Origin of the sequence: Arthrobacter sp. AG258, from assembly GCF_004364695.1 — a bacterium.
Taxonomy (GTDB): domain Bacteria; phylum Actinomycetota; class Actinomycetes; order Actinomycetales; family Micrococcaceae; genus Arthrobacter.
This window is the reverse complement of sequence record NZ_SOBI01000007.1, coordinates 114,952-172,622: the sequence shown is the minus strand read 5'-3', so window position 1 is coordinate 172,622 and position 57,671 is coordinate 114,952. Positions and strand designations below refer to the sequence as shown.

47 protein-coding genes and 2 pseudogenes (2 of these 49 only partly in view) are annotated in these 57,671 nt (G+C 67.8%); 19 read left to right on the top strand and 30 right to left on the bottom strand.

Features of this window, described 5'->3' with window-relative positions; genetic code table 11:
• The 3 genes and pseudogenes from DFO47_RS15830 to DFO47_RS15820 all read right to left on the bottom strand — a co-directional run.
• Nucleotides 1-8 (bottom strand): annotated as a pseudogene (locus tag DFO47_RS15830) (SDR family NAD(P)-dependent oxidoreductase) (its annotated part extends 727 nt beyond the left edge of the window); the annotation flags it as partial.
• A 53-nt stretch (nucleotides 9-61) separates the two neighbouring features.
• Nucleotides 62-1,624: pseudogene (locus DFO47_RS15825) on the bottom strand (succinic semialdehyde dehydrogenase); the annotation flags it as partial.
• Nucleotides 1,515-2,768, bottom strand: coding sequence for an alpha/beta fold hydrolase (locus DFO47_RS15820; RefSeq protein WP_133832323.1), 1,254 nt, complete (start codon nucleotides 2,766-2,768; stop codon nucleotides 1,515-1,517). The pseudogene DFO47_RS15825 and the gene DFO47_RS15820, both read right to left, overlap by 110 nt.
• Before the next feature lie 157 nt (nucleotides 2,769-2,925).
• On the opposite strand from DFO47_RS15820, the gene DFO47_RS15815 reads away from it, so the two are divergent.
• From DFO47_RS15815 to DFO47_RS15775, 9 genes are all read left to right on the top strand, one after another.
• Nucleotides 2,926-3,417 carry a hypothetical protein gene (locus DFO47_RS15815; RefSeq protein WP_133832259.1) on the top strand — a complete coding sequence of 164 codons (492 nt, stop codon included), beginning with the start codon at nucleotides 2,926-2,928 and terminating at the stop codon, nucleotides 3,415-3,417.
• A gap of 59 nt (nucleotides 3,418-3,476) precedes the next feature.
• Complete coding sequence (gene msrB, locus DFO47_RS15810) at nucleotides 3,477-3,950, top strand: peptide-methionine (R)-S-oxide reductase MsrB (protein ID WP_133832322.1); 474 nt, start codon at nucleotides 3,477-3,479, stop codon at nucleotides 3,948-3,950.
• Between the two features lie 165 nt (nucleotides 3,951-4,115).
• Nucleotides 4,116-5,483 carry a DUF6421 family protein gene (locus DFO47_RS15805; RefSeq protein ID WP_133832258.1) on the top strand — a complete coding sequence of 456 codons (1,368 nt, stop codon included), beginning with the start codon at nucleotides 4,116-4,118 and terminating at the stop codon, nucleotides 5,481-5,483.
• Nucleotides 5,480-6,208, top strand: coding sequence for an SDR family NAD(P)-dependent oxidoreductase (locus tag DFO47_RS15800; protein WP_133832257.1), 729 nt, complete (start codon nucleotides 5,480-5,482; stop codon nucleotides 6,206-6,208). The genes DFO47_RS15805 and DFO47_RS15800 overlap by 4 nt, the downstream gene beginning before the upstream one ends.
• Nucleotides 6,209-6,248: 40 nt before the next feature.
• Entirely contained in the window at nucleotides 6,249-7,346 is a 1,098-nt protein-coding gene (locus DFO47_RS15795; RefSeq protein WP_018761125.1) for a low specificity L-threonine aldolase, read from the top strand.
• A 66-nt stretch (nucleotides 7,347-7,412) separates the two neighbouring features.
• Nucleotides 7,413-8,063 carry a DUF3000 domain-containing protein gene (locus DFO47_RS15790; protein WP_109864024.1) on the top strand — a complete coding sequence of 217 codons (651 nt, stop codon included), beginning with the start codon at nucleotides 7,413-7,415 and terminating at the stop codon, nucleotides 8,061-8,063.
• 39 nt (nucleotides 8,064-8,102) lie between these two features.
• Nucleotides 8,103-9,437: an HRDC domain-containing protein gene (locus tag DFO47_RS15785; protein WP_133832256.1), complete on the top strand. Its 1,335-nt coding sequence runs from the start codon at nucleotides 8,103-8,105 to the stop codon at nucleotides 9,435-9,437.
• Between the two features lie 118 nt (nucleotides 9,438-9,555).
• Entirely contained in the window at nucleotides 9,556-10,836 is a 1,281-nt protein-coding gene (locus DFO47_RS15780; RefSeq protein WP_208294420.1) for an acetyl-CoA C-acyltransferase, read from the top strand.
• The gene (locus DFO47_RS15775) at nucleotides 10,833-12,992 is read left to right on the top strand and encodes a 3-hydroxyacyl-CoA dehydrogenase NAD-binding domain-containing protein (protein ID WP_133832255.1); all 2,160 of its coding nucleotides are present in this window, start codon (nucleotides 10,833-10,835) and stop codon (nucleotides 12,990-12,992) included. The genes DFO47_RS15780 and DFO47_RS15775 overlap by 4 nt, the downstream gene beginning before the upstream one ends.
• Nucleotides 12,993-13,043: 51 nt before the next feature.
• Here DFO47_RS15775 and DFO47_RS15770 read toward each other — a convergent pair whose 3' ends face one another.
• From DFO47_RS15770 to DFO47_RS15720, 11 genes are all read right to left on the bottom strand, one after another.
• Nucleotides 13,044-14,615: an ABC transporter ATP-binding protein gene (locus DFO47_RS15770; RefSeq protein ID WP_133832254.1), complete on the bottom strand. Its 1,572-nt coding sequence runs from the start codon at nucleotides 14,613-14,615 to the stop codon at nucleotides 13,044-13,046.
• Nucleotides 14,608-15,396 (bottom strand): energy-coupling factor transporter transmembrane component T, encoded by a 789-nt coding sequence (locus DFO47_RS15765; protein WP_133832253.1) that lies wholly within the window; start codon nucleotides 15,394-15,396, stop codon nucleotides 14,608-14,610. The genes DFO47_RS15770 and DFO47_RS15765 overlap by 8 nt, the downstream gene beginning before the upstream one ends.
• Before the next feature lie 10 nt (nucleotides 15,397-15,406).
• On the bottom strand, nucleotides 15,407-16,258 hold the full coding sequence (locus DFO47_RS15760) for a hypothetical protein (protein WP_018761118.1): 852 nt from the start codon (nucleotides 16,256-16,258) through the stop codon (nucleotides 15,407-15,409).
• Nucleotides 16,259-16,452: 194 nt separating this feature from the next.
• The gene (locus DFO47_RS15755; protein ID WP_109864030.1) at nucleotides 16,453-17,490 is read right to left on the bottom strand and encodes a nucleoside hydrolase; all 1,038 of its coding nucleotides are present in this window, start codon (nucleotides 17,488-17,490) and stop codon (nucleotides 16,453-16,455) included.
• Between the two features lie 34 nt (nucleotides 17,491-17,524).
• Nucleotides 17,525-18,502 carry an aldo/keto reductase gene (locus DFO47_RS15750; protein ID WP_133832252.1) on the bottom strand — a complete coding sequence of 326 codons (978 nt, stop codon included), beginning with the start codon at nucleotides 18,500-18,502 and terminating at the stop codon, nucleotides 17,525-17,527.
• Between the two features lie 9 nt (nucleotides 18,503-18,511).
• On the bottom strand, nucleotides 18,512-19,072 hold the full coding sequence (locus DFO47_RS15745; RefSeq protein ID WP_018761115.1) for a hypothetical protein: 561 nt from the start codon (nucleotides 19,070-19,072) through the stop codon (nucleotides 18,512-18,514).
• Nucleotides 19,069-19,686 (bottom strand): DUF402 domain-containing protein, encoded by a 618-nt coding sequence (locus DFO47_RS15740; protein WP_018761114.1) that lies wholly within the window; start codon nucleotides 19,684-19,686, stop codon nucleotides 19,069-19,071. Before DFO47_RS15740 ends, DFO47_RS15745 begins: the two co-directional genes overlap by 4 nt.
• Nucleotides 19,683-21,656, bottom strand: coding sequence for a 1-deoxy-D-xylulose-5-phosphate synthase (gene dxs / locus DFO47_RS15735; RefSeq protein ID WP_133832251.1), 1,974 nt, complete (start codon nucleotides 21,654-21,656; stop codon nucleotides 19,683-19,685). The genes DFO47_RS15740 and dxs overlap by 4 nt, the downstream gene beginning before the upstream one ends.
• A 129-nt stretch (nucleotides 21,657-21,785) precedes the next feature.
• Nucleotides 21,786-24,599: an aconitate hydratase gene (locus DFO47_RS15730; RefSeq protein ID WP_133832250.1), complete on the bottom strand. Its 2,814-nt coding sequence runs from the start codon at nucleotides 24,597-24,599 to the stop codon at nucleotides 21,786-21,788.
• 165 nt (nucleotides 24,600-24,764) lie between these two features.
• Nucleotides 24,765-26,153, bottom strand: a complete 1,389-nt coding sequence (locus tag DFO47_RS15725; RefSeq protein ID WP_133832249.1) for a TRAM domain-containing protein — start codon at nucleotides 26,151-26,153, stop codon at nucleotides 24,765-24,767.
• Nucleotides 26,150-28,126 (bottom strand): APC family permease, encoded by a 1,977-nt coding sequence (locus tag DFO47_RS15720; RefSeq protein WP_043423783.1) that lies wholly within the window; start codon nucleotides 28,124-28,126, stop codon nucleotides 26,150-26,152. Before DFO47_RS15720 ends, DFO47_RS15725 begins: the two co-directional genes overlap by 4 nt.
• Nucleotides 28,127-28,244: 118 nt before the next feature.
• Here DFO47_RS15720 and DFO47_RS15715 point away from each other — a divergent pair, with 118 nt between their 5' ends.
• Both DFO47_RS15715 and DFO47_RS15710 read left to right on the top strand, forming a co-directional pair.
• Entirely contained in the window at nucleotides 28,245-28,919 is a 675-nt protein-coding gene (locus tag DFO47_RS15715) for a TrkA family potassium uptake protein (RefSeq protein ID WP_018761109.1), read from the top strand.
• A complete protein-coding gene (locus tag DFO47_RS15710) occupies nucleotides 28,916-29,677 on the top strand; it encodes an NAD-binding protein (RefSeq protein ID WP_018761108.1) in 762 nt (253 codons plus the stop codon). Before DFO47_RS15715 ends, DFO47_RS15710 begins: the two co-directional genes overlap by 4 nt.
• Nucleotides 29,678-29,714: 37 nt before the next feature.
• Here the strand turns inward: DFO47_RS15710 and DFO47_RS15705 are convergent, their stop codons facing one another.
• From DFO47_RS15705 to dut, 4 genes are all read right to left on the bottom strand, one after another.
• Nucleotides 29,715-30,491 carry a DUF3159 domain-containing protein gene (locus DFO47_RS15705; protein WP_133832248.1) on the bottom strand — a complete coding sequence of 259 codons (777 nt, stop codon included), beginning with the start codon at nucleotides 30,489-30,491 and terminating at the stop codon, nucleotides 29,715-29,717.
• Complete coding sequence (locus DFO47_RS15700; protein ID WP_347876406.1) at nucleotides 30,488-30,742, bottom strand: hypothetical protein; 255 nt, start codon at nucleotides 30,740-30,742, stop codon at nucleotides 30,488-30,490. Before DFO47_RS15700 ends, DFO47_RS15705 begins: the two co-directional genes overlap by 4 nt.
• A gap of 100 nt (nucleotides 30,743-30,842) precedes the next feature.
• Nucleotides 30,843-31,556: a DUF3710 domain-containing protein gene (locus DFO47_RS15695; protein WP_133832247.1), complete on the bottom strand. Its 714-nt coding sequence runs from the start codon at nucleotides 31,554-31,556 to the stop codon at nucleotides 30,843-30,845.
• A 106-nt stretch (nucleotides 31,557-31,662) separates the two neighbouring features.
• Entirely contained in the window at nucleotides 31,663-32,175 is a 513-nt protein-coding gene (gene dut / locus DFO47_RS15690; RefSeq protein WP_133832246.1) for a dUTP diphosphatase, read from the bottom strand.
• A gap of 104 nt (nucleotides 32,176-32,279) precedes the next feature.
• Here dut and DFO47_RS15685 point away from each other — a divergent pair, with 104 nt between their 5' ends.
• From DFO47_RS15685 to DFO47_RS15675, 3 genes are all read left to right on the top strand, one after another.
• Complete coding sequence (locus tag DFO47_RS15685) at nucleotides 32,280-32,768, top strand: DUF3093 domain-containing protein (protein ID WP_018761103.1); 489 nt, start codon at nucleotides 32,280-32,282, stop codon at nucleotides 32,766-32,768.
• Nucleotides 32,769-32,950: 182 nt separating this feature from the next.
• The gene (gene sepH / locus DFO47_RS15680) at nucleotides 32,951-34,258 is read left to right on the top strand and encodes a septation protein SepH (protein WP_133832245.1); all 1,308 of its coding nucleotides are present in this window, start codon (nucleotides 32,951-32,953) and stop codon (nucleotides 34,256-34,258) included.
• A gap of 92 nt (nucleotides 34,259-34,350) precedes the next feature.
• Nucleotides 34,351-34,956 carry a dihydrofolate reductase family protein gene (locus tag DFO47_RS15675; protein WP_133832244.1) on the top strand — a complete coding sequence of 202 codons (606 nt, stop codon included), beginning with the start codon at nucleotides 34,351-34,353 and terminating at the stop codon, nucleotides 34,954-34,956.
• Here DFO47_RS15675 and DFO47_RS15670 read toward each other — a convergent pair.
• The 5 genes from DFO47_RS15670 to DFO47_RS15650 all read right to left on the bottom strand — a co-directional run bounded on the left by DFO47_RS15670 (nucleotide 34,938) and on the right by DFO47_RS15650 (nucleotide 41,991).
• Nucleotides 34,938-36,416: an HNH endonuclease signature motif containing protein gene (locus DFO47_RS15670; RefSeq protein WP_243835503.1), complete on the bottom strand. Its 1,479-nt coding sequence runs from the start codon at nucleotides 36,414-36,416 to the stop codon at nucleotides 34,938-34,940. The genes DFO47_RS15675 and DFO47_RS15670 overlap by 19 nt on opposite strands.
• A 147-nt stretch (nucleotides 36,417-36,563) precedes the next feature.
• Nucleotides 36,564-37,295 (bottom strand): thymidine kinase, encoded by a 732-nt coding sequence (locus DFO47_RS15665; protein WP_018761100.1) that lies wholly within the window; start codon nucleotides 37,293-37,295, stop codon nucleotides 36,564-36,566.
• The gene (locus DFO47_RS15660; RefSeq protein WP_109864042.1) at nucleotides 37,288-38,520 is read right to left on the bottom strand and encodes a nucleotide pyrophosphatase/phosphodiesterase family protein; all 1,233 of its coding nucleotides are present in this window, start codon (nucleotides 38,518-38,520) and stop codon (nucleotides 37,288-37,290) included. Before DFO47_RS15660 ends, DFO47_RS15665 begins: the two co-directional genes overlap by 8 nt.
• A 1-nt stretch (nucleotide 38,521) precedes the next feature.
• Entirely contained in the window at nucleotides 38,522-39,265 is a 744-nt protein-coding gene (locus tag DFO47_RS15655) for a DUF5998 family protein (protein ID WP_018761098.1), read from the bottom strand.
• Nucleotides 39,266-39,306: 41 nt separating this feature from the next.
• Entirely contained in the window at nucleotides 39,307-41,991 is a 2,685-nt protein-coding gene (locus tag DFO47_RS15650; protein WP_133832243.1) for a bifunctional GNAT family N-acetyltransferase/acetate--CoA ligase family protein, read from the bottom strand.
• 76 nt (nucleotides 41,992-42,067) lie between these two features.
• Here DFO47_RS15650 and DFO47_RS15645 point away from each other — a divergent pair, with 76 nt between their 5' ends.
• Nucleotides 42,068-44,581 (top strand): DNA topoisomerase IV subunit A, encoded by a 2,514-nt coding sequence (locus tag DFO47_RS15645; RefSeq protein WP_133832242.1) that lies wholly within the window; start codon nucleotides 42,068-42,070, stop codon nucleotides 44,579-44,581.
• A gap of 40 nt (nucleotides 44,582-44,621) precedes the next feature.
• Here the strand turns inward: DFO47_RS15645 and DFO47_RS15640 are convergent, their stop codons facing one another.
• Together DFO47_RS15640 and DFO47_RS15635 are read right to left on the bottom strand one after the other, a co-directional pair.
• Entirely contained in the window at nucleotides 44,622-45,422 is an 801-nt protein-coding gene (locus tag DFO47_RS15640; RefSeq protein WP_018761095.1) for an ABC transporter permease subunit, read from the bottom strand.
• Nucleotides 45,412-46,398: an ABC transporter ATP-binding protein gene (locus DFO47_RS15635; RefSeq protein WP_243835501.1), complete on the bottom strand. Its 987-nt coding sequence runs from the start codon at nucleotides 46,396-46,398 to the stop codon at nucleotides 45,412-45,414. The genes DFO47_RS15640 and DFO47_RS15635 overlap by 11 nt, the downstream gene beginning before the upstream one ends.
• 69 nt (nucleotides 46,399-46,467) lie before the next feature.
• On the opposite strand from DFO47_RS15635, the gene DFO47_RS15630 reads away from it, so the two are divergent.
• Complete coding sequence (locus DFO47_RS15630; protein ID WP_018761093.1) at nucleotides 46,468-46,986, top strand: DinB family protein; 519 nt, start codon at nucleotides 46,468-46,470, stop codon at nucleotides 46,984-46,986.
• A 41-nt stretch (nucleotides 46,987-47,027) separates the two neighbouring features.
• Here the strand turns inward: DFO47_RS15630 and cydD are convergent, their stop codons facing one another.
• The 3 genes from cydD to DFO47_RS15615 are packed head-to-tail and all read right to left on the bottom strand — an operon-like array spanning nucleotide 47,028 to nucleotide 53,183.
• Nucleotides 47,028-50,483, bottom strand: a complete 3,456-nt coding sequence (cydD, locus tag DFO47_RS15625; protein WP_133832241.1) for a thiol reductant ABC exporter subunit CydD — start codon at nucleotides 50,481-50,483, stop codon at nucleotides 47,028-47,030.
• A 1-nt stretch (nucleotide 50,484) separates the two neighbouring features.
• Complete coding sequence (gene cydB, locus DFO47_RS15620; RefSeq protein WP_133832240.1) at nucleotides 50,485-51,534, bottom strand: cytochrome d ubiquinol oxidase subunit II; 1,050 nt, start codon at nucleotides 51,532-51,534, stop codon at nucleotides 50,485-50,487.
• Between the two features lie 44 nt (nucleotides 51,535-51,578).
• On the bottom strand, nucleotides 51,579-53,183 hold the full coding sequence (locus DFO47_RS15615) for a cytochrome ubiquinol oxidase subunit I (protein WP_133832239.1): 1,605 nt from the start codon (nucleotides 53,181-53,183) through the stop codon (nucleotides 51,579-51,581).
• A 262-nt stretch (nucleotides 53,184-53,445) separates the two neighbouring features.
• Here DFO47_RS15615 and DFO47_RS15610 point away from each other — a divergent pair, with 262 nt between their 5' ends.
• Together DFO47_RS15610 and DFO47_RS15605 are read left to right on the top strand one after the other, a co-directional pair.
• Nucleotides 53,446-53,829, top strand: coding sequence for a BlaI/MecI/CopY family transcriptional regulator (locus DFO47_RS15610; protein WP_018761089.1), 384 nt, complete (start codon nucleotides 53,446-53,448; stop codon nucleotides 53,827-53,829).
• Nucleotides 53,830-53,835: 6 nt separating this feature from the next.
• On the top strand, nucleotides 53,836-54,828 hold the full coding sequence (locus tag DFO47_RS15605) for a M56 family metallopeptidase (protein WP_018761088.1): 993 nt from the start codon (nucleotides 53,836-53,838) through the stop codon (nucleotides 54,826-54,828).
• Between the two features lie 43 nt (nucleotides 54,829-54,871).
• Here the strand turns inward: DFO47_RS15605 and DFO47_RS15600 are convergent, their stop codons facing one another.
• Entirely contained in the window at nucleotides 54,872-56,980 is a 2,109-nt protein-coding gene (locus DFO47_RS15600) for a DNA topoisomerase IV subunit B (RefSeq protein ID WP_133832238.1), read from the bottom strand.
• Between the two features lie 255 nt (nucleotides 56,981-57,235).
• Between DFO47_RS15600 and DFO47_RS15595 the strand changes: the two genes are divergently transcribed.
• Nucleotides 57,236-57,457, top strand: coding sequence for a hypothetical protein (locus DFO47_RS15595; RefSeq protein WP_018761086.1), 222 nt, complete (start codon nucleotides 57,236-57,238; stop codon nucleotides 57,455-57,457).
• A 164-nt stretch (nucleotides 57,458-57,621) separates the two neighbouring features.
• Here DFO47_RS15595 and DFO47_RS15590 read toward each other — a convergent pair whose 3' ends face one another.
• On the bottom strand, nucleotides 57,622-57,671 hold the 3' end of the coding sequence (locus DFO47_RS15590) for an RNA polymerase sigma factor (protein WP_018761085.1). 1,264 nt of this gene lie beyond the right edge of the window; the window shows 50 of its 1,314 coding nt (coding positions 1,265-1,314); the start codon falls outside the window, past its right edge — the gene reads right to left on this strand; the stop codon is at nucleotides 57,622-57,624.

The following is a 57,671-nucleotide window of genomic DNA, read 5'->3' as shown; positions in this document are numbered from 1 at the left end:
TCGCGGACTGCTGCACCCCGTTCGGCGTTGCCACCCGCAGCAGCCGCTGCACCGCAATGGTCTGCGGCTCGGTGTACTTCAGCATGCCTTCCCGGCCGTGGCGGCGCCCGGCCCCGGAATCCTTCATGCCGCCGATCGGTGCGTCATGGGAGGCCCAGGTGGCGGCATAGCCTTCGTTGACGTTGACCGTGCCCGTCATCAGCCGGCGGCCAACCTCTTCGCCGTGGCGGGCTGACCAGACGCTGGCGTTCAGGCCGAAGTCGGAGTCGTTGGCCTGGGCGACTGCTTCGTCGTCGTCGGCAGCCCGGTAGATGGCAACCACCGGACCGAAGGTTTCTTCGCGGGCCATAAGCATGTCGTCGGTCACGCCTGCCAGGACGGTGGGTTCGTAGAAGAGCGGTCCAAGGTCAGGCCGCCGGCGTCCACCGGCCAGAAGTTCAGCGCCCTTTGCGAGCGCGTCCTGGACGTGGCGGTCCACCCGATCGACCTGTGCCTGGCTGATAAGCGAGCCCATGCCGATGTCCCAGTCGGGGCCCGGCCCCAGGCGGATGGCCTTCACCCGGGCGGTAAAGGCGGCCACGAAGGGGGCGTGGACTGCCGCGTGCACATAGATCCGTTCAATGCTGACGCACAGTTGGCCGGAGTTTGAAAAGCAGGCGTGCACCGCACCCGCGGCCGCCCGGCCAACGTCTGCATCTGAGAGCACGAGCATGGGATTCTTGCCGCCGAGTTCGGCGGAGAAGCCGATGAGCCGGGCGCTGCACTGCCGGGCGACGGTCTTGCCGGTTTCCGACGATCCGGTAAACATCAGGAAATCGACCTGCCCGATCATCGCGGGGCCAATCTCCGTGCCGGGCCCCGTCACCACCTGGAACAGGGCTGCCGGAAGTCCGGCATCCCGGAGCAGCCTGAGCATCAGGAGGGCCGTGAACGGCGTCTGCGAATCCGGTTTCAAGACGACGCTGTTTCCGGCCAGCAGCGCAGGAATGGCGTCCGAGACCGCGAGCGTCAACGGATAGTTCCACGGGCTGATGACGCCCACCACGCCCTTGGGCAACAGATATTCGGTGGTGCGGGTCAGGACCGGCAATGCTCCCTTCCGGCGGCGCGGCCGGAGGTACCTTTCCACGTTGCGTTGGTAGTAGTCCGCCGTCATCACGACGTCCGCAAACTCTTCGAAGGCGCTCAACCGCGATTTTCCGCTTTCGGCCTGGACCAGGTCCAGGACGTCCCGCTCCCGGTCCAGCAGGAGCTCCCGGAACCGCCGGATGACTGCCCGGCGTTCGGCAACCGGCATGGCCGCCCAGCTACGCTGTGCCTCGCGGGCCGTGCCGACGGCGGTTTCGACATCGGCGGTGCTGCATACCGGGACGTCCCCTACCGGCGAGCCGTCGAACGGTGCATTCGTGGCGTGCCGCGGGCGGCCCGGAGCCGCGGACACCAACCCTTGGAGTCCGGCAGCCAGGTCCCGGCCGCGGGCCGTCAAGGCGGCGACGCCGTCCGGCGCGCCCAACTCAGGCTCCGGCCGGGGTGACCCGGCCAACCGATCCCGGATTGAGCCGGGGTGCGAGTTGTTGCCGGAGCCACGCTTTGACCAGGCGCTCCCAGCGGTCCGGGTCAACATTCCATTCCTTGGTGTGCCGCGCGTGGTTGAACGTCTCGAACGTCACCATTTCGGGGTTGCGCTCGGCCAGCATGGCTGAAGGTCCATAGGGCACGTACTCATCATCCACGCTGTGGATCACGAGCGTGGGGGTCCGCAGCTCGACTGCACGGGACACCCAGTCCATGATTTTCAGGTCAACGGGAGCCGAGAGGCCGGTGAGCCGGCGTCCCAGCGGATGGCCCAGCATCAGTTGCCCGTACCGGCCCACCAGCGAGGGGATCCGGTTCAGCTGGGCGTGGTGGGCCAGCACCGTCACCCAGTCGATGACCGGCGCATCAAGCACCATGGCCCGGATCAGGTGCCGGTAGCGGGACAGGTCCGCAGTCTGCAGGCAGATGGCCCCGCCCATGGACCAGCCGAACAGGACCACTTCCTCTGCGCCGTTGGCCAGGGCGTACTCGATGGCGGCTTCGATGTCCTGCCATTCCGTTGAGCCCAGGCCGTAGCGCCCGTCATCGGCCGATGGCGCCAGGCCGTCGTTCCGGTAGGACACGAGCAGGCTGGTCAGGCCCAGTTCCAGGGCCGGGCCCACCGCGCGCAGGGCTTCCTGCCGGGTTGCGCCGCGGCCGTGGACCATGATGGCCCACGTCCGCGCGGCCCCCTTGGCCCGCACCAGCCAGGCGGGCGCCTCCCCGCGCTCCACGGGGATGGGCACATCCTCGAACGGAATCCCGGCCGCGGCCGGGTCGGGATAGGTGGCGCCGCTCCACCATCCCCAGCGGGCCGATGCGAGGTCCCCGCTGTAGACGGCTTCCACCTCGCGCAGGACTGTCCGCTCCGCGGGCGAGTAGGACACGATCCGGCCGATCCGGGCGTGGCCCTTGCCACCGGCGAAAAAGAAGCCGTACACACCGTCAACGGTGGTGTCGTCGTTGGCTGCCAGGATCACCTGTTGTTTGTGGCCGTCACGGATGACGGCCAGGACTTCCTTGTCCGCCGTGCGCTGCCGCGCCGGAGTAATTACCCTGCGCGCGAAGTAGACGGCCAGGGCGGAGGAACCGGCTCCCAGGAGGCCGGCCAGTGATCCGCCGGCAATCGCCCCGCCCACTGCCCACTTCGCTCCCGGCGACATCCCGCCGGAATCCCGGGTGGGTGCAGTCATCGCAGGGCGCGCTCGCCGGAAAGGTGCCATGGCTCTATTCTTACCGGCGTTGAGTCAGATACCCGCATTCCCTGCCGGCCGCGGCATGCCCTGCGGCAATCCGCCGGTGTCCGCGGGGCGCGGTGCAGGCGTGCACGGGCCCGACTAGGCTATGGCCATGAGTGATCCAATCATCATCCTGACAGAAGAACCCCTGGGCGCGGACGACCGCCTGAACATCGAACAGCTCGTGGACGGGTCCGACAGCAGCCTGGTGGTCCTGGTGCCGGCCAACACCGAGCGGCACCTGCTGGTGGACTTCCTGGAAAACCTCTCCATGCTGGACGTGGCGAAGGCGTTCCGGGAGCTTGCGGGCGGCACTCCGGATGACGCCACCGAGCGGGCTCATGCGGATGAGACGCTCGCAGCCTCCCTCGCAGCACTGGCGGGGCTGGGCTCAGGGGTTACCGGACAGGTGGTGGCCGGCAAGGCGGTGGACAGCCTCGTCGCCAAGGTCAAGGAAACCGGTGCCTCGCAGGCGGTGGTGATCACGCGGCCGCACGCCGTGGCGGATACGTTCCACACCGACTGGGCCAACAAGGCCCAGGACCAGCTCGGCGTTCCCGTCCTGCACCTGTACGCGGGTTCGGGATTTATCGGCGACTCCTGAGCGTTGGTATTGCCATGAGCATCTTTGGAAACAGCATTTTCGGTCATAAGGCAACGGGCATGGTGGATGCCGGCGGGCAAGCGGACACCACGGCAAGCGCGACTGAATCGCCCGTGCAGAAAAGCGATGCCCAATGGCGGGAAGAACTGACGCCGGAGGAGTACCGGGTCCTCCGCCAGGCCGGCACGGAACGTCCCTACACCGGCGAATACTGGGACACGCATACGGCTGGGGTCTACCAGTGCCGCGCCTGCGGGACTGAACTGTTCACCAGCAATGAGAAGTTCGATTCCCATTGCGGCTGGCCTTCCTTCTGGGCACCCCTGGCCGAGGGAACCGTGCGGTACATCCACGACCGGACCTTGGGCATGGACCGCGTGGAGGTCCGCTGCGCCGCGTGCGACTCCCACCTGGGCCACGTGTTTGAGGGGGAAGGCTACGGCACTCCCACCGACCAGCGGTACTGCATCAATTCCGTGTCCCTGCGGCTCGTGGAGAAGGAAAACGCGGACGACGTTCCGTCCGGGAACTGAAAGACTCCCCTGAGGCCACCGATCAACCAGTTCCATGCAGGCCTCGACGGTCGTGAAAGCACATGGAGACCAACAGTTTCTTACGCTCAGCACTGCCGGGCATAAGTCATTCTGGTTGCTTGTTACGCTCGCCAGAGAAGCAAGCAACCAGAAAGGCAGCCGACGATGACAGAGGCCCTGACCACCGCTGTGGCGGGAATTTCCGCCCGGAACGAAGACTGGCTCCGGCTCAAGGGTGCCGCGACCGCCCTGCAGGCCCTCCAGGCCCAGGACGGCTCGGTTCCCGAGGCCGAGAACCACCCCGAGGCCTCCCGGCAGGTGTCCGCCATCGTCGACGCCATCGAGGCCCTCGCTCCCGCGTTCCCCCACGACGCGGCCTACCTGGACGCCCTTCGCCAGGACTTCTCCGTGTGGGCTGCCGGCGGGTTCGCCGTGCCTGACTTCCTGGCCTCACTGCTGGCGTTCCAGCCCCAGCAGCAGCGCCAGGATGGCCTCCAGCACCTGGTGGTCTTCCCCATGTATACCCAGAACGGCAGCAGCCACCGGCTGGTGGAGGCCGTGCTCATCGAGGTCATCTGGCCCGAATTCATTGCCGGGCTGGAGGCCGGGGATTATTCGAACAAGCTGTTCGTCCCCATCCGTTTCCTGGACTTCACTCCCGGCTACGACACCAACTCCGCCGTGCTCTTTCCCGAGACCGTGGCGGTCAGCCAAACTCCCACCTTCACCTGGGGCGCCATCTTCGCAGACCGCGAAGCAGCGAGGTTCCGCCGCGTCCTCAAGGCCGCCGCGGACATCACCTCGCTGGACCTGCCGCCAGGCGCCGCCGAGCTGCTGGCCGACCAGGACCTGACCGAAGCCACCTTCGTCATGTGGGACCTTATCCACGACCGGACCCACATGCGCGGCGACCTGCCCTTCGATCCGTTCATGATCAAGCAGCGGATGCCCTACTTCCTGTACTCCCTCGAAGAACTTCGCTGCGACCTCACGGCCTTCCGAGAATCTGTCCGGATTGAGAAGGACGACGACGCCGACCCGCAAGCCCGGCGCCACGCGAAGCTGGTGCAGTACGCCATCATCTTCGACCGGATCTTCCGCTTCGCCATCACCGGCAGCCGGGTCAGGAACTACGACGGCCTGGGCGGCCAACTCCTCTTCGCCTGGCTACACCAGCAGCATGTGCTGCACTGGACGGACACCCGCCTGACCATCGACTGGGACGAGGTCGCAGACGCCGTGATCGCCCTGGGCGAAAGCATCGACGAACTCTACTGGCGCTCGATCGACCGGCCCAAGACAGCACACTGGCTGGCCGCGTACCAGCTGGTGTCGGCTACCGTCACCCCCAACCCGGCCTCCGTCTGGGCCAAGGGACCTGACGCCCTGCCGTTGGCTGGAACCCCGCGCGGACTGACGGACCAGGTGCTGGACGACGAATTCCCGCTGTCCATGTTCTACGAAGCATTGGAGAAGAAGATGCGCCCGGTCATCGATTCGACCGCGGGAATCACCGGCCGGTCAGCACTGTGAGCCAGTTGCCGGACGGCACGGCATTGACCGTCCTGGTCGCCGGCGGCAGCGGTGCGTCCGGAATTGCCGTTGCCCGGGCCCTGGCCGCCGCCGGGCACCGGGTAGCCACGGTGGGTTCTGATGCAACCCGCATCAAGGCGGCCGCAGGGGAGGCGGGCGACGGCGTCACGCCCTTCACGTGCGACCTCGCCGAGATGGCCGGGGTCCGCCGGCTGCGCGATGACGTCGGGGACGCCTTGGGGACGGTCGACGCGGTGATCCACCTGGTGGGCGGCTGGCGGGGCGCCACGGGCATCGCCGACCAGTCCGACGACGACTGGGAGTTCCTGGAACGGAGCGCCATCACCACCCTGCGCAACGTCTCCCGCGTCTTCTTCGACGACATCGCCGCCTCCACGCACGGCCGCTTCGCGATGGTGTCCTCCACCTCACTCGATAAGCCCACCGCAGCGGTGGCCAGCTACGTGGCCGCGAAGGCAGCCGCCGGAGCCTGGACCATGGCCATGGCGGACGGCTTCCGAAAGGCTTCGAAGGACGGGGGCGGGCAGGCAGCCGCTGTGGTCCTGGCAGTGAAGGCCCTGGTGGACGACGGACTGCGCCGCAAGCATCCGGAGCGGTCCTTCCCGGGGGCGACGGACGTGGCTGACCTCGCTGCCGCCGTCGTCCGGCTGCTCGGCACCCCGGCCGCCGAACTGAACGGTGCCCGGCTCCGGCTGGCGGACTGACCGCCGCGACTGTCCCTACACTGAAAGCGTGAGCAATCCAATGACGACAACAGCAGAAACACGCGCCCCGCAGCGGCTGCACGACCCCGGCGTGCGCGGGTTTGCCTCCGACAACTACTCGGGGGTCCACCCCGAGATCCTGGCAGCCCTGGCCGCCGCCAACGAAGGGCACCAGGTCTCCTACGGCGAAGACGACTACACCGCGCGGCTGCACGAACTTATGGTTGACCACTTTGGCCCGGGCATCGAATGCTTTCCGGTCTTCAACGGCACCGGCGCCAATGTGGTGTCGCTGCAGTCGCTGCTCCCCCGCTGGGGCGCCGTGGTATGCGCCTCCACGGCCCACATCAACATGGACGAGAACGGCGCACCGGAACGCATCGGCGGCCTGAAGCTGCTCCACGTCCCCACCCCCGACGGCAAGCTGACGCCGGAACTCATCGACCGGGAGGCCTGGGGCTGGGGTGACGAGCACCGCGCCCAGCCACTGGCAGTCTCCATCACCCAGACCACGGAACTGGGCACCTGCTACACCCCGGAGGAGGTTCGGGCCATTGCCGACCATGCCCACGCGAAGGGCATGAAACTGCACATGGACGGGGCGCGGCTGGCCAATGCGGCCGCCCACCTGGGCGTCCCGCTGCGGGCCTTCACCAGCGATGCGGGCGTCGACATCCTCTCCTTCGGCGGCACCAAGAACGGGCTGCTCTACGGGGAGGTGGTGGTGGCCCTGAACCCGGAGGCGGCCCACGGCCTGGTGTACCTGCGCAAAATGGACATGCAGCTTGCCTCGAAGATGCGATTCCTGTCCGCCCAGTTCATCGCCTTGCTCGAAGGCGACCTGTGGCTGCGTTCGGCCTCGCACGCCAACGCCATGGCCACCCGGCTCCGCGCCGCCGTCGACACCATCGACGGCGTCCGGCCCACCCAGGAGACGGAGTCGAACGGCGTATTTGCCGTCCTTCCCCCCGGCGTGGCCGACCGGCTCCGCGGCTCCTTCCGTTTCTACGACTGGGACGAGGCAGCCGGCGAAGTCCGGTGGATGTGCTCCTTCGACACCACGGAGGAGGACGTTGACGCCTTTGCCGCCGCGATCCGGCACGAACTCCGGGACTACCGGGACGGCCGGACCGGGTGACCGGGTGACCGGCCCGCGACGGCGAGCCTTCCCGCGGTGCCGCGTCTTGCCCCGTAATCTGCCAAGGTGAACGCACTTGACCAGGTTCCCCCGGCTTTCGTCCATGCCTTGGGAACCCTCAGGAAGGCACAGTGCCGCAGTGAACTGCGGCTCGCCGAGATCCCGGCACCCGCCCGCCTGGCACCCTTCGCCGTGGCTCTGGGCGCCGAAGTCATGGCGCCCGGCGCCGGCGCCCCCGCAACTCCGGTGCACGGCCCGGCAGCCATGGCCTTCGCCTCGGCCCCGGCCTCGGGGGACGAGGACGAAACGGAACTCGCCACGGGGCGTTTCATCCTGCTCCACGACCCCGACGGCTCGGCCGTCTGGGACGGCGAGTTCCGCATCGTCACCTATATCCGCGCTGAACTCGAACCGGACATGGGCAACGACCAGATGCTGGGGACCGTGGCCTGGACCTGGCTGGTGGAGGCGCTCGAAAACCACAAGGCGGCCTACCGGGCGGCCGGCGGCACCGCCACGCGTGTCCTCTCCGAAAGTTTCGGCACCCTGGCCGGCCGCCCGGGCTCCATCGACATCGAACTCCGGGCCTCCTGGACACCGGATTCCTCCGACGTCCAGGCCCACCTGGAGGCGTGGTCGGACATGGTGTGCACCTTCGCCGGCCTGCCGCCGCTCCCCGACGGCGTCACCGCCCTCCCGCACCGGCGCCGAAGCTGACCGGGCTTTGACGGACCTGCCCGGTAAACTGGGGAAACCATGACCCCAAACATTCCGGAAAACACCACAGCCGGCGTCCCGGCTGCTGCTGCCGCACCCCATATCACCGTGGAGGGCTTCGACAGCCCCATCCCCGAAATCATCGACCTTGACTCGCCCCGCGACGGCGTTCCCCTGGTCATCGAAACGCAGTCCGGGCTGGAACGCTGCGCCGCCGCCATCGCCGCCGGCACCGGACCGGCGGGGGTGGACGCCGAGCGCGCTTCCGGATTCCGCTACGGCCAGCGGGCGTTCCTGGTCCAGATCCGCCGCGAAGGCGCCGGGACCTGGCTGATTGATCCCGAACCCTTCGGGAACCTGGGCATCATCAATGACGCCCTGCGCGGTGTGGAGTGGATCCTGCATGCCGCCAGCCAGGACCTGCCCTGCCTTTCGGAACTTGGCATGTGGCCGGACAAGCTCTTCGACACCGAACTCGCCGCACGCCTGGCCGGGCTGCCCCGGGTGGGCCTTGCCGCCGTCATCGAGCAGCTGCTGGGGTTCGGGCTGGCCAAGGAGCACTCCGCGGCCGACTGGTCCACCCGCCCGCTTCCCGAACCCTGGCTGCGTTATGCCGCCCTCGACGTCGAGGTCCTCACGGAGCTGCGCGAGGAACTCATTGAACTGCTGCAGGCTGACGGGAAGCTGGAGTACGCGGAGCAGGAGTTCGCCGCCATTCTTGCTGCCGGGATCGCTCCCCCGCGGGTGGATCCTTGGCGGAAGACCTCAGGCCTGCACCAGATCCGGGACCGCCGGCAGCTTGCCGCGGTCCGGGAGCTCTGGCTTGAACGCGACTCCCTCGCACAAAAGCGCGACGTCGCGCCTGGCCGTCTCATTCCGGATTCCGCCCTGGTGGCAGCGGCCAAGGCCATGCCCGCCACGGTGCCCCAGTTGCTGGGAACCAAGGGCTTCCACGGCCGGGCGGCGCAGCGCGAGGCACCGCGCTGGCTCCGGTGCATTGCCGCCGCGAGGGACCTCGAGGACCTGCCTCCCCTGCACCTGGCCACCAACGCCCCACCACCTCCGCGGGTCTGGGCAGACCGGGATCCGGAGGCCGCCGCCCGGCTGGCCACCGCGCGGCCGCTGCTCCAGGAGAAGGCCGAGGAGCTGAAGTTGCCCCTGGAGAACCTGCTGACGCCGGACTTCCTGCGGCGCGTGGCCTGGCGGCCGCCTGCCGAGGTCACGGAGGAATCCATTTCCGCCGAACTGCGGACGCTCGGTGCCCGCCGGTGGCAGGTGGAACTGGCGGCACCGCTGATCGCGGCGGCTTTCCTGAACCCGCAGCCGCTGCCGCCCAGGGAGCCCAAACCCGCTGCCGCCGCGGACGACCAGTAGCCAAGGCCTCCGGCCCTTGCGGCCTAAGTTACTCACGAGTAACATCGGTGGAACCGACGCCATGCTGCTGCCGTCCTCCGGCATGCATCCGGCGCTACGTCTCGATGAGGAGTTACACGTGAGCCAGCACGGAAGCGGCGCATCCCCGCGCACTGTCCGCGACGTCGTCTTTGTGGACGGCATCCGCACACCCTTCGGCAGGGCCGGCGAGAAAGGAATCTACGCCGGGACCCGGGCCGATGACCTGATCGTCAAATGCATCCGCGGCCTGCTGCGCCGCAATCCGTCCCTTCCGGCGGAGCGGATCGATGAAGTAGCTGTCGCCGCCACCACCCAGACCGGGGACCAGGGGCTCACCCTCGGCCGGACCGCCGCGCTGCTGGCGGGACTTCCGCGCACAGTCCCGGGCTTTGCCATCGACCGGATGTGCGCCGGCGCCATGACCGCCGTGACCACGACGGCAGGCAGCATCGGTTTTGGCGCCTACGACGTGGTGATCGCCGGCGGAGTGGAGCACATGGGCCACCATCCCATGGGCTCCGGCGCAGACCCCAACCCGCGGTTCATGTCCGAGCGCCTGGTGGACCCGGCGGCCCTGAACATGGGCAACACCGCCGAAAACCTGCACGACCGGTTCCCGGCGATCACCAAGCAGCGTACCGATGCCTACGCGGTGGCCTCTCAGGACAAGCTTGCCGCCGCCTACCAGGAAGGCAGGATCCAGCCGGACCTGGTTCCGGTGGCCGCCCGGAAGCCGGGCCAGGGCTGGACCGTCCACAGCAAAGATGAACCACCCCGCCCCGGCACCACGATGGCGGACCTCGAATCCCTTCGCACGCCCTTCCGCGCGCACGGCAGGGTCACCGCCGGAAACGCCGCCGGGCTGAACGACGGCGCGACAGCCGCTGTCCTGGCGTCCTCCGAGGCCGCCGCCGAACTGGGGCTGCCCGTGAAGATGCGGCTGGTCAGCTACGCGTACGCCGGCGTGGAACCCGAGGTCATGGGCATCGGACCGGTACCGGCCACCGAGAAGGCCCTCAAGAACGCCAGCCTGACCATCGACGACATCGGCCTGTTCGAGATCAATGAAGCTTTCGCCGTGCAGGTCCTAAGCTTCCTGGACTACTACGGCATTGCCGACGACGACCCCCGGGTCAACCGCTACGGCGGGGCGATCGCCGTGGGCCATCCGCTGGCATCATCAGGAGTCCGGCTGATGATCCAACTGGCCCGACAGTTCGAGGAGGACCCCTCGGTGCGCTACGGCATCACCACCATGTGCGTGGGACTGGGAATGGGTGGCACAGTGATTTGGGAGAACCCGCACCACCCCGACTACAGTGGAGCCCCCTCGGGGCAGACCGCCGCCACCACCGTTTCCGAAGGAGCCACCGCATGAGCGCCGCAGATTACCGCAAGTTGGCGGATCTTTTCCCCAACGAAACTGTCACCCACTCCTACGTGCAGGACATCGTCCTTCCGGGCACGGACGGCAAGCCGGGACCTGGCACATTCGCCCTCATCACCCTCGACAACGATCTCGACCACACCAAGCCCACCACCCTGGGCCCCAACACGCTGGTGGAACTCGGTACGGCCCTGGAGGGCCTGCGCGAACGTGCTGCCCGCGGCGAGATCGTGGGCGTCGGCGTCACCGGAAAACCGCACTACCTGGTGGCCGGTGCGGACCTCTCCGCGGTGAAATCGCTGGAAAAGCGTGAGCACGGCCTGTGGATGGCACAGTTGGGCCACGACGTCTACGCCACCCTGGCCAACCTTGGCGTCCCCAGCTTTGCCTTCATCAACGGGGCAGCGCTGGGCGGTGGCCTGGAAATCGCCCTGCAATCCACGTACCGCACCGTGTCCACCGGTGCCGGGGCCCTGGCCCTGCCGGAGGCATTCCTTGGGCTCGTTCCCGGGTGGGGCGGCGTCTACATCCTCCCCCGCCTGGTGGGCCCGGAGAACGCCGTCAAGGTCATGATCGAAAACCCGCTCAGCAACAACCGGACTCTGTCCGGCCCGCAGGCGTTCGCGCTGGGCATCGCCGACGCCCTCTTCGAACCCGCGGATTTCCTGGAACAGTCGCTGGCATGGGCCGCGGAAGTCATCTCCGGCGACGTCGTTCCGGAACGCGCCAACGCCGTCGACCCTTCCGCCACCGGGGTGGAAGCCCGCTGGCAGGCCGCAGTTGCGGCCGGCCGCAAGTTCGTGGAGGCCAAGACGTCGGGCGCGTCGCCGGCGCCGGGCAAGGTCCTTGACCTCCTCGAGGCCAACCGCACCATGACGGCGGCGGAATCCGCCGCCGTTGAGTGCGAGACGCTGGCCGAGTTGATGCAGACCGATGAGTTCCGCTGCACCGTGTACGCGTTCCTGGACCTGGTGCAGAAGCGCGCCAAGCGGCCCGCCGGGGCGCCCGACCGCAAACTGGCCCGCCCCGTCACCAAGGTGGGCGTGGTGGGCGCCGGACTCATGGCCGGCCAACTGGCGCTGCTCTTCGCACGCCAGCTCAAGGTGCCCGTTGTGCTGACGGACATCGACCAGGCCCGCGTTGACAAGGGCGTGGCCTACGTCCATGCAGAAGTGGACAAGCTGCTGGGCAAGAAACGCCTCAGCCAGGACGCTGCCAACCGCACCAAGGCGCTGGTGACCGGCTCGGTATCCAAGGACGCCTTTGCGGATGCGGACTTCGTGATCGAGGCGGTCTTCGAAGAACTCAGCGTCAAGAAGCAGGTGTTCAAGGAGGTTGAGGCGATTGTCTCGCCGGAATGCATCCTGGCCACCAACACGTCCTCGCTGTCCGTGACGGCGATGGCCGAGGACCTGGAGCACCCGGAACGCCTGGTGGGGTTCCACTTCTTCAACCCCGTGGCCGTGATGCCGCTGCTGGAGGTTGTCCGCGCCCCGCGGACAGACGACGCCGTGCTGGCCACTGCATTTGAACTGGCGAAGGCCTTGAAGAAGAGCGCCGTGCTGGTCAAGGATGCGGCCGCGTTCGTGGTCAACCGCATCCTCCTGCGGCTGATGGGAGAGGTCACCGCGGTATTCGATGAGGGAACCCCGGCCGAGGTGGCCGACAACGCCTTGCGGCCCATGGGACTTCCCATGACCCCCTTCACGCTCCTGGCCATGGTGGGCCTCCCCGTGGCACAGCACGTCCAGGAGTCACTGCACGCAGCATTCGGCGACCGCTTCCCGGTCTCCGCCAACCTGGCTGCGCTCATCGACAACAACGTCAAGGCGCTCTGGGAAACTGCACCTGACGGCACCCGGGCTATCCCCGCCTCCACCCTTGAACTGCTGTCCTTCGGCTCCAGCCCCTCCACCGGGGAGCAGGTGCTGCGGCGCGTCCAGGATGCACTGGCCGAGGAGATTGGCCTGATGGTGGACGAGGGCGTCGTGGCAGGACCTGAGGACGTGGACCTGTGCATGATCCTTGGCGCCGGCTGGCCCCTGTTCCTCGGTGGCATCACGCCTTACCTGGACCGGGTGGGAGCGTCGGAGCGTGTGAACGGACGGCGTTTCCTGGCCCCCGGCGTGGCGTCCCGCCCCGCCTAGGCGCTTCGGTCCAACCTGACCATCCCCACCAGGCGCTGCGGGCGGGGATGGTCAGGCAGGAACCAGGCGGCCGCCGTCGAGCGCCAGAAGGCGGTGGGCCGCCGAACGTGCGTAGCCCAGGTCATGGGTAACCAGCACGACGGCGGCGCCTTCCGCGGCTGCCCGGCGGACGGCTGCATCCAGCAGGGCCAGCCCGTCGCCGTCCAGCGCCACAGTGGGTTCATCCAGTGCCAGGACGGCCGGCTTGCGCGCCAGGACGGTGGCCAGGGCCAGGAGGCGCTGGGCTGACGCCGGCAGTTCGGCGGGGTGTTCGCGCGCAGCGCCTGCCAGCCCGACTGACTCCAGCGCCGCCGCAGCACGGCGGGCTGCCTGGGCCGGACCCACCAGGCGGTCAAGGCCAAAACCGACCTCCCGCAGGGCGGACCGTTCGAACAGTTGGTCGCGGGGCTGCTGGAACAGCAAGCCCACCGAGGCCGCCGTCCGCCCCACGGGTGCGCCGGAGATGTTGGCACCCCGCACCTGCACCGACCCCGCGCTGGGGCGAAGCAGTCCGTTGAAATGCCGCAGGAGGGTGGATTTTCCCGCCCCGTTGGGTCCGGTCACCGCGACGATCTCCCCCGGATGGACGGCAAGCTCGACTCCCCGCAGCACGGGTGCAACGCCACCCGGATGCCCCGCTTGAACAATTCTTCGCCGCCACCTGCCGGCCCCCGGCCCGCCCGGGTACGCGAAGTCGACACCCCGCAGCTCCAACGCGGGGGTACCCGTCTGCGGCACCACGGGACGGGGTCCGGCAACCGCTGCCGCCGCGGCGGCGGGGCGGCGGATGGCCGGCGGCACCACCCCGGAGCCGGCCCCCATGGCGGCGGGCGGACCGCTGGCGGTGACGGTCCCGCCGGACAGCACCACCCACGTCCCGGCCTCCAGGAGCAACGGATCGATGGCCTGGCTAAGGATGACAACGGCGGTCCCCCGGGCCAGGAGGTCCCGCACCACAGCGGCGAGCCCGTCGGCGCCGGCCGCGTCAAGGGAGGCGAACGGCTCGTCCATGACCAGCACCGGCGGCCCGGTAATGATGGCGCAGCCGATTGCCAGCCGGCGGAGCTGGCCGCCCGAGAGCCGGGCCGGGTCCTGTTCCAATTGATCGTGCAGGCCCAACAACGCTGCGGTGCGCCCCACCGCGGCTTGCATGGCGGTACGTTCCATCCCGGAGTTCTCCAGGCCGAACGCGAGTTCCTCGGCCACGGTGGACCGGACGGTGGACAGGACCGTGGCTGCATCCTGTGGAACGAAACCCACGTGCCGGCCCCACTGGGCGGGATCGATCCGAGGGTCGTCGGGGCCGCCGTCGAACTCGAGCCGGGAACCGGACAGCTCCAGGAAGCCGGCCAGCGCTCCGTGGCCACCCGGCGGCAGCCACGCAGCCATCAGGCGGCCCAAGGTTGACTTGCCGCTGCCGGAGGCACCCAGGATCGCCGTGAAGGAACCTGCCGTGAAGGAAACCGTGACGTCGCGCAGGGCCGCTGTTTCGTCGTCGTGGAATGTGAAGGACCGGATGCCGGCCGCCAGGACCGGGAGGTTGCCGTGAACGGCGGTGTCGGCGTCCCTCAGGCGCTCAGGCACTGGCACCTGCCTGTACCAGCCGCAGCACCAGCGCCGCCGCGGCCGCCAGCACCAGGACGGCCCGTGCCGTGCGCTGCAGCCGCGAGTCGGGCACTTCCCGGTAGCTGGTGCGGGGTCCGGTGTTGCTGAGTCCCCGTGCTTCCAGGGCCGCGGACCGGGTGCCGGCATCCTCCACCAGGGACAGGACCAAGGGGACAGCCTGGAGCCGGAACGCGGCAAGCCTGGACAGGAGGTTCCGTGTCACTACCAGCCCCCGCGACTCCTGGGCCTGGCGGATCCGCCGCGCCCGGGCGCTGATGGCCGGCAGCAGGGTGAGGGTGGAGGCCAGGACGAACGCAAACCGGCCCTGCACGCCGCGGGCGGACAAAGCCGCCACGAGGTCCGGGAGGCTGACGTTGAAGGAGAAGACCAGCAATGCCAGGACCACGGCGCCCAGCTGGAGGATCCGCTGGCTGGCGAACCCGAGTCCTTCCGCCGTGACCCGCGCAGGCCCCCATGCGGCCAGGACGGTGGTCCCCTCGGGGAAGAACAGCCCGTGCAGCATCAACAGTGACAGGCCCAGGGGAACCAGGATTGCCGCGGCGGCAGCCAGGACGCGGCGGGCGGTCCCGCCTGCCGCCGAAAGACCCAGGGAGGCGCCAATCACGGTGAGCGACAGCGGCCAACTGCCGGCCGCCGTCGTGATGACCGCTGTACTCCCGGCAGCAGCCAGCAAGGTCAGCGGATTCAGGCGCACCGGCCTGGCCGGCCCGGCGGCACTGCGTTCAGGGGATGCGGTCACGGCGGTGCGGTCAGTGGTCCCGGGCAGCGCCCTGTGCCGGCGCCTCGGTGGTCCCGGCCGGGGCCTTGCCTGCCAGGACACGGTGGCGGCGCAGGAACGGGAACTGCTGCCGGGCCCTGCGCGGCAAAGCATAGACGAGGATGGCCACGATGGTGAACACGATCGCCTTGTCCATGGGGTCGGAGATCAGTGCCTGCTTGGTGATGGCCGCCAGGAGGGTGTCACCCATGGCACGGAAGGCGCTCACGATCGCGCCGGTGGCCACGCCCGAGGTTCCGCCGAAGACAAACGCGGCCACGGGGGCAGACACCACACCGGCGATGATGCCGGTGACGAAGCCGGCCACCGGGGCGAGGTAGAAACGGCGGAAGAGGCCGTAGCGGGCGGCGAGCCCGGCCAGGCAGCCGATGAGTGCGGCGCCTGCCGCGAAAGGCAGCACGGTGGGGTTGAAGAACGACCAGACGATGCTGCTGAGGGCGCCGGTGGCAGCGCCCGCGGCGGGACCGGCCAGGACGGCGATCAGCACGGTACCGATGGCGTCAAGGTAGAAGGGCACCAGGGTGCTGCCGACGAACTGGCCCAGCACGATGTTCAGGACCAGCGCCACCGGGATCAGCACCAAGGTGGATGCGGGAAGCGTGGGCAGGACGGCCGCGATGAGCAGGACCGCCCCGGCCAGGAAGCCGGAGAGTGCGATCAGGGCCGAGGCACTGCCGGGGCCTCCGGTGATGTCCGCGGGCTGGTTCAGGACCAGGTAGACGTAGGTTGCGGCGATGGCCAGGGCGCCGAGGATCTCCAGCAGCCGGCGGCGGCGGGCCGCCGGGCGTTCCTGGGACGGAAGCGTCAGGGAGGGCGATGACATGGGAAATGTTCCTTCGGGTGCGGGCAGTGGCCCGGCAGAACCGGGCTGGGGTGGGGCTGCCTATGTCACCTCGGCAGCAGCCGGCGGCAACTGCGCCGGGCCGGTCCGTGGCCCATTCTACCGGGCATTTCGGGGGTGGAAGCCGGCCGCGGTCCGGTAATCCTTCGCCGCCTGGTGGGCAGTCAGGCCGGCAGTCAGGCCAGCGGCAGTCCCAGCCGCCGGGCCAGGCCGCCGACGGCGGACACCAGCTCGCGGAAGGCCTGCTCCGGGTTGTTGCCGGAAACAATCCTGGCGTTCGGCGGAGCGCCCCATAGTCCGCGGAAATCGGCCACTGTGGTTCCCATCAGCAACGGCGAGCTGGTTTCGACGTCCACCGTGGCCGGGCGGACGTCGTACTCGAGCGTGCCGGCGGCAACTCCGGCGGCGAAGAAATCATGGACGTGTGCCACATAGCCCTGGTCGTACAGCCGGTGGAACTCGAAGTAGAACCGCAGTGCGTCGGACAGATGGCGGATGAGGGTGTTGCCGGATGTGCTGCGCAGGCCCTCAGGCTGGTCCGGCAGGACCAGTTCCGGCACGGCTGCACCGGCGGACTCGGCGAGTTGCCGGACGTGTTCCGGGCGCAGCTCCATCCGCTCGGTGGTGTCCAGCGAACAGACGATCGGCAACTTGGCCAGCGGCTTGCCGCGGTACGCCGCGAACACCTCCTTGGCCGCGTGCGGGTCCACATGCGTGTTCCACTCGGCCGTCGGGGTGGTGTTCCCCTGGTGGTAGAAGCTCCCGCCCATGATCACCACGCCGGCCAGGAGGTCCGGCAGGCCGGGCTCCCGGCGGAGTGCCAAGGCGAAGTTGGTCAGCGGCGCCGTGATCAGGGCGGTGAGCTCCCCCGGCCTGGCGCGGGCGTGTTCGATCCACAGGTCGACGGCGTTCCGCGCCGAGACCTGTCCGGCGGGCTCGGGCAGCACCGCGTATCCGATCCCCTGCGGCCCATGCGTTTCGGGGGTGGTGGTCAGCGGAATGGACAGCGGCCCGCGCGCCCCGATGGCCACCTCGACGCCCGGTCTGCCGCACAGCTCCAGCAGTGCGAGAGTATTCCGGGCCACCTGGTCGGCGTCCACGTTTCCCGGTGTCGCAGTGACGGATACGAATTCCGTCTTCGGCAGCGCGGCGAGGTAGGCCAGGGCGAGGGCGTCGTCGATGCCGGTATCGACGTCGAGCAGATATGAGGTCACAGTCGCGGTACGGGGCTTGTGGGTCTCCGGTGTCCTAGAAGAGGGCAACCTTGGGAACGGTGGGGAAAATCGCATCCAGCTCTGCGAGGTCTTCGGCCGTGGGCTGCCAGTCGGCGGCCGAGGCGTTCTGGCGGACCTGCTCCGGTTTGGTGGCACCCGCGATCACGCTGGCCACGGACGGCTGTGCAGCCAGCCAGGAGAAGGCCACCTCCACCTCGGTCAGGCCGCGTTCCTTGGCAAACAGGCTGAACCGGCCCAGCTGGTCCCAGTCGGCGTCCTCCACCATGTTGGTGCGTGTGTGGCTGAGGCGGGAACCGTCGGGCGCGTGGCCGGGCGCGTACTTGCCCGTGAGCAGGCCGTTGGCCAGCGGGAAATAGGGCAGGACGCCCAGGCCAAGGGCTTCGGCGGCGGGGGTGACTTCCTGCTCTGCCCGGCGGTCCAGGAGGTTGTAGTGGTTCTGGGTGGAAACGAAGCGTGCGCCGCCGAGTTCCCGGGCCACGTACTCGGCCTGGGCGATCTGCCAGCCGGCCCGGTTGGAGTGGCCGATGTACCGTACCTTGCCGCTGCGGACGAGGTCGTCGAGAGCGGCGAGGGTCTCGTCGATGGGTGTCAGCGGGTCCGGGGTATGGAACTGGTAGAGGTCGATCCAGTCCGTGCCGAGCCGCCGCAGTGACGCTTCGACGGACTGGACGATGTAGCGGCGCGAGCCCCGGTCACCGAAGTCGGGGCCGTTCGCGCCCTTGGCGTCCATCCCGAACTTGGTGGCCACCACAGCCTGGTCCCGCCGGTTTCCCAGCGCCTTTCCCAGCATGGTCTCGCTCAGTCCCGGTTCCCGGCCGTAGTTGTCCGCGACGTCGAACAGCGTGATCCCGGCCTCCAGGGCTGCGGAGACGACGGCGTCCGTGCCTTCCTGCGACTCAGTGGCGGTGTTGGCGCGGCCCAGGTTGTTGCATCCGAGGCCCACCGTGGAGACGGTGAGGCCTGATTTTCCAACGCGGCGGTAACTGGTCACGGACGACTCCTAGAGGCTGAAGCTGTTGGCGGGCTTGGCTGAGTGCTTGAGTTTGAACTGCCCGGGTTCGGTATAGGGGGCGGCACCAATGCTGAGCTTGGTGAAGTCAAGGTCCTCGCCGCGGGCGCACACCTTGATGGCATTAACGGCCTTGTTCACCTCCGGGCAGAGGCAGAAAATGTTGAGTTTGTAATCCGTGAACTCAGACCTTTCCACCGTTCCAAGGCCCCGCCAGGCAAGGTGGCTGATGAGCGCATCTTTGGCCTTCTGCTCCAGGTAGCGGTCCCGCTCCGTGCCCTCCCTGGTCTTGAGGGCGAACTGGGCCACCACCCAGGACTGCTCCTCGTTGGGGATTTCGGCGTAGCCGTCCTCCTGGCACTGGGCTGCGAAGGCATCCAGCAGGCTCTCGGCACCCTCGGCGTCGCTGACGTCGGTTTCCTCGGTCTTGCTCTGGTGCCCCACGACGCCGAAATTCATGACGAACTGGGAGTACTCCTCATCGAACCAGGCTTCCCGGAAGTGGAGGGTGCCCTCGTCGTCGCGCTTGTAGACCCTGACTATGCCGCTCATATGCGTCCCTTTGTAAACCATTCAACGTCGGTACCGTCGAAAGGCGCCTGCTGCGCCTTCACGGCATGGAAAAGCTCATCCGCGGCCGCCTGGATGTCCTCGACCAGCCGTTGGGGGTAGCGCATGGACACGCTGTGCTCGGCGAATTCGTCCTGGTCGTCGATGAAGACGCCGCGAGATTCGGTGCGGATCACGTCCAGGTCCATGTCGATCACATGGAACTCCGTAACGGCGGGCCGGATGTCCGTCCATTCGTGGCCCACGGCGAGGTCGATGTAGAGCCGCACGCCGGCGGGATGGGCAGAATCGTAGAACGTGGCCACCCAGTCGCCCTGCCGCGGCACCAGGAGCACGGCGTCCGAGCGCGTATAGAACGCGGCGCCGGGGCGCGAACAGAACTCGTTGGTGCCCTGGAAGATCCACCAGCCATGCCGGTCTTCGCCAAGGTACCGGCCGGGGACCACCCAGTGCGCCTTGCCGTTCCATTTCCGGTTGCGGGAGACCACCAGCTGCCCGGGCTGGAGTTTGCCGGGCACGCGGGTGGTGGTGGTATGCAGAACCGGCCCCGACTCCCCCACGGCCCCCGGGTATTTCAGTGCGTCTTCGTCCCTCACAGGATCGGGAGGCTGCCAGTGGTGGGGTGCTGCTGCCCGGGCAGGGGACGCGCGAACGGGACCTTTGTACCCAAAACCTGCGCGACGATGTCGTGCGTTATTTGCTGGGCGGTGAGCCCCACGCGCTCCATGACCTGGGCGCGGGTGCCGTGGTCGAGGAACTCGACGGGCAGGCCAACCTCGTTCAGGGCGGTGTCCACCCCTGCCGTGCGCATTTCCTGCCGGATGCGGGAGCCGACTCCGCCGGCCCGGACGCCGTCCTCGATGCAGACCACCAGGCGGTGGTGCGAGGCCAGCGCGATGATGGAGCGGCGGACCGGGAGCACCCAGCGCGGATCCACCACTGTGCTGCTGATGCCTTGGGCACCGAGCCGGTTGGCGACATCGAGGGCGAGCTCGGACATGGCACCCACGCTGACGATCAGAACGTCGTTCTCGGTGGATCCGGAGGGTCGGCGGGCCAGGATGTCAACGCCGTCGCTGAGCCGTTCGAGGGCGTCCACTTCGGGACCCACGGATCCCTTGGAGAAGCGAACCACACTGGGCGCGTCGCTGATGGCCACCGCTTCCCGCAGTTCTTCCCGGAGGCGGCTGGCGTCGCGTGGTGCGGCGAGGTGGAGGCCAGGAACGATCTGGACCATGGCCATGTCCCACATGCCGTGGTGGCTGGCGCCGTCCGGGCCGGTCACGCCGGCGCGGTCCAGCACGATGGTGACGCCGGCCTTGTGGAGGGCGACGTCCATCAGCAACTGGTCGAAGGCCCGGTTCAGGAAGGTGGCGTAGACGGCGACGACGGGGTGGAGGCCGCCGAACGCCATGCCGGCAGCAGCGGTGAGGGCGTGCTGCTCTGCGATGCCGACGTCGACGACGCGTTTCGGGTGCTTGGCCGCGAACTTGTGCAGGCCCACCGGGATCAGCATGGCGCCGGTGATGCCGACGATGTCTTCGCGTTCGTCGGCGATGGCGGCGATCTCGTCGGCGAAGACGGACGTCCAGGACTGCGCGCCGCCGGTGCCCGTTGGTTCGCCGGTTTCGGGATCGATGATGCCTACCGCATGGAACTGGTCCGCTTCATGGGCGCGGGCCGGCGCGTAGCCATGGCCCTTTTCGGTCATGGCGTGGACGATGACCGGGCCGCCGTAGTTCCTGGCGGTGGAGAGCGCATGCTCCATGGCCTGCAGGTTGTGGCCGTCCACCGGTCCGATGTACTTCATGCCGAGGTCCTCGAACATGCCCTGCGGAGCCCACCAGTCCTTGATGCCTTTTTTCATGGCGTGCAGGCTCTTGTAGGTGAACTGTCCTGCGGGGCCGCCGTTCTGGAGCTTCTTCTTCCACCAGTCCAGGGCGCCTTCATAGGCGGGTGCGGCGCGGAAGGAGTCGATGGTGGGGCGCAGGGACGCGAGGTAGTCGGCAAATCCGCCCACGGTCGGGGCGTAGGAACGGCCGTTGTCGTTGACTACGATGACAACCCGGCGTTTCTTGTCCGCCGCGATGTTGTTGATGGCTTCCCAGGCCATGCCACCGGTCAGGGCGCCGTCGCCCACGATGGCCACCACGTGCCGGTCGCCTTTGCCGGTGAGCTGGCGGGCCCGGGAGATGCCGTCCGCCCAGGACAAGGATGAGGATGCGTGCGAGCTTTCCACGATGTCGTGTTCGGACTCCGCGCGTGAGGGGTAGCCGGAGAGGCCGCCTTCCTGCCGGAGGGTACTGAAGTCCTGGCGTCCGGTCAGGAGTTTGTGGACGTAGGACTGGTGGCCCGTGTCAAAGACGATGCTGTCGCGGGGGGAATCGAAGGTGCGGTGGACGGCCAGCGTCAGTTCCACCACGCCAAGGTTGGGTCCGAGGTGTCCGCCCGTCTGTGAGACGTTCGTGATCAGGAACTCCCTGATCTCCGAAGCCAGCTGCTCCAGCTGTTCCTCGGTCAACTCGTTCAGGTCCTGCGGATTCCGGATGGTGTCCAAGATTCCCAATGACCCCTCCTTCGGGTGGTAGACGTGCCGTTTAACTCTAACGCCTTGGCTTGGTTGCAAAGCCGAAGCCCCGGCTGGTCGGTGACCGGCCGGGGCTTCGGGGAGGATGCTGGCTGCGCAGCTGTTCCGCTAGTTCGCGGAGATCTGCCGCAGCACGTACTGCAGGATGCCGCCGTTGCGGTAGTAGTCGGCTTCACCCGGGGTATCGATGCGCAGGACCGCATCGAAGCTCGTGGTGGTGCCGTCTTCGGCCGTCGCGGTGACCTTCAGGGTCTTCGGCGTGGTGCCTTCGTTCAGGGCGGTGACGCCCTCAACCGCGAAGGTTTCCGTGCCGGTCAGGCCCAGGCTGGCGGCGTTCTGGCCGGCCGGGTACTGCAGCGGAAGGACGCCCATGCCGATCAGGTTGGAGCGGTGGATGCGCTCGTAGCTTTCGGCGATGACGGCCTTGACGCCCAGCAGCGCCGTGCCCTTGGCGGCCCAGTCGCGGGACGAACCGGAGCCGTACTCCTTGCCTGCCAGGACCACCAGCGGGGTGCCGGCTGCCTGGTAGTTCTGCGCGGCGTCGTAGACGTAGGCCTGGGGGCCGTCTGCCTGGGTGAAGTCGCGGGTGAAGCCACCCTCGACGCCGTCGAGCAGCTGGTTCTTGATCCGGATGTTGGCGAAGGTGCCGCGGATCATGACCTCGTGGTTGCCACGGCGGGAACCGTAGGAGTTGAAGTCCTTGCGCTCCACGCCGTTGGCCAGGAGGTACTGGCCGGCCGGGGTGTCGGACTTGAAGGAACCGGCCGGGGAGATGTGGTCGGTGGTGACGGAGTCGCCAAGCTTCAGCAGCACGCGCGCACCGGTGATGTCCTTGACCGGTTCCGGCTGGGCCTGCATGCCCTCGAAGTACGGGGGCTTCCGGACGTAGGTGGACTTCTCGTCCCAGGCGAAGGTGTCGCCGGCGGGGGTGTCCAGGGCCTTCCAGCGGTCGTCGCCTTCGAAGACGCCCTCGTAGCCGCGGGCGAACATGCCCTTGTCGATCGAGGAGTCGATGACCTGCTGGACCTCGACCGGGTTCGGCCAGATGTCCTTCAGGAAGACGTCGTTGCCGGCCTCGTCCTGGCCCAGGGCATCGTTTTCGAAGTCGAAGTCCATGGTTCCGGCCAGGGCGTACGCGATGACCAGCGGCGGGGAGGCCAGGTAGTTCATCTTGACGTCCGGGTTGATCCGGCCTTCGAAGTTGCGGTTGCCGGAGAGGACTGCCGTGACGGAGAGGTCGTTGGCCTGGATGGCCTCGGAGATCTCGGCGTCAAGCGGGCCGGAGTTGCCGATGCAGGTGGCGCAGCCGTAGCCCACGATGTAGAAGCCGAGCTTCTCCAGGTACGGGGTCAGGCCCGACTTGTTGTAGTAGTCGGTGACCACCTTGGAGCCGGGAGCGACGGAGGTCTTGACCCACGGCTTCGCGGCCAGGCCCTTTTCCACGGCGTTGCGGGCCAGCAGTGCGGCGGCCAGCATCACGGACGGGTTGGACGTGTTGGTGCAGGAGGTGATCGAGGCGATCGACACAGCTCCGTGGTCCAGTTCGAACTCGCGGCCGTCGGCGGTAGTGACAGCCACCTTCTTGGACGGACGTCCGTTGGACTTGGGGCCGTGGCCGTGCGGGGCCTGCTCGGTGAGGTGGGTCGCAGAGGCGGTGAAGGACGGCGAGTCCGATGCCGGGAAGCTCTCGTCGATCGCTTCGTCCAGGCTGCCGTCGGCGAGGTCCACCTTGACGTAGTTGCGGAGGTCCTCGCGGAACTGTGCCTTGGATTCGGTGAGGATGATGCGGTCCTGCGGGCGCTTCGGGCCGGAGATCGACGGAACAACGGTCGACAGGTCCAGCTCGAGGTACTCGGAGAACTTGATCTCGCGGGAGGGGTCGTGCCAGAGGCCCTGTTCCTTCGCGTAGGCCTCGACCAGGGCGACGTTCTCGTCGGACCGGCCGGTGAGGCGGAGGTAGTCCAGGGTGACGTCGTCGATCGGGAACATGGCGGCGGTGGAACCGAATTCGGGGCTCATGTTGCCGATGGTGGCGCGGTTGGCCAGCGGCACGGCCGCGACGCCCTCGCCGTAGAACTCGACGAACTTGCCCACCACGCCGTGCTGGCGCAGCTGTTCGGTGATGGTGAGGACGACGTCGGTGGCGGTGGCACCGGCCGGGATGGATCCGGTCAGCTTGAAGCCGACGACGCGCGGGATCAGCATGGAGACGGGCTGGCCCAGCATGGCAGCCTCGGCCTCGATGCCGCCGACGCCCCAGCCGAGCACGCCCAGGCCGTTGACCATGGTGGTGTGCGAGTCGGTGCCGACGCAGGTGTCGGGGTAGGCGCGCAGGGCACCGTCAACCTCGCGGGTCATGACGGTGCGGGCCAGGTATTCGATGTTGACCTGGTGCACGATGCCGGTTCCCGGCGGGACGACCTTGAAGTCGTCGAACGCGGTCTGGCCCCACCGGAGGAACTGGTACCGCTCGCCGTTGCGCTGGTACTCGATCTCCATGTTGCGCTCCAGTGCGCCGGAGTTGCCGAAGGCGTCGATCTGCACGGAGTGGTCGATGACCATTTCCGCCGGTGCCAGCGGGTTGACCCGCTTGGGGTCGCCGCCGAGTTCCTTGACGGCTTCACGCATGGTGGCGAGGTCCACAACGCAGGGCACGCCAGTGAAGTCCTGCATGATCACGCGCGCCGGCGTGAACTGGATTTCAGTGTCGGGCTCGGCGTTGGGATCCCAACCGGCCAGTGCGCGGACGTGGTCGGCCGTGATGTTCGCGCCGTCCTCGGTCCTCAACAGGTTTTCAAGCAATACCTTGAGGCTGAACGGAAGGTTTTCTGCACCTTCAACGGAGTTCAACCGGAAAATTTCGTAATCGGTTCCGGCTACATTAAGTTTGCCTTTTGAACCGAAGCTGTCCACAGTGCTCATCGCAGGACTCCTCTCGCAACAGTTTCATCTTTGTCGCGCGGTTGACCGCCTGCTAGTTAGGATGCCCTAAGTAGTTCGAGGGCCCGAAAATTGCACACGGCCGGCCGATAATTCGGGCGCGACGTGGGACTACTACGGCCATCGTAGTCCAAAACGCCGGTGGCATCACGGACCGGGAGCCAGCAGTGCCACGGTCTCCAGGTGGTGGGTGTGGGGGTACAAGTCGAAAGCACGGAGCCCGGCGAGTTCCCAGCCCGAGCGTCGAAAGTAACCGAGGTCACGGGCAAACGACGCCGGATCGCAGGACACATAGGCAATGGCACGGGGCTGCGAGGCAATGAGTTGCCCGACGACGGCTTTCCCTGCCCCCGCACGGGGCGGATCGAGGACGAGGGCGTCGAAATTCCGCGCTTTCTGGCGGAGCACGCGCTCCACGCGGCCCTGGACCACCTCCACCTGCGGAGCGGAATGGAGGTTCTTGCGTGCATCGCGGCTGGAGCCGGGTGCACCTTCGACCGACAGGACGGACCCGGTCTCCCCTACGGCATCGGCCAGCACGGCAGTGAACAATCCGGCCCCGGCGTACAGATCCGCCACCACCGCCCCGGGGTGCAGGAAGCCGCCGCCGCGCAGGAATTCCGTGACGGCGCCCACAAGTGTCCCGGGCGCGTCGCGGTGGATCTGCCAGAAGCCCGCGCCCGACACGCGGTAATCGTGGCCGGCCGCCGTTTCCTGCACCCACGTCCGTCCCCGGACCTGGGTCGCGTCGCCGCTGACCGGATCGAACGCCGCCACGGATACCTCCGCCGGCAGTCCGGCGGCAATGGCCCGCAGCCGCTTGTCCTTGGTTCCCGGCGCCGGAGCCAGGAGCACCAGTGGGCGGGAGCCGTTCGCCGGAGCCGCCACCTCAACGCGTTCGATGCCCTGCAGGTCCAGCTCCCACAGGCGGAGGGCGTTGACCGCTTCCGTGGCCAGCGGCATATCCCGCACCGGAACGATATGCCCGGAACGGTGCGCGTGCATCCCCAGCTTGCCGCCGGGGGTGACCGAAAAGCTCGCCCGCGTCCGCCACCCGAGGCCGGAGCCGTCGTCGTGCGCCTCCCCCACGGCTTCGACGCTGCCGGCCCACACGGACGGTGCAGGGTCAACGCCGGCGAGCCGGGTGAGCTGCTCGGCCAGGACGTCCGCTTTGAGTTGCCGCTGCCGGGCCAGCGTGATGTGCCCGAATTCGGCGCCGCCCACCGGCGGATGGCCGTGGCCCCAGGCCCGGGCTGAATCGGCGAGGTGCCAGAAGTGCTCCACCCGGTCCGGGGACGCTTCGAGGATCTCCACGGCGTCCGCCCGCCAGAACTTGGCGTGGTCGCCGGCATCGGTCAGCCGGACACGGACCTTTTCGCCGGGGATGGCGTGCCGGACAAAGACCACCCGGCCTTCGTGGCGGGCCACGCAGTGCCCGCCGTGGGCAACCGGCCCGACGTCGAGCACGGCCTCTTCGCCGGCGTGGCCGGCCTGGTCGGATGCCGACACTGCCGTGGGCGAGGTTCTTGCGGTCACTGGACGTCCTGCAGGTTCTTGGCTTCTTCGGATGATTTGAGCTGCCAGGGAACGCTGGCCACCATGACGCCGGGTTCGAAGTGCAGCCGGGTCTTGATCCGCAGTGCGGTCTGGTTGTGCACCAGCTGCTCCCACCATTTGCCCACGACGTATTCCGGAATGTAGACCACGATGAGGTCCCGCGGGGAGTCAAGGCGCATTTGCTTGACGTAGTCCATGATGGGCGTGACCGTCTCGCGGTACGGGCTGGCAAGGACCGTCAGCGGGACCGGGATTTCGAGCTTCTCCCAGTCGGTAATGGTGTGGGCGGTCTCTTCCGGGTCGATGTCCACGGTGATGGCGTCCAGCCGCGAGGGCCTGGACGCGCGGGCGTAGGCCAGGGCACGCAGCACGGGCTTGCGGACGTGCGAGACCAGCAGCACGGCGTGGACCCGGGTGGGCAGCGCGCGCGGCGAGGAGTCCTCGTCCACGGCAAGTTCCTTGGCCACATTGTCGTAGTGCGCCCGGATGCTCCACATGATCAGGAAGAGGATGAACATGGCCAGCAGTGCGATCCAGGCGCCTTGCTGGAACTTGGTGATGAGGACGATGACGAGCACCAGGCCGGTCATGCCGAACCCGATGGTGTTAATGGTGCGGGATTTCAGCATCCGGCGCCGGACGGCCTTGTCCTTGACGAGTTTGAGTTCGCGGCCCCAGTGCCTGATCATGCCGAGCTGGCTGAGGGTGAAGGAGATGAAGACGCCCACGATGTAGAGCTGGATCAGCTTGGTGACGTCCGCGTCGAAGGAGATGATCAGCACCAGGGCGCCGGCGGCAAGGGCCAGCACGCCGTTGCTGAAGGCGAGCCTGTCGCCGCGGGTGCGCAGCTGCCGGGGCAGGTAGCCGTCCTGCGCCAGGATGGAGCCCAGCACTGGGAAGCCGTTGAAGGCGGTGTTTGAGGCGAACACCAGGATGACGCCGGTGGCTGCCACCACGATGTAGAACGGGATGGAACCGGGGCCGAAGATGGTCTGTGCGATCTGGCTGATGGCGGGGTTCTGGATGTAGCCCTCGGGCAGCGGCTTGCCGTCGAGCAGGAACTCCTTGGCCGGGTCCAGCACGATGTGGACCTTCGTGGCGTTCGCCAGGTAGATGATGCCTGCGAGCATCGCGGCGCCGATGATGCCCAGGAGCAGCAGGGTGGTTGCCGCGTTCTTGCTTTTGGGGTGCCGGAAATTGGGAACGCCGTTGCTGATCGCTTCGACACCCGTCAGTGCCGCGGCGCCGGAGGAGAAAGCCCGCAGGAGCAGGAAGGCACCGGCGAGGCCCACGAGGCCCTGGTCGAAGCCTTCGGTCGGGACGATGGTGAAGGCTGCAGACGGCGCCTGGCCAAGCTGCCCGGTGGCCGCCTGGAAGATGCCTACCGCGGTCATGCCGAGGATCGAGGCCATGAAGATGTACGTGGGGACCGCGAAGACGCTGCCCGCTTCCTTGATGCCGCGCAGGTTCACCAGGGCAAGGATGACGACGCCGATGGTGGCAATGATTGCCTGCTGGCCGTGCAGCGACGGTACAGCCGTGGTGAGGTACGCCGCGGCCGAGGACATGGACACGGCAACCGTCAGGACGTAGTCCACCAGGAGCGCGGAGGCCACAGTCAGGCCCGCGTACTTTCCCATGTTCACGTTGGCAATCTCGTAGTCGCCGCCGCCGGAGGGGTAGGCGTGGACGTTCTGCCGGTAGGAGGCAACGACGGTCAGCAGGACCACCATCACGGCCAGGCCCACCAGGGGTGAAATCGCCACCGCACTGACGCCGGCCAAGGCAAGGGTCAGCAGGATCTCATCCGGGGCATAGGCTACGGACGACAACGCGTCCGACGCGAAGATCGGCAGTGCGATCTTTTTCGGCAGCAGGGTATGGGCAAGGCGGTCATTCCGGAAAGGCCTGCCCACCAGCACGCGTTTGACGGCGTTCAGTATTGTCAACACCCCACAAAGCTAGTCGGAATCGCGGACGATGTCATGACGGAGCCGGGCCGGGCCGAACCGCGGACGTGCCGGTAGAGTTCTAGCTGCACGATCGTGACGTACATACAGAGGAGATACGGTGGCGCATTTCGTGATCATGGGATGTGGCCGGGTGGGGGCAACGCTGGCGCACACGCTGGAGGATGCCGGCCATTCCGTGGCCATCATCGACCAGGACGACCGAGCGTTCCGCCGGCTCCGCCAGGGGTTCACGGGCCGGAAGGTCACGGGGGTGGGATTCGACCGGGACACCCTGAAGCAGGCCGGCGTCGGTGAAGCCTATGCCTTCGCGGCGGTGTCCAGCGGCGACAATTCGAACATCCTGGCCACCCGCGTGGCCCGCGAGACGTTCCATGTCCCGCACGTGGTTGCAAGGATCTACGACCCGGGACGTGCCGAGATTTACCAGCGCCTGGGCATTCCCACCGTGGCAGCCGTCCGCTGGAGCGCGGACCAGGTATTGCGTCGGATCCTGCCCGAGCAGCACCTCGCCGGCGATTTCCGCGAACCCTCCGGGCGCCTGGTCCTGGCTGAGCTGGACCTGGACGGTGGCTGGATCGGGCACCGGATCAGCAGCATCGAGAAGGCAGCCGGTGTCCGCGTGGCCTATCTCACGCGGTTCGGCGAAGGCCTGCTGCCGGACGCGGGCACCGCGTACCAGGACGGCGATACCGTGCACGCCATGCTGCAGGTGGACCGCAGCGCCCTGATCGCCCAGATCCTCGCCAAAGCCCCTGCCAAGGAGTATCAGTGAAAGTAGTCATCGTCGGCGCCGGCAGCGTCGGATCATCCATTGCCCGGGAGTTGCTGGCGCACAAGCATGAGATCCTCCTGATCGACCTGAAGCCGGAAGTGATCGGGCGCAGCGGCCTGCGCGGTGCCCATTGGCTGGTGGGTGATGCATGTGAGCTCTCGACGCTCCAGGGCGCCAAGGTGGAAGATGCCGACGTCGTGGTTTCCGCTACGGGTGATGACAAGGTCAACCTGGTGGTGTCGCTGCTGGCGAAGACGGAGTTCGGCGTGGGCCGTACCGTTGGCCGGGTCAACAACCCCAAGAACGACTGGATGTTCAATGACTCCTGGGGCGTGGACGTGGCGGTCAACACCCCGCAGCTGATGACTGCCCTGGTGGAGGAAGCCGTTGAGATCGGCGACCTTGTCCGGCTTCTGACGCTCCAGACCGGCGTTGCATCGCTGGTGGAGTTCACCGTGCCGCACGACTCGCACGTTATCGGCATGACCGTTGGGGACATCCACTGGCCGGAAGACGCCACCCTGGTGGCAATCCTCCGCGACCAGGCCCCCATCACCCCGAGCCGGGACGATGTCATTGACGGCGGCGACGAACTCTTCTTCGTCACCACGATCGCCGCCGAGGACAGGTTGCGTGAGCTTCTCTCCTCGGCTCCCGGCAGCATCGACGCCGGCACCCCGCCGCAGCCCGCCGTCGGCGTCCAGCATGCCGCAAGCGAATACGGTCCGGTGCCGGACGACGACGGCTTCGACGGCTAGGTGCCCCGGGCCCTGGGTCCTCAGGCGGCTGGGGGCATCAGGTGTCCTGGCCGGCGCCTGCCCGGTCTTCGGCTTCGGCCGGAGCCGGGCGGGTGACGAGCCACGCCACCCACACTCCAAGAATGTACAGGGGCGCGCCCATGATCAGGCGCGTCGTGGCGAGGGCGGCCAGGCCGTCTGGGCCCATCAGGTACAGGGGAACCTGCACGATGAGCCTGAGCGCCAAGACCGCAACGATGATCCAGGTGCCCAGCCGGTAGGCCTTGACCCGGTCCGGGTCTTTGCGCCATTCCACTCCCTCGTTGCGGATGAAACCGAAGAGGAGCCCGGCGACCGGCCATTTAACGATGATTGAAACCACCATCGCCAGGATGTAGGCGGCGTTGGTGAAGAAGCCGGGCAGGTAGAAATCCTCCGCCTTCCCGGTGGTGTTGGCCAGCCATGCCGAAATGCCGACGCCCACCACGCCCGCCAGGGCCTGGGTCAGGGGGCGCCGTTGTGCCAGCCTGGCGATGGTGAACGCAGCTGCCGATGCCAAGGCAGCGACCAGGGAGAGTGTGAGCTCCCGTGTCACGGTGAACGCCACGAGGAAAACCAACCCGGGAACAATGCTTTCCGCAATGCCCTGGACTCCCCCGGCGCTTCGCAGGACGTCCACCCTGCCGTCGTGGGTGCGGTGGAGCCCCGCCTTGGCCGCGTACTCCGCGGCCAGCCCGGCTACCGGCGACGGCGCGGCTGCCGGTGACGGGTCCGTACCCTGCCGCCGGCCCGGGGCGGCGTTTTCGGAGGACTGTTCGGGCTGCTGCTCGGTCATTCGTGCTCCTGGCGGGACATGATCTCGTAACGGGGATTAAAGATGGTGGGCATGTCCTTGCCGCGGGCAAGCATGCCTTCGACCCGGATCTCGGCGCCCGCTTCGATGCCCGGCACCCGTCGTCGGCCCAGCCACACGATGCGAAGCCGTGCGGGCTTGTTCCGTCCGGGGCCGGGGACCGGCCGTCCGGTTCCGGTCTCGGAGACGATGGCAATGAACTCTGCCGTCCGGTCCGCGGGTACGAAAGTCACAGATTCGATGTGCCCCTGGCACAGCACGCGTCCCTTGTCCGGGAGTTGGGCCAATGGGGTCAGCCCACCGGACGCCTGGGCGGGTCCGCCGTGTGCGGCCTCAGCCGATTTGGGTGATTTCGGGACCACGTTCTGGTTCCTCCAATATGGGACCGGCGGGCGGAGGAGTAGCGGAGGCATCCTTGGGCAGCCGCAGCTGCAGGAGATCCCGCGGCGGCATAGGGCTGTCGCCCCGGACCACCACCACCTTCCGGAACAGGGTCTCCAACGGTTCGGCGGCGGGTCGCTCCAAGGCTGCGGGTCCACCCAGGACGCCGCGCAGGAACCAGCGCGGACCATCGACGCCGATGAAACGGGCCACGCGGTAGCCCTGGCTGCCGTCCGGAAGCCCGGCTGGGAGTTTGGCAACCAGTTCCGTGCCAAACGCGCCCTCCACCTCCTCGATCTGGCCGCCCTGGGCACCGACCGACTGGCCGATCTGTTCGCGGATTTCGTCCCACAGCGTTTCTGTCTTGGGGGCGGCGAACGCCTGCAGTTGAAGGCTGGATCCGTTCAGGTCAAGGGTTACGGCCACCACCCGCTGCGTCGCCTCTTCAACCTCGAGGCGGAGCTGGAGTCCCTCGCTGGGCGTGATCAGCAGGGCACCAAGGTCCACGAAGCCGTCCCGGCTGCCTACCTCGGATTCGTCGAAGGGGCCATCCTGGCTGCGCGTTGAAGCGGCGGTTGGGCCTTCTTCGGATTCCGCTGCCGTCAGCTCTTCGGCCGGTTGCGCCGGCTCTTCCTTCTTGGCTTTCCTGCCGAGCCCAAAGACCATGGGTGACTCCTTCGTTCCTAGAATGTGCCAGTTCTCAAAATCTGCCGGCCGGGACCAGGTCCCGCCGTCGTTCGCGCTGGCGTGGCAGCGGTTGTGGGTGGAGGTGTCAGGCTCCGGGAACGTTGAACCCGCCGGTGGAGCCGAAGCCTCCCGCGCCGCGCACGGAACCGCTCAATTCGCTGACAGGAATGAAGTGCGCGTGTTCCACCCGCTGGATAACCATCTGGGCAATTCTATCGCCGCGGCGCAGCTCGATCGGCTGGGACGAGTCGGTGTTCAGCAGGGTAACCGATATCTCTCCGCGGTAGCCCGCATCCACGGTGCCGGGTGCGTTTACGATTGTCAGCCCGTGCTTGGTGGCGAGTCCGGAGCGCGGGTGGATCAGGGCGACGAACCCGTAGGGCAGGGCAATGGCCACACCCGTGGGGACCAGTTTGCGCTCCCCCGGCAGCAGGACCACGTCTTCGCGCGCGCGGAGGTCCGCCCCGGCGTCGCCCGGGTGTGCGTAGTAAGGAGCTTCCAGATCCGGATCCAGCATCTTCAACTGGACCTGCACGGTAGGTGCGGCCGGGGATGCCGTGTCCGGGACGAGGTCTGCTGCGGTGGGATGTTCAGTCACAGTCACTCACTCTAACCCGCGCCCCCGCACCAGTCCCAGATGGCAGGATCCGGAGCCGCGGCACCCAAGATGAAATAGCGGACCAAAGGTGGAAAGCTTGGCATATGCCCGAATCAAGCACGCCAGCGTCCGTTCCCAGCACCCCCTCGGCCGGGACACCTGTCACGTACCAGGAGAAGCTCTGGCCCAACGCCTGGATTTGGGTCATTGCCGTGGGCGTCTCCGCGGCCGGCATCCTGGTCTTCGCACCCATCAGTATGGCGGCCGGGTATACCGCGGCGGTGGTGCTCCTTGCCATCATCAGCGTGCTCCTGGTCCTGTCCACGCCCACCATCACCGTTACCAGCGACGCACTGACGGTCGGACGGGCCAGCATCGACCGCAAATTCGTCGGCAGCGTTGAGCCGTTCACCTCCGGGGAGGCAACGGCAGAGCGGGGCACGAGGCTCAACGGGCTCGCCTACCTCTGCATCAGGGGCTGGATCGACCCCGTCGTGAAGATCGAGATCACCGACCCGGCCGACCGCACTCCGTACTGGCTCGCCTCCACCCGGCATCCTGACAAGCTGACCGCCGCCCTGACCAGGGGCTGAGCAAACAAGTATCCGCGGCAGCCTCCCCCGCCTGCGGGTTCTCCTCCTCCGCGCAGGGCGGTCCCTGACTCTTCGAGCCGGAATCAGGCGGAAAATCACGGCGCGCCCTGCCCCTTGAGCCAATTCCGCGCCACCGGGTGGCAGAGTTTCGATTGATAGTAATGCCAGGGTGGAGGATTTGTATGCAGGATCTACGGCTTGTAGGCGTGCACGACGACGGGACGCATCTCCTGTTGAGCGGGGCCGGCGGCGAGATGTTCCAGCTGCCGATCGATGAGGCCCTCAGGACGGCCAGCCGGTCAGCGGCCAAACCGCGGGCGGAGCGGCCGGCCGTTCCGATGTCCCCGAGGGATATCCAGGCCCGGATCCGCGCCGGTGCCACCGCTGCCGACGTGGCCGAGTTGTCCGGCATGCCGCTGGCCAAGGTGGAGCGTTACGAAGGTCCGGTCCTTGCCGAGCGCGAATACGTTGCGCAGCAGGCGCGGAAAGTCGAAGTAGCGGCGCCCTCTCCCGGCCACGACATCTACCGGTCCGCGTTCGGCGATTCCCCGGCCACCCTGGACGACATGGTTTCCCACCGGTTGTCCGCACACGGCATTGATCCGGCGACGGTGGAATGGGATTCGTGGCGGCGCCAGGACGGCACCTGGACGGTATCCGCCAGTTTTGAGGCCAAACCGGGCGGGACCTCCGGCATTGGCGAGGAGCCTCCGGCCCTGTGGACGTTCAGTCCGGCACGCAAGTCGCTGCAGAACACCAACCGGTGGGCACAGCAATTGAGTGAGCTTGAGCCGCTGGACGGACCTGTTCCGGCCCGCCGCCTCACCGCTGTATCGGACCGCCCCTTCGACTTTGAAACCGACGCGGATTCGTCTAAGGCGTCCGGCAGCCCAGGCGCCACGGCCCAGGAGGCCGGCAAGGAGTCCGACGGCCTCCTGGATATGCTGCGGTCGCGGCGTGGCCAGCGGATAGGCGTCGACGAAGATTCTGATGATGCCTTGGCGCTGCTGCTGACCCATGGGGTACCGGCGGCCCATCCCCGCCCGTCCGAGGTGGTTCCTGAACCAGAGTCAAACGAACCGGAGCCGCAGGACGACCGGCGTGACGGACCGGCGGCCCAGGGTGATTCGTTTATCCGCCGCAGGGATGCCAGGCCGTCCATGCTGTCCAGGCTCAGCCTTATCCCGCCGCACCGCGACATCCAGGACGATGCTTTGCGGCTTCACGACGGTGTCAGCACGGACACGAGGGAAATCACGATTGCCGCGTCCCCGCAGAAACCTTCGGGCGGCAGCCAAGGTGCAGCACCAGGCGCCGGGCTGGATGAGTTGCTTGGCGGGAACGCCCGCCGCACCACGGCGAAGCCGGACGACGCTTCCCCCGCCACTGGCCAACTTCCGGAGGCCGAGGCGCCGGAACGGTCGGTTAAGCCAAAGCGATCCAGCGTCCCGTCGTGGGATGAGATCGTTTTTGGAACCCGAAGCGACTAGGAGCTTTTCTCGCAGCCCCTGATGGACTTGGGCACGTGCTAGGATCCCCAGCACGCGGCCGCGTGTAAAGCGCAATTACCAGGAGGTTCTCGGTGCCGGACACAACCTGCCATATGTCCATTTCGCTGGACGGCTTTGTCGCCGGACCGGACCAGAGCCGCGAAAACCCGCTGGGTAAACGCGGGCTCGAGCTGCATGGCTGGCATATCGGCGACCCCCGGGCCACCGAAACCAACCAGGTCGCCGCCAATTGGCTCATGCGGCCTCGCGGCGCCTATGTGATGGGCCGGAACATGTTCGGTCCCATCCGCGGTGAGTGGAGTGGGGAATGGAACGGCTGGTGGGGCCCGGAACCGCCTTATCACGCACCCGTTTTCGTCCTCACCCACTATGAGCATGCCCCGATCCAGATGGAGGGCGGGACCACGTTCCACTTCGTCACCGAGGGATTCGACGCCGCCTATGCTGCCGCGTCCCAAGCCGCCGGAGACAAGGGCGTGGACATCGCAGGTGGAGCCTCGACCGTCCGCCAAGCACTGGCTGCCGGCGTCGTGGACGAATTGACGCTCGACATCGCCCCGGTGCTTCTCGGTTCGGGCGAACGTATCTTCGACGGCATTGAGTCTTTCGCCTTCGACCCCGTCGAGGTGCTTCACTCGCCGTTGGCAACCCACATCCGCTACCGGCGCAGGCAGTAGATCCGCCTGGTGGCGTTGGCTCCGCCTGTCCCAGCGAGGGCGTTCACGCGTGGGTGTGCAGGTATCCCTCCCGGCCATCCCCTGGGCCATGTGGGTGGTCCCCAGTCCTGGTGTTCGCTGGTGTAGTGGCGGCCGGCCGGTGAGGTCCAGCCCGGTGGTTCGGTTTTGCTGGCCGGGGTGGGTTTCCAACCGGTGGTATGCCGGAGGCGGTGGTGTTTCGGGCAGGGCTGTCCGAGGTTGCTGATTCCGGTGGTCCCGCCGTTGGCCCAGGCGAGGATGTGGTCGGCCTCCGTGTCCAGTGAGCTGTTGCTGCAGCCGGGGAACGGGCATTTACCGTCCCGGAGCCGGAGCCAGTTCCGCATCGCCTTGCCCACCCGGTAGCTGGTCCTGCCTATCTCCAGGGGTGCCCCGTCCCGCGGGTCCACGAGCACCCGGTAAAACGAGCCCGCCCCCTCAGCGACCAACCGGCGGGCCATCGACGGCGGGATCGGCCCATACCCATCCAGCACCGCCGCCTCATCCGTCAACCCCAGCAACGAAAACACCGGCACGGTCACCAACACCTGCGCCCGGATCGGCGAACGCGGCAGGTCGGCTCCGTCAACAGCCCCGCTGGCAGTACAGTCGGCGGCCGCGCTGCCGCCACCCACCACACTCTCCGCGAAGGTGTCGGCGCGAAGTTGGGCGAGGGTGCGGGTCTCCCCGGGTCCCTGCAGGCCACGCGAGATGGCGGTGAGCCGGTTCCAAGCCGCCGCTGCTTGGTCCGCGGGCAGGTACGCGGACAGCCACGCCATCCCGTCCCGGTCCGGCCGGAACTCCACCCGCCGGTCCACCACCCCCTTGGCGTGACGCTGCTCAATACTCCCGGCATGGCGGCGTTCCCGCCAAACCCTGGCCTTGGCCCGGAACCGGTGCGCCGGCAACTCCCCCACCGCACACCCCCGCACCGGATCCGGTGCATCAGGGTCCAGGAAATGGGCCTCCAACCCCGCCGCCCCCGCAGCATCAAGCCCGGCCGTTTCATCGGCCAACACCGTGGCGTGCTGCCAGGAGATCACCCCCGCCTGCAACGCCGACAAGGTCAACGGCAACCACTTGACCACAGCCTGCGAGGTGGCCAGGAACGCCGCAGCCGCCCGCGGCCCCAGCGCCAGCACACACCCGACCTCCGCCGCGACCGCCATCTCCTGCGCCACCACCGGCACCCCCGGCCCCGCCACAACACCGGCAGCATCCGCAAACGCCACCACAGCCCGCGCCCTCAAACCAGCGACACGGGCCTCCACCTCACGAACACCGGCCAGAACATCAAGGCAACCATCCGCCAACCCAGCCAACGGATCAGCAACCGAAAACGGCTCGGCTCCCGCTCCGTCCACCTCGGCAACCAACACGGCAAGGGCAGCACGAATATCCGCCAACGCCCCCCACCACCGCAGCTTTCCCCATAAACCCATCATCACAAAGGGGTACGACATTCAAGGGGCCGAGATTTAGGGGCCGGCCACGACAACCGGTCACCCAAAGACACGGGACAGGTGTCGACAAGCTGAACCACGGGCAGGCCCGCCCACCGACAAGCCCACCCACCGGGTCTGCGCGGACACTTACGTCCCGCGGGGCTCCCCTGGTCCACCTGAACCGCGCCAGAGGCAGGCGTCCACTTCGAACGGCAGTAATTCATCCTGCTGGGCCATCAGTTTGGCGCCGTGCGCCGTCACCCTGCGCATGAAATGCCGGCGGCACAGCGTCTCGTAACCCACCACGGGGACGTGTTCGGCAGCCTGCGCGGTGGCGGCGTCGGCCACCATGTCCACGTCGCCGACCACCACCTGCGCACCCTCGGTGACCATGACGCCGTCGACCGTTCTGGCGTTGTGCGTGGCCCGGCGGCCGCACCAGCACAGCGCCTCCACTTGGAGCACCTGCACCCGGTCAGCCAGCTCAATCAGGCGTTGGGACCCGGGGAACAAACGGGTGCGGAAGTCGGCGGTGATGCCGAATGCGAAGACGTCGACGTCGATCTCGTCCACCACCTTGGCCAGTTGCTCCACCTGCACGGGAGTGTAGAACTGGGCTTCATCGCAGATAAGGTAATCCACCCGCCTGCCCTGGGTGCGCCGGACCATGACTTCCTCCCAAAAGTCCGTGCTGTCCAGCACCTCCACGGCGTCCGTCTCCAGGCCCAGCCGGCTGGAGATGCGGGATTCGCCGGCGCGGTCGTTGCGGCTGAACCGCACACCGCCGCGGCCGCGTGCCCGGTGGTTGTAGTCCATCTGCAGGGCCAGCGTGGATTTTCCGCAGTCCATGGTGCCGGAAAAGAAAATGAGTTCAGCCACGCCGGCGGCTCCTTCCGTCGGCTGCAAAACAGAGCAGCGGGACCTCACGCTCGGCTTTGGTCAGGGAGCCGTGCTGGCCCACCACTTCCATGGCGGTGGGCCGCATGCGCCGCCCGTCATAGAGGGCGACGGCGTCCCGCGCCGCGATCATGACGTCACCGATCCTGCCCTCCACCGCAGGCCGGACGTCACCAAAAAGTCCCCCGGCGATTGCTTCTTCCCGGGTGAAGGCCCACACCCGGTCGCCGAACCTTGATTTCCAGGCAGCCACCAGCCGTTCCCGGCCGGCAGAGCGGTCCAGGTGCGTCTCTTCGAGGTACAGGTGGACCATCCGGGGTTCACCGGCAGTATGACGGACGCCGTCAACCAGCGCAGAGTCGGCGGAGAAGTCGATCCGCTGGGACTCGGGAATGTCGAGCATGCCGTGGTCTGCGGTGAGCAGGATCGTGGTCCCGGCGGGCAGTGAGGAGTTGAGCCGCTTGACCGTGGCGTCGAGCTCCTCCAACTGGTGTTCCCACTGTTCCGACCGGCAGCCGTAACGGTGGCCGGCTTTATCCAGCTCATTCACGTAGAAGTACATCAGGGATGGACCGGCGCCCGCCATGGCGTCGGCGGCAGCGCCGGTGCGGGCATGGGCGGTGGTTCCGGAGATGAACCTGCCGCCGCGCAGGGCGGCCCGGGTCATGGGCGAACCGTTGAACTGGGCGAGGCTGACGGTGCTGACATCCGCCTGCCCGGCCACCCGCTCAAAGACCGTGGGGAACGGCTGCCAGGTGGCCGGATCGACGCCGGGGTCCCAGTTGCCCAGGAGGTTGACTACCTTGTCCTGCCCTGGGTCCAGGACGTCGTAGCCCACCATGCCGTGCTGGCCGGCGGGGAGGCCGGTCCCGAAGCTGGCCAACGCTGCGGCCGTGGTGGAAGGAAACGCCGAGTCCAGCCATACAGGGACGTCGCCCTGGCCTGCCTGGACCACCGAACGCAGGAAGGGGGTGTGGGCGGCTTTCTGCTTCAGCAGGTTCCTGCCCAGGCCGTCGGCGAGGACCACGCAGACACGGCTGGCGGCGGGGAGGCCCAAGGTGTTGTCGAAGCCTTCCATCCCCAGGCTCGCCGCAGCACTGGTCAGGACTTCGGCGACGGAACGGTGCCCGTAGGCAGGAGCGGGCGGAAGATCGGGGGTGTATCCGGAAGCGGGAGTTTGTTCGGCTTGGTGGCTGGCTTCGGGCATCTCAGCGCTGCTGGTGCCCGCGGCTGAGCCGGTTTCCGAACACCCCGGACCGCGGACGGGGAGCCATGGACTGCACGTGGGGCACGGGCGCTGCCGATGCGGTGTTGACGGCGCGCAGGGCCCGGGCAAAAAGCTTGGCGTCCTGCACGGCCTGCAGCCCGTCGGCCTCGGCGCTGATGCGGAGCACGATGTCTTCCTGCGCGATGGTGCCCGTGTAGCCGTGGTCCGCTTCGCACTGCGGGTCCCCGCAGCTGGCGGGACCCATATCCAGGCGTTGCCCGCCGGACCACGCAATCGACAGGGTCAATTCGCGGACGGGATCCGAGGGCTTGTAGTTCTGCGGCTGGGCGTACATGTAGCTCAGGACCACGGAGCGGATCTGGGCCACGGGAACTGATTCGGTGGAGATCTGCGCGACGATCTGCTCCCCCGCCTCGTCCAGCTGCTGGTCGTCCACGTGGGTGATGACCAGCATGTCCGCGGTGAGCACCAGCACCGTGATGTGGCGCCGCACCTCCGCCCGGTCAAAATGTGTTTCCAGGTGCACCAGGTGCGCTACGCAGTCCCGACCATCCAGGGCGTCGTCAACGACGTCGGAGACCAGTCGCGGGTAGAAGCCGGCCTTCTGCAGCGCGTCTTCGAGGCTCTGGCCCTGGAGTCCGTGGTGGTGTGAGCTGTGCTGGCGGAGTGCCTGGTTTTCATTGCCGGGCGTTTCGGGCGCCGACGCGGGAGGCTGGAAGCTCATGCCCCCATTTTCACAGATCGGCCGGTCACTTGCTAACCGCCTCAGCCCAGCATTGCCCTGCGGGCACTGTCTGTCCGCTGCGCCGCGTTGCCAATCCGCACGTCAGCGGCGAGGATCGTGGCCCCGGACGTGCCGCACAGGACGGGGTTGAATTCCACGAGCGCGATCTCCGGGTGGTTGTCCTTCATCCAGGCCAGCCTGGCGGCCAGGTCCTCAAGGGCCGGCACATCAACGGCCGGCAGCCCTTGGTACCCGAACAGTTTCCTTGATGCCCTGGGGGCACGGATGAAGTCGTGGACGTCGGCGGCTGACAGCGGCGGAACCCGGTGAGCCCAGTCGTCGAGCAGGTTGACGGCGTCACCGGCGAGGCCGAACGAGATCACCGGGCCAAGCAACGGGTCTTCGATGGCCCGGAAAGTGCAGGCCTGGCCCACCGGTGCCATGGACTGGACCTCAAGGGCCGGGTCACCGTAGGCCGCGAGCGCCCGCCGCATCTGCGCCACGTTCTGGCGCAGCGACTCGGCGTCCTCGATGCCGAGGCGTACCCCGCCCAGGTCCAGCCGGTGCCGGAGGGCCGGGTCCGTGGTCTTCAGTACGACGGGCCAGCCGAGGGCTTCCGCGGCCTGCACGGCCTCATCCGGTGTGTTGAAGGCTGTCGACGGCAGGACGGTGATGCCGTAGTGCCCCAGGAGGGACGCCGCTGCTGCCGGTTCCAGTTGCTTGAGCTGTTCACCGGTGACGTCCCGCAGCAGCTCGTCGAGTTCGGCCTCGGCCTTGCGGGGATCGCAGCCGGCCGGTTCCACGAAGTGTCCTTGGTCGCGGGCAGCCCACTCCGCATACCGCACCACGGCAGCAAGGGCAGCAACGGCGGCGCCGGGGTTGGAGAAGCAGGGAACAGTGGACCCGTCGGCGCCCACCAGGCCCTCCACGTTGATGGCGGGGTCCAGGATGCCGGTGAAGGCAGCCACCACCGGTTTCCCCGCCGCGGCCGCACACTCCGCCAGGACCCGGGCCACGGCGTCCACGGTCAAGCCCCTTGCGGGCAGCAGGGCTGCGACGGCGGCGTGCACGGTATCCGAGGCCAGGGCGTCAAGGAGTGCCTTCCGCAGCGCTGGCAGCGCCACCGACTGGCCCGTGTCCAGGTCGAGGCCGGAGACCACCTGGGCAACGCCCAGCCCGTGCGCCACTGCGCTGTCCGCCACCACGTTGCCGAGGGCCTGGGAGTTGCTGAAGATGGCGACGTCGGGCCCGGCCGGAAGCGCCTGGCCCGACACCACCTGGGCAACGTCCACGAGTTCTTCCACGGTTTCCACGCGGATCACGCCCGACTGGCGCAGCATGGCGTCCAGGGCACCGGCCGGTGCCTGCGTGGTCCGGACGGCGTGCCCGGGCGGCAGCCGCAATCCCATGGTGTCCGACTTGGCAACGATCACCGGCTTGGTGCGGGCCAGGCGCCGGGCGATCCTGGAGAACTTGCGCGGGTTGCCAATGGACTCCAGGTACAGGCCCACGGCGGTGGTGTCGCCGTCGTCCTCCCAGTACTGCATCATGTCGTTGCCCGAAACGTCTGCCCGGTTGCCGGCCGAGAGCAGGCTGGAGAGCCCCAGGCGGCGCCGGCTGGACGCCGCGTACAGCGAGACGCCGATCGCCGCTGACTGGCTGAACAGGCCCAGCCCGCCACGCAACGGCATGGTGGGAGCCATCGACGCATTCAGCGACACGTCCGGGTGCGTGTTGGCGATGCCCAGCGACGCCGGGCCGATCACGCGCATCCCGTTGGCCCTGGCCTGGCGCACCATGGCGCGCTGCCGCAGGAGGCCGCGTTCGCCGTCGTCCGCGAAGCCTGCCGTGGCCATCACCACGCCCTTGACCCCGGCGGCTGCGCAGTCTTCCATGACGCCGGCCACCTCCTCGTAAGGAACGGCGACGATGGCCAGCTGGACGGGTTCGGGAACTTCGGAGAGCCTTCCGTAGGACATCATTCCCGCCAGTTCCAGCGCCTCCGGGTTGATCGCGTATACGGACCCGTGGAAGCCGCCCTCGATGATGTGCTCCAGCAGCTGGTACCCCACGGTGCCCCACTTGCGGCTGGCACCGATGACGGCAACGGACGACGGCGCCAGCAGGCCCCGGACGCTCCTCGCCTCGGCGCGGTGTTCGCGGGATTCCATGACGGCACGCGATTTCTCGGTAGGCTCCACGTTGAACTCAAGGCTGACGACGCCGTCATCGAAATGCCGCTTGACGTCGTAGCCGGCGTCGGAGAACACCATCAGCATCTTGCGGTTTTCCGGCAGCACCTCGGCGGTGAACTTGCGGATCCCGTTTTCGTGCGCGGCGGCGGCCAGGTGCTCCAGCAGGATGGAGCCGATGCCCCTGCCCTGGTGGGCGTCGGCGATGTTGAAGGCCACCTCTGCCTCGGTGGGGTCGGCGAGGCGGTCGTAGCGGCCGATACCGATGATCTCGCCGTGGATGGTGATGACGAACGCCACCCGGTCCTTGTAGTCGACCTCAGTGAAGCGCTTGAGTTCCTTGGCGGACAGCCTGGCCTTGAACGCAAAGAAGCGCATGTAGATTGAATTCTGCGACTGCCGGGTATGGAAGGCTTGGACAGCGTCGGCATCCGACGGGTGGATGGGCCGCAGGTGCGCCGTTCCGCCGTCACGCAGGACGACATCGGCCTCCCAATGTTCCGGATATTCGCCGTCCCCGGGCTGATCCACCATAGGCTTAGCCTAGCCAAGAACTCCCGCAGCATGCCCGAAAAGCTGCAAGCACCCCCAGAAGGATCCACCAAACCCCATGGCCCGCCGCCAAAGTTCAAAACCCATCGTGGAAGACACCTACACGGAGAACATCGTCGATATCGATGTCACGTCCGAAATGCAGGGCTCCTTCCTGGAGTACGCGTACTCGGTGATCTACTCCAGGGCACTCCCGGACGCCCGCGACGGGCTCAAGCCGGTGCAGCGCCGCATCCTGTACATGATGAGCGACATGGGCCTGCGCCCGGACCGCGGCCACGTCAAAAGTGCCCGCGTGGTGGGCGAGGTGATGGGCAAGCTGCACCCGCACGGGGACGCAGCCATCTATGACGCCATGGTGCGCATGGCCCAGGACTTCTCCTTGCGGCTGCCGCTGATTGACGGGCACGGCAACTTCGGCTCGCTCGACGACGGTCCGGCCGCGCCGCGGTACACCGAGGCACGGATGGCGGCGGCGGCCCTCACACTCACCAACCACCTCGATGAAGACGTGGTGGACTTCGTCCCGAACTACGACAACCAGTTGACGCAGCCGGACGTCCTGCCGGCAGCCTTCCCCAACCTGCTGGTGAACGGGGCCACCGGCATCGCCGTCGGCATGGCCACCAACATGGCCCCGCACAACCTGGTGGAAGTGATCGCGGCCGCCCGGCACCTGATCGCCCACCCGGACGCCACGCTGGAGGACCTCATGCGGTTCGTGCCGGGCCCTGACCTGCCAAGCGGCGGCAGGATCGTGGGCCTGGACGGCATCCGGGACGCGTACGCCACCGGCCGCGGCTCCTTCAAGACGCGGGCCAAGGTGGAGATCGAGCAGCTCACGGCACGCCGCACCGGCCTGGTGGTCACCGAACTGCCGTACATGGTGGGCCCGGAAAAGGTCATCGAGAAGATCAAGGACGCGGTCAACGCCAAGAAGCTGACCGGCATCAGCGACATCGTGGATCTCACGGACCGCAAACATGGGCTGCGGCTGGTCATCGAACTGAAGAACGGCTTCAACCCCAACGCCGTCCTGCAGCAGCTGTACCGCTACACGCCGATGGAGGACTCCTTCGGCATAAACAACGTCACCCTGGTGGACGGCCAGCCGCAAACCCTGGGCCTGGTGGACCTCCTCTCGGTCTACGTCAACCACCGCATCAACGTGGTGCGCCGCCGCACCGTCTTCCGGCTGGGCAAGAAGAAGGACCGCCTGCACTTGGTGGAGGGCCTGCTTATCGCCATTGTGGACATCGATGAAGTCATCCAGATCATCAGGTCCTCGGACGAGGCCGCCGCCGCCCGCGAACGGCTGATGTCCATCTATGACCTCACCGAGGTCCAGGCCAACTACATCCTGGAACTGCGCCTCCGCCAGCTGACCAAGTACTCCCGGATCGAGCTTGAAAAGGAGCAGGACGAGCTCCGCCGCGAGATCGCGGAACTGCAGGCCATCCTGGACTCCGAGGAACTGCTCCGCACGGTGGTTTCCGACGAACTCGGCGCGATCGCCGAGGAACACGGCACCCCGCGCCGGACGGTGCTGCTGGAATCCGAGGCCGTGTCCCCCACCGTCGCCGCCGAGCTCGCAGCGGCCCCGGGGAAGGGCAAGGCAGCCCCGCTGGCGCTGGAAATCCCCGACGACCCCTGCTGGGCGATCCTCACCGCATCAGGGCAGGTGGCGCGGACCAGCAACCAGGAGCCCCTCGCCGAAGCAGGGCCCCGGAACAAGCACGACGTGTACGCATCGGTGGTCAAGACGTCGGCACGCGGCGAGATCGCGGCCGTTACCTCGCTGGGCCGCATGCTCCGGCTGCAGGTCATGGACATGCCCGTCCTGCCGCCGGTATCCGGGCTGCCCAACCTGGCCGGCGGCGTGCCGGCCAAGGAATTCCTCACCCTGGTCAAGGGTGAGTCCCTGGTGGCATTCGTCCGGTTGGATGAGGTCCTGGCCATCGGCACCGCCCAAGGCGTGGTGAAGCGCGTGCAGCCGGACTACCCGCTGAACCGCGAAGACTGGGAAGTCATCACCCTCAAGGACAAGGATTTCGTGGTGGGTGTGGCTCCCGCCGGCACGGATGAGGCCGAGCTGGTCTTCGTGACCAGGCAGGCACAACTGCTGAAGTTCCCCGCCGCCGTCGTCCGCCCCCAGGGGCGCACCGCAGGTGGCATGGCCGGCATCAAACTGGCTGCGGGTGACCAGGTGATCTTCTTCGGCGCGGTCCAGCCGAACGATGCCGCCGCCGTCGTGGTCACCATCGCGGGGACCAACGGCGCCCTTCCCGGCACTGCGCCCGGGACCGCCAAGGTCACCGCCTTCGATGAATATCCTGCCAAGGGACGCGCCACCGCGGGCGTCCGGGCACACCGGTTCCTGAAGGGCGAGGACACGCTCCTGCTGGGCTGGGCAGGACATGGGCCGGCCAAGGCGTCGTCCGCGGCCGGCGTGGCACGGTCACTACCGCAGGAGCATGGCCGGCGCGACGGCTCGGGTGTCCCCCTGTCCCAGGCTGTGGAGGTCGTGGGACCTGCCATGGCGTGGGAGCCGGAACCGGCCGCCGGAGACTAGCAGCCGTTGCCGGGGACCCACCCGGCGTTCAGCCCGGGGGTTACCCGGCCACGTCACGGCGGCGGAAACCGGCGACGGCGAGCGCCACGAGCACGGCGATGGTGGCTGCCGACACCAGGACGCTGTCCCAGGCGGTGCCCTGCCGCAGCGGATCGTGGCCGATGTACTGGAAGAACGGTGACACCTGGTGGATCCGGTCGAAGGCATCCACCAGCGGGGCGAGCGCGTTGACGATGTAGGCGAGCACCGCCAGGACGGCGGGTATGCCGCGGCTGAGCCCGGTCCGTCCGGTGCCGGCCGACAGCGCCAGGGCAAGGCTGCCAAAGACAACACCCAGCAAGGCCAGGTGCAGCATGGCGGCGGCCACTTTGTCGGCCGGCAGGACCATATCCACCAGGCGGCCCTCCAGCACCAGCGAAACGCCCATGACGGCGGCCAGCAGGAAGGTGCCCAGGGCCATGGCCGCGAACTTGTCCACTACCACCCTGCCGCGGCCCACCGGGTTGGAGAGCAGCAGGTCCATGGTGTGCCGGTCCTCTTCCCCGCCGATGGCGCCCGCGCCGGCGCTGACGGCGTAGATCAAGACGGCGATGGGTCCCATGAAGGACATCAGCTCCACTTGGATGTATCCCGTGGGGGTGGACATATCCGCGCTGGAGGTGGCGAACAAGGAGCGAAACGCCTCGGGCATCTGGTCGATGAAGCCGCTGATGGACGGTTGGGACTGGACCGCCGGCCACACAGCAGCGTACATGGCGACGATCAGGGCCAGGGAGACGGCCCAGGCCAGCAGCGTCCTGCTTTGGTCGCGGAGCGTTTTCACCAGGACGTTAGCCAGCATGGCGCGGCCCTGTCCCCGCTGTGTCCAGGGCATCGGCGCCGCCCTGGTCCGAGCCGTAGTAGGTCAGGAAGGTTTCCTCCAGCGGAGCCTCGGAGCACTCAAAGTCCTCCACGTCCCGGGCGCTCACCAGCTTCAGGAGTGCATCCAGGGCCGACTGCGGGGCGTTGCAGCTGAGCGAGCGGCCATCCACCGTCAGGTCCCGTACGCCCGGGACACCCGCGAACCCTGCCGCGGACACCGTGGTGGTGAACCGGGCCCGCACCCGGTGCAGGGACCGCGCAGCGAGATCCTGCAGCCGCTCCACCGCCACGAGCTTCCCCGCCCGGACCACTCCGATCCTGTCCGCGACGCGTTCCACCTCCCCCAGGACGTGCGAGGAGAAGAGCGCGGACCCGCCGCCGGCCGTGTGCTCGCGGAGGATCGAGTGGAATACCTGCTGCACCAGGGGGTCGATCCCGCTGGTGGGCTCGTCCAGCACCAGCAGCCGTGGACTGGACATCACCGCGAGGACAACGGCAAGCTTCTGCCGGTTTCCGCGCGAGAGGGTGCGGGCCTGCCGGTTCAGGTCCAGGTCGAGCCGGTCCGCCAGCTCGGCGGCGCGCGGGGCATCGTCCCGGTTCCGCAGGTGGGCGCAGTACGCCACATGCTGGTGGCCGGTCAGGCGGTCGTAGAGCGCCGGCTCTCCCGGTACATAGCCCACCAGCCGGTGGACGTCCCGGGCCTGCCGCCAGGCGTCCAACCCCAGCACCGCCGCTGTGCCGGACGTGGGCCGCAGCATGCCCATCAGGAGCCGGATGGTGGTGGTCTTGCCCGCCCCGTTGGGGCCCAGGTACCCGAAGACCTCTCCCGGCCCGATGGTGAGGGTCACGTCGTCGAGCGCTGTGTTCCGGCCGAACCGCTTGGTCAGGCCGGACAGCTGCACCATGCTGTCCGCATCCACTGGTGCTCCCGCATCCCGGCGGCCATCCGCACTCATGCTGCAAGGCTAGGCAGGCGTCCCCTGGCGTCCCAGAGTCTTTCGGCCCGGACCCCCTAGACTGCTCTCATGCCTATCGTTCCTGATGAAAAGGACTGGACCTGGGTCCTGTCCCGCACCTGCCCGGAATGTTCCTTCGACGCTTCCACCGCGACCCCGGCAACCGTTCCCGGCATCATCGAAAGCATGCTGCCCCGGTGGCGGGCCGTCCTGCGCCGGCCGGATGCGGCCGAGCGCCCGGACGACCGGACGTGGTCCGCACTGGAGTATGCCTGCCATGTACGGGACGTCTTCAGCCTCTTCGACCACCGGCTCAACCTGATGCTCGCCGAGGACGGCGCCCGCTTCGAGAACTGGGACCAGGACCTGACCGCGGAGGAAAAGGACTACGCCAATTCCGATCCAGCCGAGGTGAGCGCCGAACTGGCCGCCGAAGGGCACCAGGCCGCGGATGCCTTCGCCGGTGTCCGCGAAGAAGACTGGGCACGGAAGGGCCTGCGCAGCAATGGATCCGAATTCACGGTCCTGACCCTGGCCCAATACTTCCTGCACGACGTCGTCCACCACCTGCACGACGTCGACGGCTAGCAGCGCGGGCAGCCGAGCTAGCAGCGGCGCGGGCAGCAGGCTCAGCGCGACGCTGCCACGCGGTCCCCGGGCACGCCTGACACGGCCGGAAGTTCCAGCCGGGCATCCGTCCCGGCGATATCCGCCCCGTTGTGGGTTACCAGGACCACGGTACGGTCCCGCAGCCCCCTGCGAAGGTCCGCCAGCATGGCTGCGGCAGCTTCCGCATCCAGGTGGGCGGTGGGTTCGTCCAGCAGGATCACGTCCGCGCCGGTCAGCAGAGTCCGCGCCACGGCCAGGCGCTGCCGTTCGCCACCGCTGAGGAAGGCGCCGCCGGGGCCGATCCTGGTATCCAGGCCGGCAGGCAGCCTCTCCACCAGCCCGTCAAGTCCCACGGCGGCCAGCACCGCGCCCAGGTCATCATCGGAAACCGGCGGCCCACCAGTTCCGGCGGCACGCCCCAGCAGCAGGTTGCCCCGGATGGTGGAATCGAAGAGGTGGGCCTCCTGCGGGCACCAGGCCGCGCGGCCGGACACCTGGGCCCGGCCCGCCGCCGGCGCCAGGAAGCCGAGCAGGACGGAGAGCAGGGTTGATTTCCCCGAACCGGACGGCCCGGTGACTACCAGCCAGCGGCCGGGCTCCGCCACGGCATCCAGCCCCGTGAAGACCGGGGGCCCATCCGGCCATGCTGCGGCCAGCTCCGTCAGCGCTATGCCCGGGGCGCCGCCGTCGCGGGCCGTGAGAGCGTGCAGCCCGGAGGTATCCCCGTCCGGAGAGGCTACGCCCGTGCCGCTGCCGGACGGACCGCCGTCCAGGGCCCCGGACTCCCCCACCCGCTGCAGGACCTCACGCAGGGCAGGGAACTGGCGCACCGCCGTCGTCATGGCTGCGTAGGGTTCCACGAGCGCGAGCAGAAGCAGCACCACCACGGCTGCCGTGGCCGGGGCAACCCGGGCAGCCAGTACGTCGTGGCCGGCAAGCCAGGCAGCGGCCAGGGCCGCGGCCCCGCATCCGATGGTGGCAATGGCGTGTCCCAGCCCGTCCGCCCAGGCGGAGCGCCGCGAGGCGTCCGTCGCATCCCGGTCCTCGGCCCGGAGCGACTCGAGCACGGGTGCTGCCAGGCCGTTCGCGTGCAGGTCTGCCCGGGCGTCCAGCGCCGCCGCTGTCCGCCGCAGCACACCGGAGCGCAGGGACTGCTCGGCAGTGGCCGACCGCCGGTCCCCCCACAGGGCGGCCGCCGGCGCGAGCAACAGGCCACCGGCAGCTGCGCCGATCACCGCCGGCAGCGCGGCGGGCACCAGGATTTCCGTGGCAGCCAGGGCCAGGGCGGACACTGCGACCGCCGTGACGGGCGGCAGGACCACGCGTGGCAGGAGGTCGCGGATGGTGTCGACGTCGTCAATCACCGTTCCCAGCACGTTGCCGCCCTGCAGGAGCCGGCGCAGCGACAGGGCCCTCCGGCTGAGGGATTCCCAGAGCCTGCCGCGCAGGCGGGTGAGGGCGGCGAAGACGGCATCGTGGAGCAGCAGCCGTTCCCAGTAGCGGAGCACCGCGCGGCCGATGCCAAAGAACCGGACGCCCACAATAGCGGTCAGCAGGTAGAGGATGGGCGGCTGTTCGCTGGCCCGGATGATGAGCCACCCAGAGAGGCCCGACAAGGCGACGGCGAAGATGGCCGCCAAGGTGCCCACCACGGCTGCGGCCGCAAATTTGCCGCGCACCGGTTCCAGGAGCGCCGCGAGGAGTCCAGCCGCGCCCGAGGTGGACCGGGCAGTACGGTTGGTGCCGCTGCGGTCAGTGCCGGGTGCGCTCGACGCGGCATCAAGGGATGAGGGGTCTTCGGACGGCGGATTGCCCGTGCCGGCGTAAGCGGCCAGGACCGGGGCATGCGGGGGCTCGTGCGGTTCCACGGCCTGCCCGGGACCTGCCACCGGAACCAGCTGGTCCGCAAGGTGCCGGGTGCGGTGGTTGTGGGCCACCAGGATCACGGTCACCTGGCCGCGGAGTCGGCGGATGGCATCTTCGACGACGGCGGCGGACGCGTCGTCCAGGTGCGCGGTGGGTTCATCGAGCAGCAGGATCGACGCCCCGGCATCAATCCTGGCCAGTCCGCGGGCCAGCGCCACCCGGCGCAGTTCCCCGGGGCTCAGCTCCGCCTGGTGTTTGGCCGCCAGGTGGCCGGCGCCTGCCCGCTCGAGGCAGCTCCGGGCGGCATCTTCGGCGGCGAACCGGTCCGGGCCGTGGCCCGGGTCCCGTATCAGGTACAGCAGCACCTCGTCCAGGACCGTCGGGGCCACCATGACGGGGTGTTGCGGCACCCAGGCAATGGCAGCGCGGTCCAGTCCCCTGATCGAGCCCGAAATACTGGTGCCGTTGCCCGCGCCGACTGTCCCGGCCAGGACGCCGAGGATGGTGCTTTTGCCCGCACCGCTGGGGCCGTCAAGGGCGGTGATCCTGTCCAGCGGCGCGGTGAAGGTGAGGGGCCCGACGGCGGTCCCGGACCGCCCGGCATAGCGCACCGTCAGGCCGGTCACTTCGAGGGGGGCGCCCGGCCGGCCGGCTTTGGCGGCGGGCAGCGGTGCCGCCTCGGGGGCGCCGGTCACCGCTGCCGCTTCCGCCAAAGCCACGCGGCCATCGTCACTGGCGTGGTGGGCGGTGCCCAACTCCCGGAGCGGGAGGTAGCAGTCCGGTGCCAGGAGCAGCGCCAGCAGGCCTGCCTCCAGCGGCATGTCCCCGTGGACCAGGCGGACGCCAATGAAGACCGCCACCACTGCCACCGAGATGGTGGCGATGAGTTCCAGGGCCAGCGCGGAGAGGAATGCGGTGCGAAGGGTGCCCATCGTGCGGGAGCGGTATTCCTCGGAAATCTCTTCCAGGGCTTTGCGCTGCGCGGTGGCACGGCCCAGGCCCACCAGGACCGGCAAGCCCTTGGCGAGTTCGAGCATGTGCGCTGACAACCGTGCCAGCGACGCCTGGGCCTGGCGCACGCTGTCCTCGGTGTAGCGGCCTATCAGCACCATGAAGACCGGGATCAGCGGGACCGTGAGGACGATGACCACGGCGCTCACCCAGTCCGCGAAGAGGATCCGCGCCCCCAGGAGCAGCGGGATGGCCGCGCAGTTGACCAGGGCGGGCAGGAACTGGGTGTAGTAGTTGTCCAGTGCGTCCAGTCCGCGGGTTGCCAGCACCGCCAGGCCTCCGTCGCCGGGCCCGGATCCGCGGACGCCGGTGCGGAGGGCATGCTCCAGCAGCCCGGCGCGCAGCTCCTCCTTGACCCCCAGGGCGGCGCGGCGGGCCGCGACGGCCTGTCCCCAGACGGTCAGGGACCTTAGCACCACGCCGGCAAGTCCGGCGGTGATGTGGGTTCCCCACGCGGGGTTGCCGGCCACCAGTCCGGCCAGGACGGCTGCCACCGCCTGGCCGATCAGGACGAGCGAGAGTGCCTTGAGCGCCGCCAGGACCCCCAGCCAGTAGATCGCTGACCGGGTGGACGGGCCTGCGGGGAACGTTGGCCGCACGTCAGCCCTTGATGGTGAACGCCTTGGCGGCCACGGCCGGCAGGAAGCTGTGGGCTTCCGGGATGTGGGCGGCGCTGACGCGGCGGCGGAACACCCAGTAGGTCCAGGCCTGGTACGCGATCACCAGGGGAAGGCCAACGGCTGCGACGATGCTCATCAGGCCCAGGGTGTAATCCGAGGAGGAGGCGTTGGAGATGGTCAGGTCAAAGGCACTGTCCAGCGTGGAAGGCAGCACCACCGGAAACACCGCCCCGAAGATGGCAGTGGTGCCCAGCACCAGGAAGGCGCCCAATGCGAGGAATGCCCGTCCCTCGGAGCCCTTCCGGGCCAGCAGCCAGGCCGTTGCGGCAGCGCCCACGGCGAGGACGACGGCGGCCCAGGTCCAGGGCTTGCCGTCCATGAACTGGATGGCAAGGGCCCATGCGGCAATCGGCAGGAGCAGGACAGGCAGGAGCCGCACGAACCACCGGCGCGCACGGTGCCGCACGTCGCCGTCGGTCTTCAGGGCCAGGAAGGCCAGGGCGTGCAGCAGGGAGAATCCCACCACGGCCGCACCCCCCAGCAGGGCGTAGCCGCTGAACCATGCCAAGGGGCCACCTTCCCGGTCGCCGTTGGCGTTCAGCGGCAGGCCGGTGGTGGTCAGGGCCAGGGCGGCTCCAACGCCGAAGGCCGCGAAGAAGGAGCCCAAGGCAATGGCCCAGTCCCAGCGGTTCCGCCAGCTGTCGGTATCCACCTTGCCTCGGTATTCGAAGGCCACGGCACGGAAGATCAGGCCCAACAAAACCACCAGGAGCGGCAGGTAGAGCGCGGAGAACAGGGAGGCGTACCAGAGCGGGAAGGCCGCGAACGTTGCGCCGCCGGCGGTCAGCAGCCACACCTCGTTGCCGTCCCATACGGGTCCGACGGTGTTCAGGAGCACCCGGCGCTCGGTGTCGTTGCGGGCGAAGATCTTCATCAGCATCCCGACGCCCAGGTCGAAGCCCTCCAGGAAGAGGTAGCCGGTCCAGAGCACCGCGATGGCGATGAACCAGATGGTGGGAAGCAGTTCCATTGTTCGTTTCCTCTGCTCGTTGGAGCCTGTTGGGTCCGGTGCGGCTAGTAGGCGAAGGCCAGGACGTCGTCGGCGGCCCTGGCTTCCCCGGTGCCGCCGTCGCCCGGGGTCCGGTCCTCATTCTCATCGGCCGGTGCGTGGGCAAGTTCGGGCATCGCGGAGACCACGCCGCCGCGGATGTACTTCACCAGCAGTTTCACTTCCACCACCAGCAGGACGGCGTAGACGGCGGTCAGTGCCACCAGGGAAGCGATCAGCTCGCCCGCGGAGACCCCGGGGGAAACGGCGGCGGCGGTGAACATGAACACCTGGTCGATGCCGCTGGGGTCCGGGTTGGGGGCCACAACGAACGGCTGGCGGCCCATTTCGGTGAAGATCCAGCCGGCGGCGTTGGCGCCGAAGGGTGCCAGGATGCCGAACACTGCCAGGCGCATCAGCCAGCGGGATTCCGGTACCGTCCCCTTGCGGGTGATCCAGAGTGCCACCAGCGCGGCCAGGGCGGCAAGGCCGCCAAAGCCGATCATCATCCGGAAGCCCCAGTACGTGACTTCCATGACGGGTACGTACTGGATCTCCTGGCCGGCGCGGTCACCGTAAATCGGGTTGTCCGGCAGGTTGGTTCCGTATTTCTCCTTGTACTCGGGCAGCAGGCTGTTGACGCCCTTCACCTCGGTGGTGAAGTCACCCTTGGCCAGGAAGGACAGGATGCCGGGGACCTCGATGACTGCCACGACGTCGTCGCAGTTCTTCGATCCCACGTTGCCGACGCTCAGGACGGAGAAGCCCGTGCCGTCGTGGCAGGCAGCTTCGGCGGCGGCCATCTTCATGGGCTGCTGCTGGAACATAAGCTTGCCCTGGAGGTCACCGGTGACCGCTGTGCCTGCGAACGAGATCATGGCCACCACGGCGCCGATGCGCAGGGACCGGATCCACACGCTGTAGTCGGCGCGGTCCCGGCCGGGGATGCGGGCGTCCTCACCGGGGATGGCCCGGCCGTCGGCACCCACGGTGTCGACGCCGTCGTGCCGCCTCCGCCACAGGTGGTACCAGGCGATGCCGAGGAGGAAGCCGCCGGCTACGGCGAGGGCGCCGAACAGGGTGTGCGGGACGGCCACCAGGGCAGTGTTGTTGGTGAAGACTGCCCAGGCGTCGGTCATCACGGGCCGGCCGTTCACCATTTCCACGCCCACCGGGTGCTGCATCCAGCTGTTGGCCACGATGATGAAGTAGGCAGAGAGGGCTGAGCCGATGACGGCCACCCAGAGGCAGGCGAGGTGGATGGCCGGCTTGAGCTGTTTCCAGCCGAAGATCCACAGGCCCAGGAAGGTGGACTCCACGAAGAAGGCCAGGAGGGCTTCCAGCGCCAGCGGGGCGCCAAAGACATCGCCCACGAACCGGCTGTACTCACTCCAGGCCATGCCGAACTGGAACTCCTGCACGATGCCGGTGGCGACGCCCATGATGAAGTTGATGAGGAACAGCTTCCCCCAGAACTTGGTCATCCGCAGGTATTCCGGCTTGCCGGTGCGGTACCAAGCGGTCTGGATCACCGCTACCACGAGGCCCAGGCCGATGGTCAGCGGCACCATCATGAAGTGGTAGACGGTGGTGATACCGAATTGCCAGCGTGCGATTTCCAAGGCGTCCATGGCAGTCCCTACTGTTAGCAGTGCAGTTTTCTACGCTTCGTAGAACTCTAACTTCTACACAGTGTAGAACATTGTCGGTGGCTGCAAAAAACCATCCGCCACACCCCTAGGATGGCGCGTCCCGGCCCGCCACGCCAGATGTTCTACCATATGTAGAAAGAAGCAGGGTTTCGGGGTAAATTTAGTTCTGTAGTTGAACAGCCGCGTGACGTCATCGGCGCAGCGAAAAGCGCACGGTGCGGGGAAATAAAGGAAAAGTGAAATGGCTAGTCTTGGTGAACTGGAACGGGCGGTCATGGACCTGCTCTGGGCGGGCCAGGAAGCGGCTACGGCCAACACCCTGAGGGACCAGTTGGCGCGCTCGTCGGCTGCACAGGGCGGGGCGGGCCACGAGGGCAAGGAACTGGCTGTCACGACTGTACTTACCGTGCTCTCCCGGCTGGAGAAAAAAGGGCTGGTGGAACGCGAACGCGGCACCCGCCCGCACCGCTACCAGGCTGTTTCCAGCCGCGCCGACCACACTGCCGAACTCATGCATGAGGTCCTCGGGTCAGCACCCGACCGCGAGGCAGTCCTCGCCCGCTTCATAGGATCGGTCTCCGAAGGTGAAGCCGCTACGCTGCGCAAACTGCTTGGCCACCTCTAGCAAACCATGTTCTGGGCCTCGTACCTGCTGGCGGTCCTTGCGATAGTCCTTGCGTGGCCGGTGCCGATCCTCCTTTCGAAGGCACAATGGCCGGCCAGGTCGCCCTTCACCGCGATGCTGCTCTGGCAGGCGATCGCCCTCGCAGGTGGCTTGTCCATGATCGGCGCCATGCTGGTCTATGGCCTGGAGCCGATTGGCGACAACCTGGTGGCCGGCCTTCGGGCCCTCGCCGGCATGGTGCTTTTCAGCGCTCCCACCACGGCATTGGGGTTCTGGCACATCTTCGCCCTGTCCGCCGCGGCCCTGCTGACCGCTCACCTGGTCTTCACCCTGCTGCTCACCTACTACAAGATCCAGCGGCAGCGGCGGCGGCACCGTGAACTCCTGGCCCTGCTGGCCTCACCGTCCGGACAGGACACCGGAACCCTGGTCATCAGCCATGATTCCCCGGTGGCCTACTGCCTGCCGGGTGGGGCCCGCTCTGTGACCGTCCTGTCGGACGGCCTGATGGCCGCCCTCGAGCCGGCTGAACTCCGCGCCGTCCTCATCCATGAGAACGCCCACCTGAGCCAACGGCACCACCTGCTGCTCTGGGCGTTTGCCGCCTGGCGGCAGGCGCTGCCCTGGCTGCCCACCACCCGCCTTGCCCAGGAATCGGTCAACTCACTCATCGAGATGCTGGCTGACGACGTCGCCCTGCGGACCGAGAGCAAGGCGACCCTGATCAAGGCCATCGCCATCGTCGCCAGCGGCTCGGCAGCGAACCCCGAAGCTGGTGGCATCCGGCCGTCCTCACCCAGCCTGGCGCTGTCAGGGCTGGAGGCGGCCTCCATGGGACCGGGCTCGGACGCGGTCCGGACTGCAGCGTCCAGGGTCAGCCGCCTGCTGACACCCCAGCCCCAACTGCCGGCCGCGGCCCGCAGTGCCGTCCTGGCCGGCTGCATCCTGCTGCTCGCGCTGCCAACCGCTTTGCTCGTGGTTCCGGGGCTGCTCGGCTGACCTGCCACCGCCGCGGTGGTTGACCTGTCGAAGGCCGGCACCCTCAGGCGTCGATGCGCTCCCGGTCAAGGCTGGACGCCCCGGCGATGATGAAGTCCTTGCGCGGGGAGACATCCGAACCCATCAGGAGGTCGAAGATCTCCTCCGCCTGCTGGGCATTCTCGATGCCCACCTTCCGAAGGGTCCGGTGGCGTGGGTCCATGGTGGTCTCGGCCAGTTGCTCGGCGTCCATCTCCCCCAAGCCCTTGTACCGCTGGATGGGTTCCTTGTACCGCTTCCCCTCCTTGGCCAGGCGCGCCAGCAGCACGTGGAGCTCGGCTTCGGAGTAGGTGTAGATCATCTCGTTGGCCTTCTGGCCGGCGTTGATAACCTCCACCCGGTGCAGCGGGGGAACCGCCGCGAAGACCCGGCCTTCGAGGATCATGGGCCGCATGTAGCGGAAGAACAGGGTCAGCAGCAGGGTCCGGATGTGGGCGCCGTCCACGTCGGCGTCCGTCATGAGGATGACCTTGCCGTACCGGGCAGCGCTGATGTCAAAGCTGCGGCCGGAGCCGGCGCCCACCACCTGGATGAGGGCCGCGCATTCGGCGTTGGAGAGCATGTCCCCCACCGATGCCTTCTGCACGTTCAGGATCTTGCCGCGGATGGGCAGCAGGGCCTGGAAATCGGACGAGCGGGCCAGCTTGGCGGTGCCGAGGGCGGAGTCGCCTTCCACGATAAAGAGTTCGGAGCGTTCGACGTCGTCCGTGCGGCAGTCAGCGAGCTTGGTGGGCATCGAGGACGTTTCCAGGGCATTCTTGCGCCGCTGCGTCTCCTTGTGCACGCGGGCCGAGATGCGGGACTTCATCTCGTTGACGATCTTTTCCAGCAGCAGGGCCGACTGCGCTTTGTCGTTCCGGTTGCTGGAGGTGAGCTTGGCGGTGATCTCCCGTTCCACCACCCGCGCCACGATGGCGCGGACGGCGCTGGTGCCCAGGATCTCCTTGGTTTGCCCCTCGAACTGCGGCTCGGCGAGCCGGACGGTCAGGACTGCGGTCAGGCCGGCGAAGATGTCGTCCTTGTCGATCTTGTCGTTGCCCGCCTTGAGCTTGCGGGCATTGGTTTCCACGGCTTTGCGGAACGTCTTGACCAGGGCTTGCTCGAAACCGGACTGGTGGGTGCCGCCTTTCGGGGTGGCAATGATGTTCACGAAGCTGCGGACGGTGCTGTCGTAACCAATGCCCCAGCGCAGGGCCACGTCCACTTCGCAGTCCCGTTCGACCTCCGCCAGCTGGCTGTGGCCCCGTTCGTCCAGGACAGGGACGGTTTCCTTGAACTTGCCGGAACCGTGCAGCCGCCACACATCGGTGACGGCCGGATCGGCGGCCAGGAATTCGACGAACTCCGAGATGCCGCCGTCGTGGTGGAAGACCTCTTCGTGCGGGCCTGCCTCACCGGGGGTTCCCGGGAGCTTGCGTTCGTCGCGCACGGTGAGCTTGAGCCCGGGAACCAGGAACGAGGTCTGCCGGGCACGGGCTGCGAGGTCCTCGTAGGAGAACTTCGCGTCCGGCGTGAAGATCTGCCGGTCCGCCCAGTAGCGGATGCGGGTCCCCGTTACTCCGCGCTTGGCCTTGCCCGTGACGTCCAGGACAGAGTCGTTGACGAACGGCGTGAAGGGCGCTGCCGGATCGGGCTTGGACCCGGTGTCCTTGAACCGGCCGGGTTCGCCGCGGCGGAACGACATCCGGTAGGTCTTCCCGCCGCGGTCCACCTCAACGTCGAGGCGTGAGGAGAGGGCGTTGACCACTGAGGCGCCAACGCCGTGGAGGCCGCCGGACGCGGTGTAGGAGCCACCGCCGAACTTGCCGCCTGCGTGCAGCTTGGTGAATACCACCTCGACGCCGGTCAGCCCCGTCTTGGGCTCCTTGTCGATGGGAATGCCGCGGCCGTCGTCGTGGATTTCGACGGAATTGTCCGCGTGAAGGATGATGCGGATGTCGTGGCCGAAGCCTGCCAGGGCCTCGTCCACCGAGTTGTCGATGATTTCCCAGAGGCAGTGCATAAGGCCGCGCGAGTCGGTTGAGCCGATGTACATGCCCGGGCGCTTGCGGACAGCTTCGAGCCCTTCCAGGACGGAAAGGTGCCGGGCGGTGTACTCAGAGCTTGGTGCCACTGGTGATGAACTCCTTCAGGGACGTGGGAGCGGCACTGGAACCGCTCCCTCTAGGGTAGTCGGCGGCAGCGACAGGAGCCTGCTGCCACACCCGCCGGCCGCTGTGCGGCGCGCCACGGGCAGGGTCCCGGCAGTCGGTGGGACATTCTTGACCCAACCTTGCGGATACGCGCACAGCGAACTTGCCCCATCCTTGCGATGGATTGGATACGAATGCTGGTTATATAGATGTACTGATCTACTAAGGAGGCCGACATGACAACAGCAGTGGCAGACCGCACGCTCAACGCACTGGACCGGTGCGACCGTTGCGGAGCTCAGGCATATGTCCGGGTTGTACTCGAGTCCTCCGGCGGTGAGCTGCTGTTCTGCGGCCACCACGCCCGTGCAGTGGAGGCGACGCTTAAGCCGTTGAGCTCCGACTGGCACGACGAGACGGGAAAGCTTCACGAGAAGGCTCCCGTCGAGATCGACTAGATGAGGCATCGGTAACAACGAACCCGGTGGGACCTGTCCGAATGGATGGGTCCCACCGGCGTTTAACCATCCCTACGGGGAACCTCACGGGGGTTAAAAAGCCAGGCCGCCCCGAGCCCACCGCAGGGTGGGGTCGGGGCGGCCTGGCTTTTTGCGCTGGAGATCTAGTCCAGGTAGTCGCGCAGCACCTGCGACCGTGACGGGTGGCGGAGCT

Bases quoted from the DNA above. Each gene is read 5' to 3' on its own strand.
- DFO47_RS15820 (WP_133832323.1), bottom strand. From the start codon at position 2,768: ATGACTGCACCCACCCGGGATTCCGGCGGGATGTCGCCGGGAGCGAAG.
- DFO47_RS15815 (WP_133832259.1), top strand. From the start codon at position 2,926: ATGAGTGATCCAATCATCATCCTGACAGAAGAACCCCTGGGCGCGGAC.
- msrB (WP_133832322.1), top strand. From the start codon at position 3,477: ATGGTGGATGCCGGCGGGCAAGCGGACACCACGGCAAGCGCGACTGAA.
- DFO47_RS15805 (WP_133832258.1), top strand. From the start codon at position 4,116: ATGACAGAGGCCCTGACCACCGCTGTGGCGGGAATTTCCGCCCGGAAC.
- DFO47_RS15795 (WP_018761125.1), top strand. From the start codon at position 6,249: ATGACGACAACAGCAGAAACACGCGCCCCGCAGCGGCTGCACGACCCC.
- DFO47_RS15785 (WP_133832256.1), top strand. From the start codon at position 8,103: ATGACCCCAAACATTCCGGAAAACACCACAGCCGGCGTCCCGGCTGCT.
- DFO47_RS15775 (WP_133832255.1), top strand. From the start codon at position 10,833: ATGAGCGCCGCAGATTACCGCAAGTTGGCGGATCTTTTCCCCAACGAA.
- DFO47_RS15760 (WP_018761118.1), bottom strand. From the start codon at position 16,258: ATGTCATCGCCCTCCCTGACGCTTCCGTCCCAGGAACGCCCGGCGGCC.
- DFO47_RS15745 (WP_018761115.1), bottom strand. From the start codon at position 19,072: ATGAGCGGCATAGTCAGGGTCTACAAGCGCGACGACGAGGGCACCCTC.
- DFO47_RS15730 (WP_133832250.1), bottom strand. From the start codon at position 24,599: ATGAGCACTGTGGACAGCTTCGGTTCAAAAGGCAAACTTAATGTAGCC.
- DFO47_RS15705 (WP_133832248.1), bottom strand. From the start codon at position 30,491: ATGACCGAGCAGCAGCCCGAACAGTCCTCCGAAAACGCCGCCCCGGGC.
- DFO47_RS15695 (WP_133832247.1), bottom strand. From the start codon at position 31,556: ATGGTCTTTGGGCTCGGCAGGAAAGCCAAGAAGGAAGAGCCGGCGCAA.
- DFO47_RS15685 (WP_018761103.1), top strand. From the start codon at position 32,280: ATGCCCGAATCAAGCACGCCAGCGTCCGTTCCCAGCACCCCCTCGGCC.
- sepH (WP_133832245.1), top strand. From the start codon at position 32,951: ATGCAGGATCTACGGCTTGTAGGCGTGCACGACGACGGGACGCATCTC.
- DFO47_RS15670 (WP_243835503.1), bottom strand. From the start codon at position 36,416: ATGATGGGTTTATGGGGAAAGCTGCGGTGGTGGGGGGCGTTGGCGGAT.
- DFO47_RS15660 (WP_109864042.1), bottom strand. From the start codon at position 38,520: ATGCCCGAAGCCAGCCACCAAGCCGAACAAACTCCCGCTTCCGGATAC.
- DFO47_RS15655 (WP_018761098.1), bottom strand. From the start codon at position 39,265: ATGAGCTTCCAGCCTCCCGCGTCGGCGCCCGAAACGCCCGGCAATGAA.
- DFO47_RS15650 (WP_133832243.1), bottom strand. From the start codon at position 41,991: ATGGTGGATCAGCCCGGGGACGGCGAATATCCGGAACATTGGGAGGCC.
- DFO47_RS15645 (WP_133832242.1), top strand. From the start codon at position 42,068: ATGGCCCGCCGCCAAAGTTCAAAACCCATCGTGGAAGACACCTACACG.
- DFO47_RS15640 (WP_018761095.1), bottom strand. From the start codon at position 45,422: ATGCTGGCTAACGTCCTGGTGAAAACGCTCCGCGACCAAAGCAGGACG.
- DFO47_RS15635 (WP_243835501.1), bottom strand. From the start codon at position 46,398: ATGAGTGCGGATGGCCGCCGGGATGCGGGAGCACCAGTGGATGCGGAC.
- DFO47_RS15630 (WP_018761093.1), top strand. From the start codon at position 46,468: ATGCCTATCGTTCCTGATGAAAAGGACTGGACCTGGGTCCTGTCCCGC.
- cydB (WP_133832240.1), bottom strand. From the start codon at position 51,534: ATGGAACTGCTTCCCACCATCTGGTTCATCGCCATCGCGGTGCTCTGG.
- DFO47_RS15615 (WP_133832239.1), bottom strand. From the start codon at position 53,183: ATGGACGCCTTGGAAATCGCACGCTGGCAATTCGGTATCACCACCGTC.
- DFO47_RS15610 (WP_018761089.1), top strand. From the start codon at position 53,446: ATGGCTAGTCTTGGTGAACTGGAACGGGCGGTCATGGACCTGCTCTGG.
- DFO47_RS15605 (WP_018761088.1), top strand. From the start codon at position 53,836: ATGTTCTGGGCCTCGTACCTGCTGGCGGTCCTTGCGATAGTCCTTGCG.
- DFO47_RS15595 (WP_018761086.1), top strand. From the start codon at position 57,236: ATGACAACAGCAGTGGCAGACCGCACGCTCAACGCACTGGACCGGTGC.